Origin of the sequence: Parablautia sp. Marseille-Q6255 (assembly GCF_951230155.1) — a bacterium.
Classification (GTDB): domain Bacteria; phylum Bacillota; class Clostridia; order Lachnospirales; family Lachnospiraceae; genus Choladousia.
Map to the genome: position 1 here is coordinate 1 of NZ_CATNVD010000022.1, position 57,671 is coordinate 57,671.

49 protein-coding genes (1 of these 49 running past the window's edge) are annotated in these 57,671 nt (G+C 48.5%); 37 read left to right on the forward strand and 12 right to left on the reverse strand.

All coding sequences use genetic code 11. The features are described from left to right. The first annotated feature begins 414 nt into the window (after positions 1-414). Together QOX44_RS15935 and QOX44_RS15940 are read left to right on the forward strand one after the other, a co-directional pair. On the forward strand, positions 415-1,374 hold the full coding sequence (locus QOX44_RS15935; RefSeq protein WP_283684609.1) for a hypothetical protein: 960 nt from the start codon (positions 415-417) through the stop codon (positions 1,372-1,374). Further along, positions 1,367-1,867: an adenylate kinase gene (locus QOX44_RS15940; protein WP_283684611.1), complete on the forward strand. Its 501-nt coding sequence runs from the start codon at positions 1,367-1,369 to the stop codon at positions 1,865-1,867. Before QOX44_RS15935 ends, QOX44_RS15940 begins: the two co-directional genes overlap by 8 nt. Positions 1,868-1,905: 38 nt before the next feature. On the opposite strand, the gene QOX44_RS15945 is transcribed toward QOX44_RS15940, so the two are convergent. Together QOX44_RS15945 and QOX44_RS15950 are read right to left on the reverse strand one after the other, a co-directional pair. Further along, positions 1,906-3,066, reverse strand: a complete 1,161-nt coding sequence (locus QOX44_RS15945; RefSeq protein WP_283684613.1) for a DUF4317 domain-containing protein — start codon at positions 3,064-3,066, stop codon at positions 1,906-1,908. Between the two features lie 104 nt (positions 3,067-3,170). Next, complete coding sequence (locus tag QOX44_RS15950; protein ID WP_283684615.1) at positions 3,171-3,914, reverse strand: TraX family protein; 744 nt, start codon at positions 3,912-3,914, stop codon at positions 3,171-3,173. A 247-nt stretch (positions 3,915-4,161) separates the two neighbouring features. Here QOX44_RS15950 and rfbD point away from each other — a divergent pair, with 247 nt between their 5' ends. From rfbD to QOX44_RS15975, 5 genes are all read left to right on the forward strand, one after another. Beyond that, positions 4,162-5,010 (forward strand): dTDP-4-dehydrorhamnose reductase, encoded by an 849-nt coding sequence (gene rfbD / locus QOX44_RS15955; protein WP_283684616.1) that lies wholly within the window; start codon positions 4,162-4,164, stop codon positions 5,008-5,010. A 1-nt stretch (position 5,011) separates the two neighbouring features. Beyond that, complete coding sequence (locus tag QOX44_RS15960; protein WP_283684617.1) at positions 5,012-6,310, forward strand: dicarboxylate/amino acid:cation symporter; 1,299 nt, start codon at positions 5,012-5,014, stop codon at positions 6,308-6,310. Positions 6,311-6,456: 146 nt separating this feature from the next. After that, positions 6,457-6,897 (forward strand): LytTR family DNA-binding domain-containing protein, encoded by a 441-nt coding sequence (locus QOX44_RS15965; protein ID WP_283684618.1) that lies wholly within the window; start codon positions 6,457-6,459, stop codon positions 6,895-6,897. Between the two features lie 10 nt (positions 6,898-6,907). Then, on the forward strand, positions 6,908-7,372 hold the full coding sequence (locus tag QOX44_RS15970) for a DUF3021 domain-containing protein (RefSeq protein ID WP_283684619.1): 465 nt from the start codon (positions 6,908-6,910) through the stop codon (positions 7,370-7,372). Positions 7,373-7,558: 186 nt separating this feature from the next. After that, on the forward strand, positions 7,559-8,923 hold the full coding sequence (locus QOX44_RS15975) for a radical SAM protein (protein ID WP_283684621.1): 1,365 nt from the start codon (positions 7,559-7,561) through the stop codon (positions 8,921-8,923). Positions 8,924-8,990: 67 nt separating this feature from the next. Here QOX44_RS15975 and QOX44_RS15980 read toward each other — a convergent pair whose 3' ends face one another. From QOX44_RS15980 to QOX44_RS15990, 3 genes are all read right to left on the reverse strand, one after another. Next, entirely contained in the window at positions 8,991-10,406 is a 1,416-nt protein-coding gene (locus QOX44_RS15980; RefSeq protein ID WP_283684623.1) for a sensor histidine kinase, read from the reverse strand. Continuing rightward, on the reverse strand, positions 10,403-11,104 hold the full coding sequence (locus QOX44_RS15985) for a response regulator transcription factor (protein ID WP_283684624.1): 702 nt from the start codon (positions 11,102-11,104) through the stop codon (positions 10,403-10,405). The genes QOX44_RS15980 and QOX44_RS15985 overlap by 4 nt, the downstream gene beginning before the upstream one ends. A gap of 304 nt (positions 11,105-11,408) precedes the next feature. Beyond that, positions 11,409-12,656, reverse strand: coding sequence for an IS110 family transposase (locus QOX44_RS15990; RefSeq protein ID WP_283680954.1), 1,248 nt, complete (start codon positions 12,654-12,656; stop codon positions 11,409-11,411). Positions 12,657-12,972: 316 nt separating this feature from the next. On the opposite strand from QOX44_RS15990, the gene QOX44_RS15995 reads away from it, so the two are divergent. Further along, positions 12,973-13,848, forward strand: coding sequence for a dienelactone hydrolase family protein (locus QOX44_RS15995; protein WP_283684625.1), 876 nt, complete (start codon positions 12,973-12,975; stop codon positions 13,846-13,848). 9 nt (positions 13,849-13,857) lie between these two features. Beyond that, positions 13,858-15,180: a formylglycine-generating enzyme family protein gene (locus QOX44_RS16000; RefSeq protein ID WP_283684627.1), complete on the forward strand. Its 1,323-nt coding sequence runs from the start codon at positions 13,858-13,860 to the stop codon at positions 15,178-15,180. A gap of 109 nt (positions 15,181-15,289) precedes the next feature. Here the strand turns inward: QOX44_RS16000 and htpG are convergent, their stop codons facing one another. Together htpG and QOX44_RS16010 are read right to left on the reverse strand one after the other, a co-directional pair. After that, complete coding sequence (gene htpG / locus QOX44_RS16005; protein ID WP_283684629.1) at positions 15,290-17,368, reverse strand: molecular chaperone HtpG; 2,079 nt, start codon at positions 17,366-17,368, stop codon at positions 15,290-15,292. Positions 17,369-17,605: 237 nt separating this feature from the next. After that, complete coding sequence (locus tag QOX44_RS16010; protein WP_283684630.1) at positions 17,606-18,103, reverse strand: DUF5721 family protein; 498 nt, start codon at positions 18,101-18,103, stop codon at positions 17,606-17,608. A 193-nt stretch (positions 18,104-18,296) separates the two neighbouring features. Between QOX44_RS16010 and QOX44_RS16015 the strand changes: the two genes are divergently transcribed. From QOX44_RS16015 to QOX44_RS16040, 6 genes are all read left to right on the forward strand, one after another. Continuing rightward, positions 18,297-19,136, forward strand: a complete 840-nt coding sequence (locus QOX44_RS16015; protein ID WP_283684632.1) for a DegV family protein — start codon at positions 18,297-18,299, stop codon at positions 19,134-19,136. A gap of 133 nt (positions 19,137-19,269) precedes the next feature. Then, positions 19,270-19,521 (forward strand): hypothetical protein, encoded by a 252-nt coding sequence (locus QOX44_RS16020; protein ID WP_283684634.1) that lies wholly within the window; start codon positions 19,270-19,272, stop codon positions 19,519-19,521. A gap of 314 nt (positions 19,522-19,835) precedes the next feature. Beyond that, complete coding sequence (locus QOX44_RS16025; protein WP_283684635.1) at positions 19,836-20,387, forward strand: phosphatase PAP2 family protein; 552 nt, start codon at positions 19,836-19,838, stop codon at positions 20,385-20,387. A 191-nt stretch (positions 20,388-20,578) separates the two neighbouring features. Next, entirely contained in the window at positions 20,579-21,925 is a 1,347-nt protein-coding gene (mgtE, locus tag QOX44_RS16030; protein ID WP_283684637.1) for a magnesium transporter, read from the forward strand. Positions 21,926-22,087: 162 nt separating this feature from the next. Further along, positions 22,088-25,873 (forward strand): YfhO family protein, encoded by a 3,786-nt coding sequence (locus tag QOX44_RS16035; protein WP_283684639.1) that lies wholly within the window; start codon positions 22,088-22,090, stop codon positions 25,871-25,873. 1 nt (position 25,874) lies between these two features. Then, complete coding sequence (locus tag QOX44_RS16040; protein ID WP_283684641.1) at positions 25,875-26,927, forward strand: glycosyltransferase family 2 protein; 1,053 nt, start codon at positions 25,875-25,877, stop codon at positions 26,925-26,927. Positions 26,928-27,129: 202 nt separating this feature from the next. Here the strand turns inward: QOX44_RS16040 and QOX44_RS16045 are convergent, their stop codons facing one another. After that, complete coding sequence (locus QOX44_RS16045; protein ID WP_283682584.1) at positions 27,130-28,389, reverse strand: IS110 family transposase; 1,260 nt, start codon at positions 28,387-28,389, stop codon at positions 27,130-27,132. Positions 28,390-28,706: 317 nt separating this feature from the next. Between QOX44_RS16045 and QOX44_RS16050 the strand changes: the two genes are divergently transcribed. After that, on the forward strand, positions 28,707-29,888 hold the full coding sequence (locus tag QOX44_RS16050) for an ATP-grasp domain-containing protein (protein ID WP_283684643.1): 1,182 nt from the start codon (positions 28,707-28,709) through the stop codon (positions 29,886-29,888). Positions 29,889-29,961: 73 nt separating this feature from the next. On the opposite strand, the gene QOX44_RS16055 is transcribed toward QOX44_RS16050, so the two are convergent. Together QOX44_RS16055 and QOX44_RS16060 are read right to left on the reverse strand one after the other, a co-directional pair. Continuing rightward, on the reverse strand, positions 29,962-31,434 hold the full coding sequence (locus QOX44_RS16055) for a lipopolysaccharide biosynthesis protein (RefSeq protein ID WP_283684645.1): 1,473 nt from the start codon (positions 31,432-31,434) through the stop codon (positions 29,962-29,964). A 283-nt stretch (positions 31,435-31,717) separates the two neighbouring features. After that, positions 31,718-33,025: a hypothetical protein gene (locus QOX44_RS16060; RefSeq protein ID WP_283684648.1), complete on the reverse strand. Its 1,308-nt coding sequence runs from the start codon at positions 33,023-33,025 to the stop codon at positions 31,718-31,720. Positions 33,026-33,596: 571 nt separating this feature from the next. Between QOX44_RS16060 and QOX44_RS16065 the strand changes: the two genes are divergently transcribed. From QOX44_RS16065 to nudC, 12 genes are all read left to right on the forward strand, one after another. Continuing rightward, complete coding sequence (locus QOX44_RS16065; RefSeq protein WP_283684699.1) at positions 33,597-36,035, forward strand: cation-translocating P-type ATPase; 2,439 nt, start codon at positions 33,597-33,599, stop codon at positions 36,033-36,035. A 69-nt stretch (positions 36,036-36,104) separates the two neighbouring features. Beyond that, positions 36,105-36,803 (forward strand): UMP kinase, encoded by a 699-nt coding sequence (pyrH, locus tag QOX44_RS16070; RefSeq protein WP_283684651.1) that lies wholly within the window; start codon positions 36,105-36,107, stop codon positions 36,801-36,803. A 12-nt stretch (positions 36,804-36,815) separates the two neighbouring features. Further along, positions 36,816-37,367 carry a ribosome recycling factor gene (gene frr / locus QOX44_RS16075; protein WP_283684653.1) on the forward strand — a complete coding sequence of 184 codons (552 nt, stop codon included), beginning with the start codon at positions 36,816-36,818 and terminating at the stop codon, positions 37,365-37,367. A gap of 87 nt (positions 37,368-37,454) precedes the next feature. Continuing rightward, a complete protein-coding gene (uppS, locus tag QOX44_RS16080) occupies positions 37,455-38,162 on the forward strand; it encodes a polyprenyl diphosphate synthase (protein ID WP_283684655.1) in 708 nt (235 codons plus the stop codon). 1 nt (position 38,163) lies between these two features. Further along, on the forward strand, positions 38,164-38,982 hold the full coding sequence (locus QOX44_RS16085) for a phosphatidate cytidylyltransferase (RefSeq protein WP_283684657.1): 819 nt from the start codon (positions 38,164-38,166) through the stop codon (positions 38,980-38,982). A gap of 29 nt (positions 38,983-39,011) precedes the next feature. Then, on the forward strand, positions 39,012-40,154 hold the full coding sequence (gene dxr / locus QOX44_RS16090) for a 1-deoxy-D-xylulose-5-phosphate reductoisomerase (RefSeq protein ID WP_283684658.1): 1,143 nt from the start codon (positions 39,012-39,014) through the stop codon (positions 40,152-40,154). A 1-nt stretch (position 40,155) separates the two neighbouring features. Further along, entirely contained in the window at positions 40,156-41,187 is a 1,032-nt protein-coding gene (gene rseP, locus QOX44_RS16095) for an RIP metalloprotease RseP (RefSeq protein WP_283684660.1), read from the forward strand. A gap of 488 nt (positions 41,188-41,675) precedes the next feature. Continuing rightward, positions 41,676-42,725 carry a recombinase RecA gene (gene recA / locus QOX44_RS16100; RefSeq protein ID WP_283684663.1) on the forward strand — a complete coding sequence of 350 codons (1,050 nt, stop codon included), beginning with the start codon at positions 41,676-41,678 and terminating at the stop codon, positions 42,723-42,725. Positions 42,726-42,751: 26 nt separating this feature from the next. Beyond that, the gene (locus tag QOX44_RS16105) at positions 42,752-43,366 is read left to right on the forward strand and encodes a regulatory protein RecX (protein ID WP_283684665.1); all 615 of its coding nucleotides are present in this window, start codon (positions 42,752-42,754) and stop codon (positions 43,364-43,366) included. A gap of 121 nt (positions 43,367-43,487) precedes the next feature. Beyond that, positions 43,488-45,029, forward strand: coding sequence for a ribonuclease Y (rny, locus tag QOX44_RS16110; RefSeq protein WP_283684700.1), 1,542 nt, complete (start codon positions 43,488-43,490; stop codon positions 45,027-45,029). A gap of 165 nt (positions 45,030-45,194) precedes the next feature. After that, complete coding sequence (locus tag QOX44_RS16115) at positions 45,195-45,962, forward strand: hypothetical protein (protein WP_283684667.1); 768 nt, start codon at positions 45,195-45,197, stop codon at positions 45,960-45,962. A 91-nt stretch (positions 45,963-46,053) separates the two neighbouring features. Continuing rightward, positions 46,054-46,962 (forward strand): NAD(+) diphosphatase, encoded by a 909-nt coding sequence (gene nudC / locus QOX44_RS16120; RefSeq protein ID WP_283684669.1) that lies wholly within the window; start codon positions 46,054-46,056, stop codon positions 46,960-46,962. A gap of 72 nt (positions 46,963-47,034) precedes the next feature. Here the strand turns inward: nudC and QOX44_RS16125 are convergent, their stop codons facing one another. Both QOX44_RS16125 and QOX44_RS16130 read right to left on the reverse strand, forming a co-directional pair. Next, positions 47,035-48,708 (reverse strand): glycoside hydrolase family 13 protein, encoded by a 1,674-nt coding sequence (locus QOX44_RS16125; protein WP_283684670.1) that lies wholly within the window; start codon positions 48,706-48,708, stop codon positions 47,035-47,037. Positions 48,709-48,725: 17 nt separating this feature from the next. Beyond that, positions 48,726-49,442 carry a hypothetical protein gene (locus QOX44_RS16130; protein ID WP_283684671.1) on the reverse strand — a complete coding sequence of 239 codons (717 nt, stop codon included), beginning with the start codon at positions 49,440-49,442 and terminating at the stop codon, positions 48,726-48,728. Between the two features lie 187 nt (positions 49,443-49,629). On the opposite strand from QOX44_RS16130, the gene QOX44_RS16135 reads away from it, so the two are divergent. The 9 genes from QOX44_RS16135 to cobT all read left to right on the forward strand — a co-directional run. Next, the gene (locus tag QOX44_RS16135) at positions 49,630-51,075 is read left to right on the forward strand and encodes a Sapep family Mn(2+)-dependent dipeptidase (protein ID WP_283684672.1); all 1,446 of its coding nucleotides are present in this window, start codon (positions 49,630-49,632) and stop codon (positions 51,073-51,075) included. A gap of 97 nt (positions 51,076-51,172) precedes the next feature. Further along, the gene (locus tag QOX44_RS16140) at positions 51,173-52,408 is read left to right on the forward strand and encodes a galactokinase (protein WP_283684673.1); all 1,236 of its coding nucleotides are present in this window, start codon (positions 51,173-51,175) and stop codon (positions 52,406-52,408) included. A gap of 167 nt (positions 52,409-52,575) precedes the next feature. Then, positions 52,576-53,868 carry a homoserine dehydrogenase gene (locus tag QOX44_RS16145; protein ID WP_283684675.1) on the forward strand — a complete coding sequence of 431 codons (1,293 nt, stop codon included), beginning with the start codon at positions 52,576-52,578 and terminating at the stop codon, positions 53,866-53,868. A gap of 14 nt (positions 53,869-53,882) precedes the next feature. Next, the gene (locus QOX44_RS16150; protein ID WP_283684677.1) at positions 53,883-54,431 is read left to right on the forward strand and encodes a bifunctional adenosylcobinamide kinase/adenosylcobinamide-phosphate guanylyltransferase; all 549 of its coding nucleotides are present in this window, start codon (positions 53,883-53,885) and stop codon (positions 54,429-54,431) included. Between the two features lie 62 nt (positions 54,432-54,493). Beyond that, positions 54,494-55,270 (forward strand): adenosylcobinamide-GDP ribazoletransferase, encoded by a 777-nt coding sequence (gene cobS, locus QOX44_RS16155; protein WP_283684678.1) that lies wholly within the window; start codon positions 54,494-54,496, stop codon positions 55,268-55,270. An 18-nt stretch (positions 55,271-55,288) separates the two neighbouring features. Beyond that, the gene (locus tag QOX44_RS16160; protein WP_283684680.1) at positions 55,289-55,732 is read left to right on the forward strand and encodes a GtrA family protein; all 444 of its coding nucleotides are present in this window, start codon (positions 55,289-55,291) and stop codon (positions 55,730-55,732) included. A 21-nt stretch (positions 55,733-55,753) separates the two neighbouring features. Next, a complete protein-coding gene (locus tag QOX44_RS16165; protein WP_283684681.1) occupies positions 55,754-56,296 on the forward strand; it encodes a bifunctional adenosylcobinamide kinase/adenosylcobinamide-phosphate guanylyltransferase in 543 nt (180 codons plus the stop codon). Beyond that, positions 56,293-56,979 carry a histidine phosphatase family protein gene (locus QOX44_RS16170; protein WP_283684682.1) on the forward strand — a complete coding sequence of 229 codons (687 nt, stop codon included), beginning with the start codon at positions 56,293-56,295 and terminating at the stop codon, positions 56,977-56,979. Before QOX44_RS16165 ends, QOX44_RS16170 begins: the two co-directional genes overlap by 4 nt. Beyond that, a protein-coding gene (cobT, locus tag QOX44_RS16175; RefSeq protein WP_283684683.1) for a nicotinate-nucleotide--dimethylbenzimidazole phosphoribosyltransferase crosses the window boundary here: on the forward strand, positions 56,972-57,671 show its 5' portion. The gene runs 413 nt beyond the window's last position; the window shows 700 of its 1,113 coding nt (coding positions 1-700); it begins with the start codon at positions 56,972-56,974; its stop codon lies beyond the right edge, outside the window. Before QOX44_RS16170 ends, cobT begins: the two co-directional genes overlap by 8 nt.

Sequence of the window (57,671 nt, forward strand, 5' to 3'; positions counted from 1 at the left end):
CCGGAACAAAAACAGATACCAAATGCAACACCTGTGAAGCCGCCGGTACTTAATGAATCAGAGTCGCAGGTGAGATGGATGAGGTCAGCTTCCGCTGCGAGCGAAATGGAGCGAGAATGCGTTAGCAACGTTGCCTGTATCCTGAACGGGCGTATGATAAATCATGTATGAAAAAATTTGCCAACGATTACTTGACAGTAACTTTGTGAATTTGAAGCTGGAAAAAACGACAGTGGCGTGCTATACTTTTCTAAAGCATTATTTTTCTAAAAATCAGGCAAATTTGCATCTGTTCTCATTTCTGCCGTCAGGCATCATTTCAGAAATCTCAATGCTTTATTATCCACAGACGCAGGGAGATTTCCGAAAGAAAGAGCAGGAGTATCTCCCGACACAAACGAAAGGAGATACTATATGGGAAGAACACGAAAAAAGAAGAGTGCAGTAGTGCAGACACCGATATACCGCACGTACAAATCACGCATTTTTGAGATGATCTTCAGCGATCGCAAGGAGCTGTTAAGCCTCTATAATGCAGTGAACCATACGGATTACAAGGATCCCGAACAGCTTAAGGTCAACACGCTGAAAAATGCGATTTATATGGGGATGCGAAACGACGTTTCCTTTATTGTGGATCTGAAGCTGAATCTGTACGAGCATCAGTCGACTTATAATCCGAATCTTCCGCTTCGTTTTCTTTTTTATGTAGCGGATCTATATTCGGATCTTACGAAGGATGCAAATCTTTACAGTACGCGGCTGATCGGGCTGCCCACGCCGAGATTCCTCGTTTTTTACAACGGTGTGGAAGAACGGCCGGATAAGGAAGTGCTGAAGCTGTCCACTGCGTTTCAGGTAAAAGAGGAAGAAGTCTTCCTGGAATTGACAGTGATCGTGCTGAATATTAATCAAGGACATAACAGGTCGCTCTTACAGGCCTGCAGGACGCTGAACGATTATGCGGTTTACACTTCACGCATCAGGACGTATGCGCAGCAGACAGATCTTGATACGGCGGTAGAGCGGGCGATCACGGAGTGTATGGACGAGGGAATCCTTGCAGATTTTCTGAGAAAAAACAGGGCGGAGGTGAAAAAGGTGAGTATTTACGAATACGATTATGAAAAGCATATGCGCCAGGAGCGGGAAGAAAATTTTGAGGCCGGACTTGCACAGGGGCGTGCAGAGGGACGCGAGGAGGGTCTTGCAGAAGGTATATGCGCGTATATCTGTTTAGCGCGCAGTCAGGGAATGTCCGAAGAACTTTTGCGCAGGGAGCTACAAAGTCAATTTTCTGTATCAGAGCAGATGATAAAGGAGTGCCTGGGGAGAATGGACGGAAAAAGTAAGCAGGGAGAACAGAATGAATAAAGTATTAGTTATTGGCTGTCCAGGCGCTGGAAAGAGTACATTTGCGAGATACTTAAGAGAGGCAACGGGGCTTCCGTTGTATTATCTCGATAGGATCTGGCACAGGGCAGACCGGACAAACGTGTCGCGGGAAGAATTTGATGAACGGCTTGGAGAAATACTCTCTGGCAGGCAGTGGATCATAGACGGCAATTATCTGCGGACGATGCAGATGCGCATGGAAGCGTGCGATACGATTTTCCTGCTTGATTATCCGCTGGAAGTATGTCTGTCAGGCGTGCAGTCGCGTATCGGAAAAGAGCGCGAGGATATGCCGTGGATCGAGCAGGAATTCGATGCGGAATTTCGCCAGTGGATCGCTGCCTTTGAAAAGGATCAGCTTCCGGAGATATACCGCCTTTTGGAACAGTATAAAAAAGAAAAGACTGTCATTATTTTTCATTCACGGGAGGAAGCACAGCAGTATGCTGAAAGCGGCGGTCCGTCTGTATGAGGGCTGAGGCTTTTGCAGACCGGACCGCCGCAGAGGGGCTATATAGCTTCGGTGGAGTCCTCGTCCTGACGCTGCATCGTATGTACGGGAATCCCGTTTACTTCTACGGAATCATCTGCCGGAATGACGAAGTACGGGCGTCCCTCCAGCATGCGTGTTTCGATGAGATCGGCGCATTCCGGTTTGACGGAAATGACGATATTCGGCGTCTTGATCTCAAATTTCCGGCGATTGACGACATTGGAAACGTACAGAGCAGTCTGGTTGTTTCCGCCGGACTGTTCAAATTCTTCCTCGAAGTGTTCAAGCGTTTCTTCCGTTGCGCCATTTTCCATCAGCAGCCGCTTTACGTCATTTTTATCAAGAGCGGGAGGATTCGGATCGTCTTTTCGTTCATCGAGCAGATCATTCAGCTCCTGATGGATTGTTTTGACCGTTTCATACGTGCATTCGCCCTGCAATGTCTCACAGATCAGAGTATTGAACGTCTCCTTCTGGGAAGAAGCGGTCAAAGGCAGTTCGCATCCGAGAAGCAGTCTTGCAAAATCTGCATTCAGCTCTTCTGGATTCTTGGAATAATAGAGGACGCTGTGGATGTCTGTGTTGCGGTCTGTAAAGGCCGGGAATAAAAATCCGGTGACCGGAGCTTCGACGAACCAGTCGCGAATGCGCTCTTCGATAGCGTTCGTATCTTCATTGTAGCAAAGTCCCGGTTTTGTCAGTTTGACCGGACAGATGGAACAAAGAAGAAATTCGTAGACATCGTCAGAGGCGTCAAACATCTCTATGCCGTCAGAGGCTTTTTTTGGAATGTCGTACGCGCCGTGGACGATCACGATATAATAATTTTCCGGATACAGGAAATTCTCAATGATCTTATCGTAAAATTCATCGAGCAGTTCATCATCTTTCAACTGGCTTTTCTTCAACTGCATAAGATATTCCTGCGCGCCGCCTCCGGTCTCTTCCGTAAGCGGAAATTCCATATCGAGCAGATTTCGCCCGATCGTTCCGGAAAGCGTTTTTTTCAGGATCTCAAAATATTTGAACATTTCCTCTTCAGGCAGAGAGAGGAAGGCTTCTTTCATCTTTGTCTTTTTATTTTTGTCGGCGTCTACGTAGCAGCCGCAGATACGTGTAATCGGCGTGCGGTCGGGTGTAAAGAGACGCTTGATCTCGGCAACTTCTTTTTTATTCATGTCTGAACTCCTTTTTGATTAGTCGTTGTACTGACAGCTTCATCTTAGCTGTTTCATTTTGGTATTTGGTGGTGTCTTTGCAGCAGGTTCCATATCTTACGGGATCATCCTGGTATCAGTACAGGGATCAGATAGTTTGCAATGGTGTGCAGCAGCAAAAGATGGACCGGATAAAACCAGTAGAAGAAATATTTCATCTGCCTGCCGCGTTTGCCATTGTAGAGATACACGGGAATAAATGCAAGCGGCGCGGGAAGCTCCCATGATACGGCGGCGGCTCCTCCGATACACTGGTACAGTCTGGTATAGCGCAGCAGATACAGTACGGCGATCAGAAATACGCCCTTGTAGCTGTAATCGGTATCGATCCAGAAGGCAAGATACATTCCGGCAGCCAGGGGGAGGAGGGAGAGAAACATGTTTTTTGTTCCGTTTTTTGTGATCCGCGCGATCCCTGCAATGACCAGCAGACCGATCAGCAGTGTGAAATAGACATTCTGCTTTTCAGGATAGTACCAGCTTCCCTTTAAAGCAAGGTCAAATGGAAGCTCTGAGATCAGCGCGAACAAAAAGAGGCGCCCTGCGTATTTTTTTACGTTTTTTGTATGGAGAAAGCCTTCTACGATCAAAAAACAGAAGATCGGAAAGGCCAGTCTTCCGATGTCGCGTGAAAGATTATAGATGTTTCCCCACGTGTTGCGAAGTATCGGATCTTCCAAAACCGACTGGCAGCCTAAAACCGTGCGCAGGACGGTGGCTCCCAGGTGGTCAATAAACATGGTGATAATGGCGATCAGTTTTAAGGTACTGCCGGATATGCCTCCAAATGGCTTGTGCCGATCTGTCATAGATTACCTCCTGAACAACAGTCTTTTACGGAAAAGGATACCTGTTTTGTGCGGGCTTGTCAAGCGTCCGGACAGATCGAAGCGTGTCCGCCGTACCAGATGTCCATACCATATGAAGGCGTATACGAAGCCGTGAGGATTCTTGCGTTGACACGGCAAAAAGACATTGATATAATATTAACAATGTTGCCGGGCAAAGAAGCAGCGGCAGCAGAGCATGTATTTACTTATGGAAGGAGAAACGCATATGCAAAAAGTATGGATTGTTGGTTCTGCAGGGCAGATCGGTACGGCGATCAATGAGGTGCTTGATCCCGTTGAGCTGAGGGTACTGAATACGGACAAAGAAGAACTGGATATTACGGATACGGACGAGGTGCTGAATTTCGGTGAGATCAACCGCCCCGATGTGATCATCAACTGTGCGGCAGTCACAGATACGGCTCTGTGCGAGGAAGAGCCGGAACTTGCGTTTCGGGTAAATGCGCTCGGCGCGAGGAACTTAAGTATCGTAGCGCGTAAGATAGGTGCAAAGGTGGTGCAGCTCTCGACAGACGATGTGTTCGACGGGGAGAGCCGGACGCCGTATACGGAGTTTGACGATACGAATCCTAAGACTGTTTACGGAAAGAGTAAAAGAGCGGGAGAGAATTACGTAAAGGAGTTTACCCACAAGCATTTTATTATCCGAAGCAACTGGGTGTACGGAAAGGGAAATAATTTTGTAAACGGCGTTTTGGAAGCGGCGGGAGAGGAGCGTCCGCTTTTGGTTGCCTCCGACCAGTTTGGTTCTCCTACGAGCGCGAAAGATCTTGCGCGGATCATTCTTTATCTGATGCACACGAACGAATACGGTACGTATCATGCGACGTGCAAGGGAATTTGCAGCCGGTATGATTTTGCGCAGGAGATACTTGCTCTTGCAGGAAAGGAAGCGAAATTGCGTGCAGTGCCGACATCGCAGGCAGAGCTTTCGTCTGTGCGTCCGGCATATGCGGCGCTCGATAATTTTATCCTGCGCGTGATCGATGTCTACGACATGCCGGACTGGAAAACATCACTGAAAGAATACATGGAAGAGAGCAGGGAGGGCTGATATGGCAGATGTGAAAAGAGAAAAGAAAGAAAAAAAGGGAAAAAAGAAGATCGGTCTTACGACGAAAATATTTATCGCGCTGCTTTTTGGCGCTGTTTTCGGAATGGTTCTGTGTTATCTCGTTCCGGCAGGAGAGATCCGCGATGAAATCATCGTAGACGGTGTTTTATATGTGATCGGTCAGGGCTTTATCCGGCTGATGAAGATGCTTGTCGTGCCACTTGTATTCTGCTCGCTTGTCTGTGGGAGCATGGCGATCGGTGATACGAAAAAGCTCGGTACGGTAGGTGTGAGGACGATCGCGTTCTATCTGGTGACGACGGCGCTCGCCATCACGATCGCACTTGGCGTCGGCAATCTGCTCGATCCGGGAAAGGGGCTTGATATGAGCGCGGTGCAGTCAAATGCCGCTTCTGTAGAGGCAATGGAATCGACCTCTCTTGCAAATACGCTGCTGAATATCATTCCGGAAAATCCGATCGGTTCTCTGGCGTCGGGAAATATGCTGCAGATCATTGTGTTCGCGCTGATCATCGGTGTGATCCTTGCGAAGCTCGGCGAACGGACAGAGACAGTTGCTAATTTTTTCAGCCAGTTTAATGACATCATGATGGAAATGACGATGATGATCATGAGTCTGGCTCCGATCGGAGTATTCTGTCTGATCGCAAGAACGTTTGCCGGAATCGGATTTGGCGCATTTTTGCCGCTCGGAAAGTATATGATTGCAGTTTTACTTGCACTTGTATTGCAGTGCGTTGTTGTTTATCTCGGACTGCTTAAAGTATTTACGGGGCTTAATCCGGTCAAGTTTATCCGAAACTTTTTCCCTGTGATGGCGTTTGCCTTCTCGACAGCGACCTCAAATGCGACGATTCCGCTGTCGATCGATACGCTGGCGAAGAAGATGGGCGTATCGAAAAAGATTTCGTCCTTTACGATTCCGCTTGGAGCTACGATCAACATGGACGGAACTGCGATCATGCAGGGAGTGGCAGTCGTATTTGCCGCACAGGCATTCGGTATCCATCTGGAAATGATCGATTATATCACGGTCATCGGTACTGCCACACTGGCGTCCATCGGTACGGCAGGTGTGCCGAGCGTCGGGCTCGTGACGCTTACGATGGTATTTAACTCCGTAGGACTTCCGGTCGAGGCGATCGGCCTGATCATGGGTATCGACCGTATCTTAGACATGACAAGAACGGCGGTCAATATCACGGGCGACGCCGTATGTACGACGATCGTTGCACATCAGAACAAAGCGCTTGACCGCGAGGTATTTAAGAATTCGTGATTTTCCCAAAAAGCTGCCGCCGAAACGACCAAGAGCCGTAAGGCGGCAGCTTTTGACCGTTTATGAGCCGCCTTTGACCGTCCATCGAAAATCTGTTGCAGACGGCAAAGGCTTTTTCTATAATGACATCAGAAAGGAGGGAGGAGATGCAGGTAGAGATAAAAATAGATGCTTCCTGTGCGGAACCGAAAGTCACGATACATACCGCCTCCATGACAGAAGAGGTGTGCAGGATCTTAAACAGACTGTCGGAACATGTGCCGGAGATACTCTCAGGAATCAGGAATGAGAGAACAGAAGTGATCGAACAGGAGGAACTGATCCGCGTTTACGCAAATGCGGGAAAGGTGTTTGCAGTTACGGAAACAGGGGAGTATGCGGTGCGTCTTCGGCTGTATGAAATTGAGGAAAGGCTTCCCGCCAATAAATTTGTCCGTATATCAAATTCGGAGATCATCAATCTGAGAAAAGTAAAAAATTTTGATCTGAGTTTTACAGGTACGATCTGTGTGGAATTTAAGAATGGGACAAAAACGTTCGTTTCCAGAAGATACGTCTCAAAAATAAGAAAAATCCTGGGAATATGAGGTGATGAATATGAAGAAGAAAATAATCATGCGCGGTCTGCTTGGAATTCCGCTCGGTATGGCGCTCGGTGATGTCATTACGATCACCTCCTCTCTGATCTGGGGACAGGGGGAGTACGTACCGTGTATACCATATTTTGTGGAAATGATAGGAAGCGAGAGCTGCGCGGTAGCGTTACAGGCAGCGCTGTGCGCAGTCATCGGCGCAGTGTTTGCAATGGCGTCCGTGATTTGGGAGATCGATCACTGGAGCATTGCAAAACAGACGGGGGTGTATTTTGTTATTACAGCCTCGGTGATGATGCCTGTCGCATATATAGCGGGGTGGATGGAACGAAGCATCTTGGGTGCGGTCATTTATTTTTTGGTTTTTGTCTTTTTCTTTGGCGCGGCGTGGCTTGCGCAGTATGCGGTCATGCGGTATAAGGTCGGAAAAATGAACAGAACTCTTTTGGATGAGAAAGAAAAAATATAACTTTTACTCCGTATTCTTTTTGTGCAAAAACGGCAAAGTGTACGAAAAGGATACAAATACATTTTTTTGTCTATATGCTCTTTTTCGCATTTGAGGTAGGATAGTGGCAGCAGGAAGCCAGACGGGATAAACGGACGCTGCACAAAGTTTGGGCAGCGCTGCCACAAAGGATAAGGAGAACAGACTATGAGTATTGCAAATGAACTGAAAAGAACAACACTAAAAACGGCGTTCCATTATCTGGAAAAAGATCCGGAAAAGAATGCGGTCAAATTGATGGAACTCGTAGACAAATTTGCCGGAAACGGTCCGGACAGCTTTCCAAAGCAGAGAGAAGCGTTTCGCAGCGTATTGGAAGATCCGCAGAACAATATGTATCAGTTAATTATGAGCGTTCTAAAAGACATTGATAAAGACGTTCTGAAAGCGACATTTGAAAATTTCTTTTTCAATGCGAATATTGTAGGCTGGCCGAAGCAGGAAGAAAACAGAAAAAAATACGGATGCAACATCCCGTGGGCGATCCTTCTTGATCCGACATCGGCATGCAACCTTCACTGTACGGGATGTTGGGCTGCTGAATACGGAAACAAACTGAATCTGACGTTTGATGAGATCGATTCTATCATCTCTCAGGGAAAACGTCTCGGCGTTTATATGTACATCTATACGGGCGGGGAACCGCTGGTGCGGAAAAAGGATCTGATCGCTATCTGCGAGAAGCACAGCGACTGTCAGTTTTTAAGCTTTACAAATGCTACACTGATCGATGAAGCGTTCGCAGACGATATGCTTCGGGTCAAAAACTTTATTCCGGCAATCAGTGTCGAAGGTTTTGAAAAGGCAACGGATGGACGCCGCGGAGACGGTACGTATCAGAAAGTGGTGCGTGCGATGAAGCTGCTGAAAGAAAAGCATCTGCCGTTCGGTCTGTCGTGCTGCTATACAAGCCAGAATCTTGATTCAATCAGCTCCTTTGAATTTATCGATCAGATGGTAGAATGGGGAGCAAAATTTGTCTGGTATTTCCATTATATGCCGGTTGGAAATGATGCAGTCTTAGATCTTCTTCCCAATCCGCAGCAGAGAGAATTTATGTATCACAGGATACGTGAGATAAGAAGAACAAAACCGATCTTTGCAATGGATTTCCAGAATGACGGCGAATACGTCGGCGGCTGCATTGCGGGCGGAAGACGATATCTGCATATCAATGCAAACGGTGATGTGGACCCTTGCGTTTTTATCCATTATTCTGATTCCAATATTCGGGAAAAGACGCTGCTTGAATGTTTGCAGTCACCGATCTTTATGGAATACCATAAAGAGCAGCCGTTTAATGAAAATCATCTGCGTCCGTGTCCGATGCTTGAGAATCCGGAAAAGCTGCGCACAATGGTACACAGGACAGAGGCAGTCTCGACCGATCTGCAGTCTCCTGAGAGTGTAGATCATCTGTGCGATAAATGTGTAAACTACGCAGAAAACTGGACGCCGACGGCACAGAAGCTGTGGAGTGAGAGTCAGGAAAAGAAGAAGCTTATGTCATAGAAAAATCTTGTCACGCGGATGCCCACAAGTTTTTCTATGACATAACCATTAAGATACGCACAGAAAATCAGGGTGTTTGCAGCCGCAGTGTAAAAATAGCTCCTTCTGATGGCGCATTTGACGCGGTCAGAGTTGCACCTATTTTCTGTGCCGCAGATTGTGCGATTGCCAGACCAATCCCGAAAATTCCACCTTTACCTTTGTAGCACCTTTCAAAGAGATGCGGGAGATCGTTTTCTGCTATGCCGTCCCCGTTATCTGCTACGGAAATGCAGAGATCGTGTTCCGCAGCAGTTACCGATATCGTTACATTTGTTTTCGCATAGCGGATGGCATTGGTCAGAAAGTTTTCCAAAATCGTGCAGATTAATTCATTATCTCCATACACGCAAACTGCCTCATCGAAGGGAAGCAGTGACAGGGTGATGCCATTTTTTAAAGCAAGCCCGCAGCACCGATCAAGACATGCTTCAATCGGATCGATGATCAGAAGCGGTTCCAGCTTTGTTGGAGCAGTTTCACTCTCTAATCGTGAGAGTGTGAGAAGACTGTTTACCAATGTTGTGAGCCGGATGCTTTCGGTTAGAATAGTATGCGCAGCATCTTCTGGAGCAGAAAAACGTCTCTGCTCGATTCCTTGTGCATACCCGCTGATAGACATAAGCGGATTGCGCAGCTCGTGTGAAACATTCTGAAAAAAATTTCGTTGTATTTTGTCGGAATGAAGGAGCTGTGCAGACATCTGATTCATTGCAAGCCGGAGCGATTCCAGCTCTTTGAGTGAAAAGGATGGTTTTATCTCAGTGAATTTTCCGCTGCCTATTGATGAAGCTTCCTTGCAAAGCGTATGAAGAGGAAGCGTAATACTGCGAACAATTAGTAATAAGACAAAAAACATAAGCAGCATAAGAATAGAGGAAATGATAAGCACGAATATGCTTGCATCTTTGATCCAGTCTCCGATATCTGAGATGGCGCTGTAGACAACAATGTACTTGATCTGTGGAAATTCCGATGGGACTTGATACGTATTGATCAGATAAGCATGTCCGTCGGTGCTTTCGAATTCTGAGGTATTATATGCGGAAAAATCATCCTGCTGGAGAAGATATTCTGCAAAATCTTGCGAAAGCGGTGAAAGGCGTTCCCGTTCCTGTTCCTCTCTTGGGTAAATAACGTGCATGCGGGATTCAAAAATCATCAGTTTGGCGCTGCCCGTCGTTTTGCGCATCAGTGAGCCGATTGCAAACAGAAAATCAGGGATGGAATCATTTGGCACAATATCTGTATCAGAATCAGATCGAAAGTATTCCTCTATTAGTGGAGTGATCTTTTGCTGTAGAGAATCCAGTTTCAAAGCAGCTTTTTTGTAAGCGTACTTTTCTGCACTGTGATGAAAAATCAGACAGGAAAGAGGCGGGAGCAGAAGTAAAACAAGGATTGTAGGCAAAAAAATACGAAAAAAAATAGTTTGTTTTCTCAATGCACTTCCTCCTTAACAAGTCGAAATCCAAATCCCCAGACGGTTTCAATATGAATATCGCTTTGCCTTTCACGCAGCTTCCGGCGCAGTCTTTTCACAAGGTCATCCGCAGCGCGAGTATCAGCCTGCCATTCCATTTTCCATAATGTCTGTAGAAGCTCTTCCCGGCTGACGGCCCGTTCCTGATGCAGGATCATATATGATAGAAAATCGAATTCAGCAGGGGTCAAAGGGAGCGGCTGCTGATTCAGCATTGCTGTGTGCAGGCAGGGAAAAAGCGTTAATGTTCCAATTGTCAGTTCGGGTGGTGTACTATTTTCCACAGCCGTTTTTTGTGCTCGACGTAAAACAGCCCGAACCCTTGTAACTAATTCCTGAGGGAGAAAAGGCTTGACCAGATAATCATCGCTTCCCAGCGTCAACCCTGTAATCCGGTCGAACGGACTATCTTTGGCAGAGACCATAATAATAGGAAGATCGGGATTTGTCTGGCGCAGTTTTGAGCAAATGCTCAGACCATCGCTGCCCGGCATCATAATGTCAAGGATCACTAAATCCGGCATTTTTTGAATGCAGGCGTTCAATAGAGTATCCCCGTCCGGATAGGCTTGGACATCAAAACCTTCCTGAACTAAAAAAAGAGCAATTAAGTCGCGGATATTTTTTTCATCATCTGCAAGATAAACGGATTGAGCCATAAGATACCTCCTGTGCTGCGTTTATTTATGTATCATAGCATTTTGCGCATGCGAGGTAAAGAGCTGCCACAAAATTGCCACAAAATTGCCGCGGCTTATCCCTCGAAAAACCTAAGAAAAGTGTGCTAGTATGAAACCGGGGAGCAGGAGATGATAGATGATGAAAGAGAGCTGCAAAACAAAATGGAGACAGGAGGCGAAAGATTGAAAATGAGAAGTAGAGGGTATCCATTCCCTTAAGTACACGACAAATAAGCCATCTTTCGGTGGCTGCTTTAAAAATTGAATATTAGAAATGTTAAGGTTATGCAGTTGCTGACTTGATTTTATAACCTTGATTCCTTGCTATGATGATTGCCTGCTCTACTGTAATCTCACGGTCCGCAGGCGGTAGGTCGGATTTTTGGTAAAGTTCTGCATTATAGTTTTCCCCGTTCTTCAACATGTGGTATAATGCGGTAAGAAGCATTCTTGCTATTGCAAGGATTGCTTTCTTGTGACCGCGACGCTTTCTGATACGGAGATAACGGTTACGCATTTCAGGATGCTTAGTGCTTTTTACGACAGCGTTTGCGCACTGTACTAAAAGCGGTTTGATGTAGCATCCGGCCTTGGACACCCGGACAGATTTTTTCTTCCCTGCACTTTCATTGTTGGTTGGTGTAAGCCCAGCCCATGAGCACAAGTGTTTCGCCGAAGGAAAAGCCTCCATATTGGTACCGATTTCGGAAATGATTCCGATGGCAGTGAAAGTACTGCTGATACCAGGAGCGGTTTGAAGAATGGAAAGTTCCTGCTGATAGGGAGCGGCGAGCGCAAGAATGAGTTCTTCAAGCTCTGCTTTCCGGGATTCAAGGTTTTCATAATGAGCTTTGATTACTTTGAGTTTGCCAGCCTGTTCCGGAGTGATATAGCCATCAATGGCATTGCGAAGCTCGGGAAGTTTTTTCTTCAGGCTTCTGAAAACAAGAGGTTCAAGGTCAAAGGAAGTATTTGCGGGATTTTCCAAAAGTTTATCCAGTATCGCCTGAGCAGATTTGCCGAAGGTGTCCGAAACAACGTTTCCCAACTGGATATTGGAAACCGTGAGACAGTTCTGCAAACGATTCTTTTCGCTTGATTTGAAGCAGGTTAGTTTGAAACGGTAACGCATTAGGTCGCGAAGCTGGCGAATGTCAGCAGGTGGCATAAAGCTTCCGGCAACAAGGTCATGCTTAAACAGGTCAGCAATCCATTTGGCATCTTTTTTGTCAGTTTTCTTTCCACGGATAGCCTTAACATATTTAGGATGAGCAAGGACAATCGAACAATCCGATTCCAAGATGTTATAAACAGGGATCCAGTATTTACCGGTAGATTCCATACAGACATCCTTGCAATTGCGATCGAGTAACCACTGTAACAAAGTTTTCAGACCGCTCGTGTAGGTCGAAAACCGGCGGCTCTCGTAAGAAGTGACACCTTTATCGTTAGTAGAAGCGATACAGGCAACTACAAAAGTCTTGTGGACATCAATGCCACAGCAGATTTTGTACACGATTTTTAAAGCCATAGGGACTCCTTTCAGAACCAGAAGGTTCACTAAAGATTATAGGGAGAGACGGCATTGACTGAACGCCTAAGCCATAAACGAGAATGTTTATACAAAGATAAGATTACGTGCTTGAAATCACACTTATTTGTGCTTGAAAAGGCGGACTACACATATAAACATACGGTCATCCGGCAAGCCGGACAGCCCACTCACCTCCCCGTGATTTGTAGTATACCGAGTTCCCTATAAGAAGAATTATAAAGAAAAAATAAGCTCAGGAAAACATTTTCATAACGTTTTGTGCCTGAGCGAAGCGAAAGGAATGGATATAAACATGAAAAATAGAAACATGGTAAAAAAAAGAATCGGTATAGTACTGACCGCAGCGGCGCTGTCAGTCGCAGTAGGAAGCGCAGTTATTCTGGCATCAGAGGAAGAGACACAGACTTCCTCCATTGAATCAGAAACAGAATCTGTAATGTCCGAGAAGGAGAGCGAAAGCGCAACGTCTGAAATGGAGAGCGAAACATCTGAAACGGAAAGTCTAAAATTTCAGGAAATGAGTATTTCTGCGGAGCAGGCGGAAAAGCTGCAATATTATCTCTATATACCGGAAAAGCAGACGAATCATATGCCGCTGATCGTTTATTTACATGGAGCAAGCGCAAAAGGTCAGGAACTGCAGCTGCTGACCTCCACGGAAGAATTTCCGAAATATTTACAGGAGGGAGAGCTGGGAAAAATTGAAGCTTATGTGCTTATGCCGCAATTGCCGTCAGAACAGAAAAGCTGGAGAAATATAGATGAATTACTTTATAATCTGATTCAGGATACGGTTGCTGAATTTTCTATTGATGAAAAAAATATTTCTTTGACAGGATTTAGTATCGGTGGTACAGGTACGTGGGAGCTTGCAAAAAAATATCCGGAACTCTTTGCACGGATCGCTCCATTATCAGGCAGTGCAAGAGGAGTGCTGGATAGTGCAGAGGAAATGAAAGACATTTCGGCGTGGGTTTTTGTCAGCGATGAAGATACGGTAATTCGTCCGAATTCTTCGGAGGATATGGTACATCAATTAAAGCGGGCGGGCGCAAAGGCAACGATCCATTTGTTTGAGGGTGCAGAGCACGAAGAAGTATCTTCGCTTGTCTGGCTTGACGAAATGATAAAACTTGCAGACTGGCTGACCGGTGAGGTCAGCTATTAGGAGGACGGTATGAAGAAAGAAAAAAGATGCTTGAGCGTTCTTTTTGCAGTATGTCTGCTTGGTTTCTTACTTTCCGCAGGCGTGTCTGCAGAAGAAGAAACGAAGAAGAGTGCTATGAATATGTATACAAACAGTGATCTTATTGAAAAAGAGCAGCCCGAACTCAACGAAGAAACAAAAGCTTTAATCGCGCAGTATCAAAACGATCCTGCCATAGAGAATTACGTGAAGCTCAGGGAGATGGTAATTGAAAATTATGAAGCAGTATTAGACCGGAAAGAAACAAAGTTGGACGAGCTAAAAGAAGAGACACAGGGAAAACCGGGCGGAGATGAGATTGTTGCAGAGATGGAAGAGATCGTTCAGGAGATGTATATTACTTACTGGGATCGTATCAACAGTAATATGCTGCGCTTTACAGATCCACGGCTTTTGCAATGGAAGGTTTCGGAGGCATCTCAATATGAGTATATTCCGGTTATGGGTGCTGGGGAGAGCGTTTATGTGAAACGTACGCCTGTGACGAATGCAGAATATGCCAAGTTTCTGAAAGCGACAGGCTATCAGGCTCCTTCGAACTGGATCGATGGCGCTTATCCCAAAGGTGAAGAAGAACTTCCGGTAAATGATGTTTCGTATACAGACGCACAGGCGTACTGCGCCTGGCTGACAGAACAGGATGGCACGGATACTTACCGGCTTCCGAGTGAAGGTGAGTGGGAGCTTGCCGCAGGACATATGCCAAAAGGCGCAGATTTTAACTGCGGAGTAAACGAGGGAAGAACCTCAGTTGACGCGTATGCGGATGTGACGAGGGGAGCGCATGGGGGGATAGATTTTTGGGGAAATGTTTGGGAATGGACTTCTACGGAGCGTACGAATGCAGATGGAGAAGTTGTCTTTGGCGTAAAGGGAGGTTCGTGGAAATCTGACAGAACCGATTGCCGCACGGAGTATAGAGAAGAAGGGCGAGAGGAAGCAGAAGGCTATGAAGACGTAGGATTTCGTGTGATCCGGATTTTGGATGGAAATGAGCCGGAACAGCAAGCAGAGATTGATACGCTTGCCTCTCCGATCATCACGGGGAAAGCCTCGAAAGACAGTATTACGCTTTCGTGGAAAGGCGTGGAAGGTGCAGTGGAATATCAGATATTTGAATACCATGAAATAAGCGGTCTGGTAAGTATGGTTGCTCGGACAGAAGAAACAGAAATCTCTATATTAAATCTGGAATCAGGAAAGACGTACCGATACATTGTCCAACCAATATCTTACACGGCAGCCGCAGATAACGTAACAGCGGAGAACAGCATTACGATTACCTGTGAATAAAAAAGAATTAAAATACCCTGAACGTAAGGTGCAGTAAAAAACTGCGCCATTCGATCAGGGTATTTTTGCCGTTCTCAGATAGTATGCTCTTTTTTATAGCTGTTTTTCATTATTTCGCAAACAGCTTCAGGATCTCATTGCTCCGTGCGATGAATTTTGTCATTGCTTCCGGTGCAAGCGGTTTGTGCGCGATCATAGCGAGGTCGTAGAGCTGCTCGCAGATCATCGGTACTTTGTCAGAGTCCTTATTTGCTGCAACGAACTGTACCAGCTCATTGTTGGCGTTTAATACGAGTGTCTCGTTTCCGCCGAACATGGACGGATCCATGCCGTACATACCGTACATCTTCATCATTTCCTGCATACGGCGGTTGTCCTCAGACAGTGTGACCATGGAAGAAATATTTTCATTTTTCAGCTTTTCTACCTTTACTTCCAGGTTGTCTTTTCCAAGTGCTTTGCGGAATACCTCTGTCAGGGTATCTGTTGTCTCCTTGAGCGCTTCTGTATCTGTCTCTTCTTTTACAGAGTCTGTGACATCTGCATCGATACGCTGGAATTTCACCTTATCATTGAGCTGCTCAATATGGGAGATGAAAGCAGTGTCAATATTGTGGCGCAGGATCACAGCATCCATGCCGGATTCACGGAACAGGTTGATGTACTGGCTCTGCTGTACCTCGTCTGTTACGTAGTAGATGGTCTGTTTTTCTGGTTCTTTTGCTTCCTCGTCCTTCTTATCATCGGATACGACCTCTGCTTCGACGGTTTCAGATGTAGCAGCATCTTTTGCCGCCTCGTCTTTTTCCTCTTCCTTTACGAGATCCTTCAGTGTCAGATATTTGCCGTCGAGATTCTTGTAAAGGACGTAGTCCATGATCTTTTCACCGAATTTGGCATCCTTGATGCAGCCGAATTTGATGAACGGACTGATGTCATCCCAGTATTTTTCGTAGTTCTCGCGGTCTGTCTTGCACATGCCGGAAAGCTTGTCAGCAACCTTCTTTGTAATGTAATCAGAAATCTTCTTGACGAAGCCGTCGTTTTGCAGTGCGGAACGTGATACATTAAGCGGAAGATCCGGACAGTCGATCACACCCTTTAAGAGCATCAGAAATTCCGGGATCACTTCTTTGATATTATCAGCGATAAATACCTGATTGTTGTACAGCTTGATCTTTCCTTCGATGGAATCGTACTCCGTGTTGATCTTCGGGAAGTAGAGGATACCCTTTAAGTTGAACGGATAATCCATGTTCAGATGGATCCAGAACAGCGGCTCCTTGTAGTCGAGGAATACTTTGCGGTAGAAGTCGCGGTATTCTTCGTCGGTACAGTCATTCGGATGCTTTGTCCAAAGCGGGTGCGTATCGCTTAAAGAAACCGGACGCTTGTTGATCTTTACGCGGTCGCGTGCCGGAGCGATCTCAACGACTTCTTTTTCTCCGTTCTCGTTCTCTTTTTCTTCTGTCTTGGCATCCTCGTGGATACGCTCTACGACAACGTCATCCTCGCGCAGATCTGCTTCGTCGATCGTCTCATATTCCTGCTCGGCGTTTGCCTTGGAGAGGAAGATCTCGACCGGCATGAAGGAGCAGTATTTCTCAATGATCTCTCTTGCACGGTACTCGTTGGCAAATTCCAGTGCGTCCTCAGACAGGAAGAGGGTGATCTCTGTACCGACGCTCTGGCGGCTGCCTTCCTCAAGGGTATACTCTGTACCGCCGTCGCACTCCCAGTGGACCGCAGACGCGCCCTCTCTGTAAGAAAGCGTATCGATGTGTACCTCATCCGCTACCATGAAGGCAGAATAGAAGCCCAGTCCGAAATGACCGATGATCTCATCCTCTGTCGTCTTGTCTTTATATTTGGCAAGGAAATCAGTAGCTCCGGAAAAGGCGATCTGTGTGATATATTCCTCCACTTCATCCGCAGTCATACCGATACCGTTATCAATAAATTTCAGAGTTTTTTCTTCCGGATTAACGATGACCTGGATCTGTTTTTTGTAGTCATCCGGGAAGGTATATTCTCCCATCACCTCAAGCTTGGCAAGCTTTGTGATCGCATCGCAGCCGTTCGAGATCAGCTCACGGAAAAAGATATCGTGATCAGAATACAGCCACTTCTTTATGATTGGAAAAATATTTTCGCTGTTGATCGAAAGAGAACCTGTTTTCTTGCTCATTTTTACCACTCCTTTACATACTGTCAGAACTGCCCGGTTCGTGACGGGTACTGGCGAAGCCCTTTTCCTGATCTGTCATGACGGGAGAAAGGGGTGCTTTGTTCTGCTTTTGTGTTCTGTAGGTATCTTAATACCGTGTCTGGAAAAAGTCAAGAGAAAAATCAGCACTCGATTAAAGCGAGTGCTAACAAAAAAGAAAATAATAGAAAACAAAAGGAGCGCAGGGGCGAAACAGGATTACGTGAAAGGAATTTCTTTTTGACGGAAAAATTTTTCCAGCATCTCATCCCACGCATGATCCAGAGACCGGTCGAGGGAAAAGATTTTTAAGGAGGTGCCGCTGGTACACGAAAGCGTTGCGCCGTCAAAGTGAATATTCAAAAAAAGTCCGTCAATCTGCTCCGGCAGTATGGAAATTCCGGTCTGTGCAAGCAGAGAGGAGACATTGTGCGGGGCGAGCCGGAATACAATATGAAGGTGGAGCGGCGTATTTTTCCCCTTGGTCAGTTCAAAGAAAAAAGGACGAAGTCTTTTCCAGAGCGTGTATCCGCTTTTTTCTGCGGCGAGCAGTTCTGCTTCACTGCTGCTGAGAAACTCGGGATGGAACCGGCCGTCGATGTGAAAGCTGGCATATGTTGTAATAGAAGCTTCTGAGAGCAAAAAGGTATCGAAGTCTTCCCGCAGCAGCAGCTTTTTCATAAAATCACGAATATCCTGTATCTGATAAGAACGCAAAGTAACCCCTCCTGGTACATCCTGAAATTATGAAATATTATACAGGAGAGAAGGGGGAATTGGCAATGATAAAAAAATCGAACTGCTACTTTTCAAATGGAGATGGATGTGATATTATAATCTGGTATTTAAAACTACATTGTAAAATAATTAAAAATATAAAAAAAGGTTTCACTTGGTTCAGGAGGTTGTTATGGATTACGTTATCGTACTGGATAGCTGCGGAGAACGCACAGAAGAGATGAAAAAGGATGAGAGGATCATACCGGCTCCGCTCACGATGCAGCTGGACGACTATATGTTTACGGATGATGATACATTTGATCAGGCTGATTTCCTGCGAAAAGCAGCGGCAAGTCCCAACTGTCCGAAATCCGCGTGCCCGTCACCGGATTATTACAGAGCAGCCTTTGAAAAGGCGGGGGACCGTGCGTATGCAGTGACGCTTTCCGCAGAGCTTTCCGGATCCTACAACAGCGCCATGCTTGCGAAGGATCTCCTCTCAGAAGAAAATCCGCAGATCAGGGTACACGTGTTTAATTCACGGTCTGCGTCTGTCGGTGAGACGCTGATCGCCAGGAAGATCACAGAATGTGAGCAGGCGGGTATGACATTTGAGCAGGTGGTTGAGACGGTGGAAGCTTATATCGACGGGCAGAATACGTACTTTGTCCTGGAAAACCTGGAGACGCTGCGCAAGAATGGGCGCCTGAGCAATATCAAAGCATTTGTAGCCTCAGCGTTAAAGATCAAGCCGGTGATGGGAGCGACTCCGGAAGGGACGATCATCCAGCTTGACCAGGCGCGCGGGATCAATAAGGCTCTGGTAAAGATGGTGGGCTACATCGCCGAGCAGGTCGAAAAGCCGGAAGAAAAAGTGCTGGCGATCGCACACTGCAACTGCCGTGAGCGCGGAGAGATGGTCAGAGACGCGATCCTTGAGAAGATCCGGGTAAAGGATGTCATTCTGGTCGATACAGCAGGGATCTCTACGATGTACGCAAATGACGGCGGCATTATCGCAGTGATTTAATCGCGTTATTAATTGTGTTATTTTAGAAAAAATATTGAAATTGTGGCGGAATCGTGTATACTGTTAAAAGAGGGTCTGCGATTCGGCTTATTCCGGTGCGCTGACCGGAGAATTTCAAAAGGAGTGATATACCATGAGTCAGGCTAAGGTGGACCGTTACAAAGAAGAAAAGCGCAACCGTGCGAAGATCATAAAGAAGGAAAAGAGGCAGTGGATGGCTACAAAGGCGGGACTGTCGGCAGTAGCGATCCTGCTGGTAGCATGGGCCGGGATCTCCATATATAATGGATTTACTGCAACAGACGCTTCCTTGACAGAGAAGCCGACGTATACGGTGGATACGGCAGCGATCGACGATTTCATGACATCGCTTTCAGAAGAGTAAAACGATATCTGCAATGATTTCAGGAAGGCAGAGCTGCTGCAGAAGAGTCTGCCGTCGGTTTTCTGATATGCTGTTTTCGGATGGGGATACCAGCTCCGGGGACTGCAGGAGGATACCGCCGGACATTCTGCACCGGCTCTGTTTTTTTGTGCGGCAGTCAGGGCAGATGAGCGAAGGATCCTGCATTTGGAGGATATGCTGCAGCCGGAAGAGAAGCGCGGGATATTTTTTACTTGCAGTTGAAAATTGGATGGAGTAAAATAACAAATGCAAAGAATCGATTTTGCACAGCTGTACGATTGGAGGAAAACACAATGGAAGGTCTGGTGGCGCTGGAAGGCAGCGTGTTATTGTGGATACAGGACTGCCTGAGGGCAGACTGGCTCTCACCGTTTGTCGTGACATATACGAAGCTTGGGAATCTGGGATTTATCTGGATCCTGCTCTCACTGACACTGCTTTGTTTCAGGAAAACGAGAAGAGCAGGGGTGGCAGGACTCCTCGGTCTGATGTTTTCCCTGATACTCAATAATATGATCCTGAAAAATCTGTTTGCACGTACGAGACCGTATGAAGTGATCGACGGGCTGATCCTGATGACAGGAAAGGCGAGTGACTTTTCTTTTCCGTCAGGACATGCGGGAAGCTCTTTCGCAGCAGCGACCGCGATCGTATGCAGCCTGAAGGGCTGCCGGTGGAGATGGATCGTACTGGCTATGGCAGTTTTGATGGCGTTCTCACGCCTGTATATCGGGATACATTATCCGTCTGATGTGATCTGCGGTGCGCTGACTGGTGCGCTGTGCGGAGCGGCTGCAGCGTGGCTGATCAGGTGGCTTGTACAAAAGCAGCAGGCGAGGGCGTAATCCGCGGATGGCCGCAGTGCGGCTGCTGCGAAGCAATGACGCCTTGCATACGGATGGGTATCATAATAAAATAAATATAACATAACAGCAGCGAAAGGTGGTGGTTTTTATGAAGCATAGAAGGAAAAAGAGTTCATCGGATGTTCCCGGGCCTGATCCGGTCATAAAAACTGCACAGAAGGAGGTTCGTTATGTTAGATATAGAAAAGATGAGGGAGTACATCGAGCATAGGCAGTATGCAAAGATCCGCAGCGAGATCGTCGAGATGAATGAGGCAGATATCGCCGCTATGCTGGAGGAGCTGGAGCTGCCGGGACCGGAGCTGATCCAGGTATTCCGTATGCTGCCAAAGACGATTGCAGCAGATGTATTTTCCTTTTTGTCCATTGAGCTGGAACAGACAATCATTACAATGCTGACGGATCGTGAGGCGGCTACGATCATTGACAATCTTTTTGCGGATGATGCCGCCGACCTGATGGAGGAGATGCCTGCGAATGTCGTGAAGCGGCTGCTGGCACAGACAACAGCGGAGACACGGCGTGATATCAATCATCTGCTCCAGTATCCGGAGGATTCCGCGGGAAGTATCATGACGGTCGAGTTTGTCGATCTCAAAGAAGATTATACGGTAGCGCAGGCGATCGAGCGTATCCGCAAGGTCGGCATTGACAAAGAGACGATCAATACGTGCTACGTGACCAATCAGTACCGGAAGATCAAGGGCACGATCTCTCTGAGAATGCTTCTTTTGAGTGATACGTCGGAGCGGATCGGAGATCTGATGGAGGAAAATGTCATTACGATCTCGACGCTGATGGACCAGGAGGAAGTCTCCAGACAGTTCCAGAAGTATGATTTCGATGCGATGCCTGTAGTGGACAGCGAGAAACGCCTTGTCGGTATTATCACAGTCGATGATGTCATGGATATCATTGAGCAGGAGGCTACGGAAGATATCGAGATGATGGCGGCTATCACGCCGACAGATAAACCTTACATGAAAACATCTGTCTTTGAGACCTTCAAAAAGCGTATTCCGTGGCTGCTGTTTTTGATGATCTCTGCGACCTTTACCGGACGGATCATCCAGGGCTATCAGGATGCGTTGTCTGCCTATGCGGTGCTGACGATGTATATCCCGATGTTTATGGACACGGGAGGAAATGCAGGCGGACAGTCGTCTGTGACGATCATCCGAAGCATTTCTCTTGGAGAGGTACAGTTTCGGGATATGTTGCGTATTGTGTGGAAGGAGATACGCGTTGCTGTCTTGTGCGGAATTACGCTTGCAGTCGTGAATTTCGGAAAGCTTTTGCTTCTTGACAGAGTGGGCATGCAGGTAGCGCTGATCGTGTGCCTGACCATGGTGGTGACGGTTATCGTGGCAAAGACGGTCGGATGTACTTTGCCGATGCTGGCAAAGAAGATCGGCTTCGATCCGGCGGTTATGGCAAGTCCGTTTATCACAACGATCGTGGATGCAGTATCTCTTGTCATTTATTTTCAGATCGCAACGAGGATGCTCGGTATATAACGGGACAAAAGAAAGAATATAAAATATGCAGGGAGGCTGCTGTTTCGTATCTCTTCCGGGATACGGACAGCAGCTCTTTTCTGTATTCGCATACTATACAAAAGCAGCGGCATCTGGTAAAATAGCTTAGATTGATCATCACGTTTAGAAAGGATATCCGGTGTGGCTGATACGCGGTATCAGGACACCGGTACTGGTAAACCTATGGGGAAAGAAAAGGTTGTAAGACAAAACAGATGCGATCAGGAAATGAACCTGCTGATCTTTGGATGCTTTTTTGGGTATATGGCATTGCAGCTGCTTGTCGGGGACACACAGCATGGACAGCTGGCAAACGTGCTTAATATGGGGTTGTATGCTGTATTTGTGCCGGGATTTTTATTCCGCCTTGGCTACTGCTTCTGGCAGATGTGGACAGGGATGCCGGTGAAACGGGGAAAGGAGCAAATGCTGCGGCTTTTCGTGCGGTATTATCTGTACTTTTTTGTACTTGCTGTCGCACAGGAGACGATACAGTATGGAAACAGTGTGCCGTACAGCCTGGTGCGGGTGCTCTCTGTTGTTACCGTTCCGTCTGTGAGCGCTGTGTTTTTTACGCTTGCAGTGACTGCTCTGCTTGTGTGGGTGTTTTATGAAAAGCTGGGGACAGCTGCAAAAAAGCCAAAGTATCTGGTACTGGCAGCAGGACTGTGTGTCGGCTGCGCCCTTTTGCGCGTAGAGGGAGAGAGCTATGCGATCATTGCGGCTCTGGTCGGTTCCTCTTCCATGCCGGCAGTGCCGGGACTTCCGTATTTTGCGTTTTTCCTTATCGGCATGTGGTTTGGAAAGGAAAAACCGGGCTTTCAGTGGAGACTGGCAGCGGGAGCAGCAGCAGGTACGGCGCTGTCGCTTCTTTTGTATGGGACGATCCTGCAGGATGTTTGCCGGATCACGCTGTCTCTTCTTCCTGTATATCTGGTTTATGTGGGAGCAGAGCTTCTCTCGGAGCTTACGCTGCGGTCTGGCCGGGTGCGGTTTGTGTGCGATACGGCAGAAGCGATCCTTCCGGTCTATGCGGCAGCGATGTTCGGGCTCCATTTTTTGGCGGCAGATACGGCCGGATTTGGGATCAGGTGGTCTGTTGTGATCGCTGCAGGCGCGCTTCTTTTGATCTATCTGGCAATACTGGGATTTTCTGTATTTTGCAGAGTATATGAAAGCTGTGCCAGAAGATTTGCAGCATCCAGGCATAAGACCGCTCTGTACTTCGTGATCTATACGGGGGCCTTTGCTGTTTTGATGGCGCTTTGTTTTTCGGTGTTTTTCGCGACAGGGAACACGCTGCTGTGGGAGGCGGACGGAGTGTCTCAGTATTATCCCAGAGCAGCCTACTTTGCGAATTATATCAGGGAGCTGTTTGCAAACTTCTTTTCCGGCAATTTTGAGCTTCCGATGTATGATTTCCGCCTCGGTATGGGCGGAGAGATCACCTACAGCCTGGAACCGCTGTATTTTATCTTCGCTTTGTTCGGAGAAGATCATGTGGAGCTTGCCTACAATGTGATCACTGTGCTGCGTTTTTATCTGTCCGGCATCACAGCATCGATACTGTTTTTGTATTTTAAAAAGGACTATTTTTCCACCTTTATAGCAAGCGCCGTATATGTATTTTGCGGCTTTGCGCTGTTTGGAGGGGCGCGCCATACGATGTTTATGATCGCGATGATCATGCTCCCTCTTCTGGTGATCGCGATCGAGGAGATCCTGCGCGGCAGGCGCTGGCAGCTTTGTACGATTTTCGTGGCGGTATCTCTGTTTAGCAATTACTATTATCTGTACATGAATACTCTGGGGCTTGCCATTTATTTTCTGGTCCGCTTTTTCTGTCAGAAAGAAAAAGAAAAGCGGACATTTAAGAATTTTATGACAAAGGGTCTGGTCATCAGCGGTTCGTACCTGCTCGGTGTGGCGATCTCGTGCATTGTGCTGGTGACGACCTTTGGGCTGTATGTAGGATCAGGGCGAAGCGGCGGAGCGGTGATCAAGACACCTTCTTTGCTTTTCTATAATGAACAGTGGCCGGTCCGCTGCTTTTTGAGCTTTCTGACAACGGCAAATTCTCCCGGAGAATGGATGAAGCTCGGATTTTTGCCGATCGCCTTTTTATGTGTGGTCTTTCTTTTTACAAGAAAGGGCAGGAAGGAGCTGAAGGTGCTGTCTGTGATCACCGCACTTTTGATGCTGTTTCCGGTGACTGGATTTGTGTTTAGCGGCTTTAGCTCTGTGATAAATCGCTGGTGCTATCTGATCGCGCTTCTTGTGGCGTTTATCGTGGCGGATACGCTTGCGGATATGCGGCAGATGAAAAAAAGAGAAATACAGATCTGTGCCGGAGCTGTGGCAGTGTATGGATTCCTGGCATTTTTCGGTACTGTGCTGATCACGCGCTATGTGAAGCTTGCATTTATTTTTCTTGCCGTAACCTTTGCAGTGGTATTGGTGGGGCAGGACCGCGTGAAAAAAGTATCGGTATTCCAGAAACAGAGTCTCATGGTTTTGCTGACAGCGGCTATGGTATTCTATAATGGATTTTCTCTGTTTTATATGGATGATGTAGTAAGCGAATACACAGCGCCCGGAGAGGCAAAGCAAAAAGCGGAGGATTCGCCTCTTGTGGCAGTAAAAGAGGTGGAGGATGAGAGCTTTTACCGCTGCGCAGTTCCGAAGCTGGATTATTCGACGATCTCTTCGTCTATTATCCTTGATTACAACAGTGTCACGATGTTTAACAGTACGTTCAACGGCAGCATTACGGAATATCTGGAACAGATGGGCAGCACGGGGTACAGTGTGACGCAGCTTCTGGGTCTGAGCAACCGGGCGTTCATGAATGAGCTTGCCGCAGTGAAATATTATGCGTATTATGACGGGGAGGACGGCACAGGGAGTCCGGAGCGCCCACTTCCGTACGGCACGCAGGAGGCACTGCGTACCGAAGTAAACGGGAAGGAGACCGTTGTCTGTGAAAACCAGTACGCACTTCCGCTTGGCTATACGTATGACTCTGCGATCTCGAGGGAAGAGCTGGAGCAGTATGACGTGCTGGAGCGTCAGGAGGTCATGATGCAGCAGGTGATGCTGGAGGACGATATGCTCGCAGCGCTTGGCAAAACCGGAGAGCAGGACGCGAAAAAGAAGGAGGGTGGTAAGACAGACGGACCGCAGATCACCTCCAGGCGTCTTGACTTTGAGGTAAAAGCGGAAAAGGGGATTAACGTAACCGACCATTCCTGGGTCGCAGAGCAGGATAAGGCAAAGGTAAAATTCAAGTTTGAGAGCCTGCCTGATTCGGAGACATACCTTGTGCTTAAAAATGCGGTACTGGAAGGGGATATGTCCGAGGAACCTTTGAACCTGACCTTCAAGACCCAGGAGAATAAGCTTGGCTACAGTTTCCGATCAGATGATGACCGCTACGGGAGCGGTCAGAAGGATTACGTTTTTAACCTGGGCTATCATGAGGATGTGATCAGCTCCTGCCAGCTCATTATGAATCGCGCCGGAGAGATCAAATTTGATGAGATGATCCTTTACAGTCAGCCGATGGATGTGCTTCCGCAGTATGCCGCGGGGCTGACGCAGGATGTGCTGGAGCAGGCAGAGATCGGGACAAACACGGTTTCCGGGACTGTGTCTCTGGAGGAGGATAAGATCCTCGTGCTCAGTATTCCATACCAGAATGGATGGACGGCGTATGTCGACGGGGAAAAGACACAGCTCGGGCGGGCAAACTACATGTATATGGCACTGCCTCTTTCGGCCGGAGAGCATACGATAGAGCTTACGTTTGAGATCCCGGGCGTGAAATATGCGCTTGTCATCATGCCGTCGGCAGTGGTATTATTTATAGTACTGAATGTAATTTTCTACATGAGAAAAAAGAAGAAAAAACGGTCAGGAGAGTCATAACGTGGTATACTCAATTATAATTCCCTGTTATCGTTCTTCCCAGACGATCCGCAAGGTAGTCGAGCTGACGATGCAGGAGCTTGAAAAGCTGGATAAGAAGGAATATGAATTTGTGCTAGTCGATGACTGCTCGCCGGACGGCGGTGAGACAATGGCTGCTCTGATGGGGCTTGTCCGGGATTATCCGTGCGTAAGGGTGGTCGAGCTTGCAAAAAATGCAGGACAGCATAACGCTGTGATGGCAGGACTCAACCATGCCTCGGGCGATGCGTTTATTGCAATGGATGACGATATGCAGACCCATCCGTCGCAGCTTAAATATCTGCTGGAGGAGTTTGACAAGGGATATGATATTGTATATGGATATTATCCGGAGAAGAAGCACAGCAGATTCCGAAACTTCGGAAGCTATATCAATTCTCTTACGGTACGGATCCTGCTGAAAAAACCGAAGGATCTGCGGACATCGAGCTTCTGGATCATCAGGAAGTTTGTCAGGGATTATGCCGTAGATTATAAGAGCGCTTATACGCATCTGCAGGGGCTGTTTCTGCGGACTACGCGCAACATCAGCACTGTTCCGATCCAGCACTTTGAACGGGAGGTCGGTTCCTCCAATTACACATTAAAGAAGCTGCTGAAGCTGTGGTCGAACATCCTTGGATTTTCGGTCGTTCCTCTGCAGCTTGCTACGCTGGCAGGATTTGGGTTTGCGATCCTGGGACTGCTCGGGGCGCTTGGTGTCGTGATCCTGAAGATCGTGCGCCCGGCAACCTACATCGGATGGCCGTCCATGATGGTTGCTCTGTGCTTTTTCTCAGGTGTGAATCTGATGTTTATGGGGATCATCGGGGAGTATGTCGGCAGGATCTTCCTTGGTATGAGCAGAAATCCGCAGTTTGTCGTACGCAGTGTGCATCAGATGGAGGCCCAGGAGAGAGGAAGCGCGCATGCGCAGCAGGAAGGAAAGATCTGCGCGGCAGCCGTGAAGGAGGATGCGCCATGCTCTGCAGACAAAGCGGAGCAGAATGCACAGGCGGGAGAAAAGGACTGACAAGCCTTTTGCAGAAGGGGCAGACAGGACTGGATAGAGGAAACACAAAATGGAAAGGTGCGTACAGCCGGGCAAGTATGAGTGTATGCAGAAGGTGGAAGTTTGAAACAATCAAGTAGAAAATAGCCAAGAAATAAAGGGCATGACAAATAAATCATCATTTGAGATGATTTTGAAAAGTAAATATGGACACAACACCTAATCAGGAAACAGGAATTATATCATTTTTAATGATATATCCTCGCTGTTTAAGCAGATTAAGTGCCTGTGAAGTGGTCAGTACTTTTGATTCGTTCACAGGACGTGATTCAAGAAAGCCCTCCGGTGTATACGGTTTTAAATCTGTGAGTATGTGCCAGATAGCGGTCAGGAGCATACGACAGATGGCAATAATAGCTTTCTTGTGACCACGCCGTGCTTTGATACGTCGATAACGGGTAGTAAATTCAGGATTTTTCTTCGATTTGATTAAAGCATTTGCAACTTGCACCAAAACTGGTTTAAAATAGGAACCAGCACGGGAAATCCTAGTGGATTTGATTTTTTGATTGCTTTGATCGTTGCGAGGACAACATCCTGCCCATGAGACGAGGTTTTTAGCTGTGGGGAAGACAGACATATCACCTCCGATTTCAGAGAGCACCTGAATAGCAGTCATAGGGTTCTTGTCGAATCCGGGAACAGTACGAATAAGAGTAAGGGCTTCTTCGTATTTATCACTGAGACGAAAGATTTCCCGTTCTATTTCAGCTTTGTGCATTTCTAATTCATCGATGTGATTCAGGCATTGTCTGAGTTTCACAGCCTGTTCTGTAGATATAGCACCATCAACCGCAGCCTGTATTTCTTCAATAGGAGTTTTACATCTGCTATCCACAAAAGGTGCTACATCGAAAGTTTCCCCATGATGTTGCAAAATCTGTTCCGTAATAGAACGGGAAGATTTACCAAATACATCAGAAAAGACATCATCTAATTTTAAATTCGATACGGTAAGGCAATTTTGAGCACGATTCTTTTCCCCGGTAATCATGCAGGTGAGTTTATAGCGGTATCGAACCAAATCTCTTAATTCGCGGATGTCAGCAGGTGGAATAAAGGATGGTTTTACCATTCCGCACATATATAAATCACAAATCCACTTGGCGTCCTTACGATCAGTTTTATTGCCCTTTTGGGGTTTTGTGTATTTGGGATGAGAAAGAGTAACCCAGATGTTATTCTTCTCGAGGATGTTAAAAACAGGAATCCAGTACTTGCCGGTTGATTCCATACAGACATCGGTACAGTTATATTTAGCAAGCCAGTTACACAACTCTTGTAATCCCTTTGAAAAGGAAGAAAAGCGAGCTTGCTTATACTCTGTACGACTGTGAGAATCCGTAATACCAATGCAGGCAAAGATCCATGTTTTGTGGACATCAAGTCCGCAGCAATTGTTTTTGAGAATTTTAAACGACAATAAAATAACCTCCCTGATATTTTATAGCAATAAAACTGACAGTGACTGGTCATCCGGCAAAATCGAGTCGACTTTGGAAGAGATAAGTTTACGGGCTAAGGGAATGCGCCAATCATTGATGCCTTAACGGATGACCGACGACATATAGATATGCGAGGTTGCCGCTATACAGCCCCGCCACTCACCTCTACGTGTTCTGTAGTGTGTCAGTCTTATTTAAGAAGATAATATCAGAAGGAAAATAGAATAAAAAGCGAAAGATAACCGTTGGTTTCATAACCCCATCGGTGCCTTTCGCAGAAAGGCGGAAAATAAATATGAAAAAGCTGATGGTAATGGGGGCTGGCACGTATCAGGTGCCGCTCATCAAAAAAGCCAGAGAGATGGGCGTCTATACGATCGTTGTCAGCATTCCGGGAAAATATCCGGGGTTTGCATTTGCAGATGAGATCTGCTATGAGGATACGGTGAATTACGATAAGATCCTGCAGATCGCGAAAGAAAAGCAGATCGACGGGATCGTGACAGCAGGTACAGATGTGGCAGTCATTACGATCGGGAAGGTCTGTGACGAGCTTGGGCTTACAGGACTGAGCTTTGAGGCAGCGCAGATCGCGTCCAATAAGATCCGCATGAAAAAGAAATACGAGGAATACGGTGTGCGGACCGCTCGGTTCCGGGAGGTATCCTTTGAGGAGGATATGTATGAAGCGGTGAGAGGGCTTGATTTCCCGCTGATTTTTAAGGCGGTCGATACATCGGGAAGCCGGGGGATCGTCCGGGTAGATTCGGTCAGTGAATTTGAAGGAGCGCGCCGCGTGGTAAAAGAAAATACACGGACAGACTTTTTTATCATTGAAGAGTTTATTGAGGGAAAAGAATTCGGAGCGCAGGCATTTGTGTATCATGGAGAAGTGAAATTTATCCTTCCTCATGGAGACTATGTATTTCAGGGAGATACAGGCGTACCGATCGGACATTTTGCGCCGTATGAGCTGGACGATGCGATCATAGCAGATGCAAAGGTACAGCTTGAAAAGGCGATCGTGGCAATGGGGCTTGACAACTGCGCGATCAATGCCGATTTTATCTTAAAAGATGATAAAACATACGTGCTGGAGCTTGGCGGACGCTCCGGAGCAACGTGTCTTGCAGAGCTGGTATCTATCTACTACGGATTTGATTACTATGAGAAGCTGGTTCAGGCAGCGCTCGGCGAAGAGGTAGAATTTCCGCAGACGCAGGCAGTTCCGAATGCGAGCATGCTCCTTCGCAGCGAGAAGGATGGTGTGATCTGCTCGATCGAAAACCGCAACAGACCGGATGAGGATATTTATGCGATCCAGTTTGATTACGGCGTAGGGGACCGGGTAAAAAAATTCCATGTAGGTCCCAACCGCATTGGGCATGTCATCACGAAGGGCAAGACGCTGGATGCGGCAGTAGAAAAGCTGCATGAGGCGCTTGAGCAGATTACGGTAACTGTAGAGGAAAAATAAGAATATAAAAGCGGCACAGCGCTTCGGTATCACGCAAGAGAACCGGAAATGCTGTGCCGCTTTTGCAGTTAGCCTACTGCTTTTTTTTGTTCTTTTTTAATGTTTTCATAACTGCCTTTAGTTGCGGAAGGAAGTATTTAAGCCCGCAGAGGGCAAATACAGCGGCTGCCGCATAGCGCAGAAGAAATGGAAGCTGAAACAGGAGCATGGCCGCCATACACAGGAAAAACCAGGAACAGGAGATCGTCAGTGTTTTCCCGAGAGGGATAAGCTGCGTACCTGTTGCACGTTTTTCCATAAAGGCCTGTACGCACATCAGCACGAGATAGCAAAATGCGGTAGTATAGGCGGCTGCCTGATAGCCGAACAGACGGATAAAAATATAGTTGAGGATCACGTTTAAAAACATGACTGATACGGTAGAGGCAGCGACAAATCCCGTCTTTTTGTGAAAATTCTGGATAGCTGTGTAGCTGTAGCTGTAAAAACGGAACAGTGTGCCGGTGACCATCGGAGCAACGAGATAGACGGCATCCCGGTATTTGCTGCCTCCGAGGATCCAGATGATCTCAGGAGCGAACAGGACAAGCGCGAAGGAAACAGCGCCGAAGGCGTGCATCAGGACTGTCCAGTTCGGGCGGATTTCATGCCCCTCACCGCGTGCGATCTTTTCGTACATCCACGGAAGCCATGCATTCCAGACCGAATCCTCCAGAATCCAGATGATGTAGGAGACCGTAGTGGCAAGCGCCAGGATAGATCCGCAGACAGAGCCTGACATGGCAGAAACCATGACCTTGTCAGCCTGATTCATGATCTGGATCGAGAGAACCTCCGGGATCAGCGGGAGACTGAAGCACAGAGCATATTTCCAGTAATGGAGATCCACGGCTTTTTTGCCCTGGATGAGCATCAGCGCTCCGATGCCAAGGCCGCCGATCACCATCGGGATGTAGTATCCGGCAATACGCAAAGACAGCAGATCACTGGTATGCCCATTTGTCCTGCCCCATACGACAAGCAGGACAGACAGAAGCGTTGCCGGCACGACAGTCGCCGCTGTAAACGCAGTGCTTGCCTTGTAGCGCATCATCTGCTTTTCCCGTCTTTGAAAATAAAAAATACTCGTGTGCGCATAGGTATATAAAAAAGCGATAATGAGCATAAAATCACTCAGCACCAGTCCGGTCATAGAAGAAAGCTGCTTTACCGGTTCGCGCAATATCAGGAAGGCCGCAAAAAATACAGTGATAGAGAGGTAGGACAGCGTCTGGACGCTGGAGACGTACTCATTAAACTTTTCTTTGACATCGTATTTTGCGCGTTCTACACTGCGCCACAGACATAAAGACATGACCGGTCCGAAGATCAGCAGCCATGATTCAAAAAGCTTGTACTGGTTGAATTGCTCCTGACTGAGCAGACGCGTAAACACAGGCGTCATGAAAAAGGTGATACCGCGCACAAAAAGCTGTGCGACTATATAAAAAATGCCTGCCTTGAAAGCGGTTTTATTCAGAGAGGCAGCAGAGTTTTTTTCCGACATATCAATCTCCTCAGCAAAAAAGTAAAAAGCAAGCTACAGACCGCCATCTTCTCAAAGAGTAAAACCAGCCAGCAGCAGATAAATCTGCGCCGTCTGTTTTGCCCTTGCCTGCTGTTCGTGCTATATGTATAAGACAGCAAGCCACAGACCGCCTGCCAGGCAGGCTAATCGCCGCAAGCGGCTATTGTCTGTGGCTGATGGCGTACCGCCATCTTCTCAAAGAGTAAAACCAGCCAGCAGCAGATAAATCTGCGCCGTCTGTTTTTACTCTTTGCTTGCTGTCTTATACGTTGCACACGAAGCAGCGGAGTTTTCCGTTTGGATCAGGAGGGATGACGTCGAGCCACTCGATATGGATACGAAATTCATCCTGATACAGGCTGGTAAGCTGTCTGCGGAAGAAATCTTCGATTTCTTTTTGGGAATAGGTGGTATCCTGGGGGTCGCGGACGAGCTCTACTCTGAGGTCATGGTAGGATTCCTGCACATAACGGAACTGGGCGATACCGGTGATGCCATTTGGGATTTTACGCAGCTCCAGTACAGAGGTATCTTCACCGTGCTCGTGTTTGATGGTATCGTTTAAGCGGCCATATATTTTTGTGACGTAGCGCAGACCGTTTTTTGTATAGGAAGAAGCAGTATCGCCGATATCGTAATTGATGATCGGAAAATCGGTCTTATAAAGCGGCGTAATGATGACGCGTCCGTTGTCAGAGAGATTTCCGTTTTCATCGTAAATATTTACGACGTGTGTGTCGTTACAGATATCGTAATAATCGTTTCCGGGGCGCTTGATGATACAGCTTCCTGTCTCGTCGCTGCCATAGGCGTCGACCAGTCCGGGGCCGAAGGTTTTTTCCAGGATATTGCGCGTGACCTCATCTACCATTTCACTGACCGGGATATACCATTTTGGCTTTTTGACCGGTATATTGTGCTGCTGCGCGTACAGAGCAATGCGAACGATACAGTTTTTGCGCAGGCAGATCAGATCCGGCTCATATTCATTTAATTCACGGATCACATCCTTCATGCCGTCTCCAACACAGCGCTTTTCAGAAAGTCTGCGGCGCTGCAGGATACCGAATCGCTGAACAAAGGAGTCCTGGCTTTTCTTTTCTGTGCGATAGCTCGATTCAAAGGTGATCATTTTTCCTGAAAACGGATGATAGCCAAAGGACATCAGGATACGGATCCAGCTTGCATTGGCACACGCATGCTCTCGCTGAGACTGATAAAGCTTCAGTGGGATACCGGTAGAGCCGCTTGTGCTGGTGGCGTCCCAGGAATCCCGCTCTTTTGGATGCGTATCATAAAGCTCCTTCATCCAGGCGCGCAGCTCATCCTTTGTGATGACGGGAAACTTAACGAGATCCTCACTGCAGAAAAAATCATCCGGCGTCAGATGGTTCTGATCAAAACGCTGGCGGTAGAAGGGGATCTCATAGGCTTTTTTCATCAGTTTATGTACTTTACGGTTTTGTATGGCCTTGCTTTTTTTTTCATCTGCGGACATGGTCTTGTCGAGTGTCAGCAGATACCACAAAGTGGAGGCATTGATCAGTTTTTTATGTAATTGCAGTCCCATGCGGTGTATCTCCTTTGATTTATGATGACAGGAGGCGTTCATAAACGAACTGATTTTACAGCAGTTTCAGGAACGCTTCTCTGACTGTTGACAGTTGCGGGTAAAGAAAGAAGTCCAGTATGAAAGTATAGCAGAATTTGACGCAGGTTACAAGAAATTAGAATTATTTAAGAAAATTGCCCGGATAATCCGGTTCACCGTGCTGCGCGACAAGCCTTTACTGCGGATTTTCCGACTATTTCCGGCAGGTCGCGTGTGTCTGGAAAATGATGTAAAATGATGCCAATTTTAATAAGCGACAGTTGTAAATACTAGAAAAAATTTACGATCACAAGAATTTTTTAAGAAAATTTCAGAAATTCGAGGGTTAAAATAGTGCGGAAAATGTGGTAAGATTTAGAAGTATGATAAAGTAAAAAGGACAGGGTGTGGAAGTGTGGAAAAACATGAAGAGATAAAACAGCCGCAAAAAGAGAGCAGGGATTTGTGGCACAGCATAAAAGCCTTTGGGCAGAAGCTGAAAAAGACAAAGGTGATCCCGGAGGAGTACAGGCTCCCGGAGAAGATCACGGTGGTGAAGCGGTATACGCCGGATATTGATAAGGGACTTACGCAGGCTCAGGTGGATGAGCGGATTGCGCAGGGAGCCGTAAACAAACCGGTAGAGGCAGCGTCAAAATCGCCGAAGGAGATTGTTTTCAGCAATGTTTTTACGTATTTTAACCTGATTTTTTTCATTATCGCAGTTCTGCTGATCGCGGTAGGATCGTTCAGAGATCTGACTTTTTTGCCTGTGATCACGGCGAATACGCTGATCGGTATTATACAGGAGCTGCGTTCGAAAAAGGTGCTGGACAACTTAAGCATCCTCAATGCGCCAAAGAGTACGGTGATCCGTGACGGACAAAAACGTGTGATCCCGGCAGAAGAGCTGGTGCTTGATGATGTCGTTGTCTTTACGGCAGGCAATCAGATTCCCGCAGATGCAGTGGCGGAGTCCGGCGAGGTGCTTGTCAACGAGTCACTGATCACCGGTGAGTCGGACCAGATCATTAAGAAGAAAGGCGATGCGCTGCTTTCCGGAAGTTTTGTTGTATCGGGGCAGTGTCAGGCGAGGATCGAGAAGGTCGGCGAGGATTCTTATGTATCGCAGCTGACGCTCGAGGCGAAGGCGATGAATGACGAGGAAGTTTCTGAGATGATCCGTTCTTTGGATCGTCTGGTCAAAACGATCGGCATTCTGATCATTCCGATCGCTATTATCCTGTTCAGCCAGCAGCATGTGATCAACGGGGCTTCTCTTCGTGACAGTGTGACCGCTACAGTAGCTGCGATCATCGGCATGATCCCGGAGGGGCTCTACCTGCTGGCAAGCGTGGCGCTCGCAGTCAGTGTGATGCGTCTTGCGATGCAGAAGGTGCTTGTTCACAATATGAAATGCATTGAGACGCTGGCGCGTGTGGATGTTCTGTGTGTGGATAAGACGGGTACGATCACAGATAATACCATGACAGTCAAAAAGCTGCTGCCGCTTCGCCGCGTGGAGACAGGTGCGGCTGATACGGAGGCGGCAGAGGAGGTTGATCAGGAGGATCTGAAATTTTCGTCAGAGGAGCAGGCGGAGGTGGAGCTTGCGGTCGGTGATTTTGCCGCTGCCATGGCGACAGACAATATCACCATGAAGGCGATCAAGGATGCTTTCCGCAAACGCAGCGGGAAGCGCCCGGAAAAGGTGTTCCCGTTTTCATCCGAGACAAAATACAGCGGCGCCGTATTTGAAGATGCCAGCTATGTGCTGGGAGCGCCGGAGTTTGTCCTGAAAGAGTCTTATGCACAATACGCGGCTCAGATCGAGCGGTGGAGCCATCAGGGCTACCGCGTACTTGTATTTGGAACGTATGAGGGGACGCTTGACGGCAAGGCGCTGTGCGCGCCTGCGCAGCCGATGGGGATGATCCTTCTGGCAAATCCGATCCGGGAAAATGCAAAAGAGACGTTTACGTATTTTGCAAATCAGGGTGTGGAGATCAAGGTTATTTCAGGAGACAATCCGGTAACGGTTTCTGAGGTGGCAAAGGAAGCGGGTATTGCCCATGCGGAGTGCTACGTGGATGCCGGAACACTTACTGATGAAGCGATGCTGCGGGAGGCGGCAAATAAATATACCGTATTCGGACGCGTGACGCCGGATCAGAAGCGTCAGCTGATCAGTGCGCTGAAGGCTGCGGGGCATACCGTTGCGATGACAGGAGACGGGGTGAATGATGTACTGGCGCTAAAGGATGCGGACTGCAGTATTGCAATGGCTTCGGGAAGCGATGCAGCAGCCCAGGTATCTCAGCTTGTGCTTCTGGAGTCAGATTTTTCAAAGATGCCGTCCGTAGTGGCAGAGGGAAGGCGCGTGGTCAACAATATCGAGCGTACGGCAAGCCTCTTCCTTGTGAAGAACATATTCTCTTTGTGCATGTCGATCCTGTCGATCGTTTTGATGGTAAATTATCCACTGGAGCCATCGCAGATTTCGCTGATCAGTATGTTTACGATCGGGATTCCGGCATTTATCATGTCGCTTGAAAAGAACACGGAGCGGATACAGGGTCATTTCCTGAGCAATGTCCTGTTTAAGGCACTGCCGGGAGGCCTGACCGATTTTATCGTAGTCAGCGCACTGTATCTGTTCTGCATTGAATTTAATGTAAATGAGGCAGACGTATCGACTTCCTCTACGATCGTACTTGCGATCGTAGGACTGATGATCCTCTATCAGATCGCTTCGCCAATGACAAAGTGCCACTGGATTCTGTGGTTTGGTATGGCGGCGGGACTCGTCTACTGTATGATATTTGTCAGCAGTATTTTTGCGATCACGAGCATATCAAAGAAGAGCATGATGCTTCTGGTGATCTTTGCGATCATTACAGAGCCGATATTCCGGTATTTGAGCATTATTGTGAAGAAGCTGTCGCATATGTATGTGAACCGCAAACAGAAGCAGAAGACCGTTCAGTAAATTTTAGTAGATTTTGGAGACAAATACTGGTATACTGTAATCATTAAAGCATATGTAAGGAGAAGAATTATGAAAAGAGTTCTTTTAAAGCTGAGCGGTGAAGCGCTTGCCGGAGATAAAAAGACCGGTTTTGACGAGCCGACTGTCACACAGGTGGCAAAACAGGTAAAGACGCTTGTAGATCAGGGGATGGAGATCGGTATCGTGATCGGAGGCGGCAATTTCTGGAGAGGACGTTCCAGTGAAAAGATCGACCGTACAAAGGCAGACCAGATCGGAATGCTCGCCACGGTGATGAACTGTATTTACGTTTCTGAGATCTTCCGCTCCGTTGGAATGAAGACATCTGTGATGACGCCGTTTACCTGCGGTGCTTTCACCGAGCTGTTTTCAAAAGACCGGGCAAATGAAAATCTTGCAAATGGCGTTGTGACGTTTTTTGCGGGCGGGACAGGCCATCCATATTTTTCAACGGATACAGCGACTGTACTGCGCGCGATCGAGATCGAGGCAGAGGTGATCCTGCTTGCAAAGTCGATCGACGGTGTGTATGACAGCGATCCAAAAGACAACCCGGCTGCAAAGAAGTTTGACGAGATTTCGATCGCAGAGGTCATTGACCGCAAACTCGGCGTGGTAGATATGACTGCATCGATCCTTTGCATGGAAAATAAGATGCCGATGCTTGTCTTTGGGCTGAACCAGGAAAACAGCATTGTCAATACAGTAAATGGAACGCTCAACGGTACAAAGGTTACCGTTTCATAGGAGGAAGAGAACATGGATGAGAGAATCAAGGTATATGATGAAAAGATGACGAAGACATACAACAGCCTGCTTGCAGAGTTTGGGACGATCCGTGCAGGGCGTGCGAACCCGAATGTGCTCAACAAGATCAAGGTAGACTATTACGGGACGCCGACACCGCTTCAGCAGGTGGGAAATATCACTGTTCCGGAGCCGAGGATCCTTCAGATCCAGCCGTGGGAGGCATCTATGGTAAAGGTGATCGAAAAGGCGATCATGACCTCTGACCTTGGCATTAATCCGACGAATGACGGACGCGTGATCCGTCTGGTATTCCCGGAGCTTACGGAGGAGCGCAGAAAGGACCTTGTAAAAGACATCAAGAAAAAGGGTGAGGCAGGCAAGGTTGCGATCCGCAATATCAGAAGAGACGCGAACGATGCGCTGAAGAAGCTGGGCAAGGCGGATGTATCCGAGGATGAAGTAAAAGAGCTGGAAGAGAAGGTACAGAAGCTGACGGACAAATATATCAAGGAAATTGATAAAGCAGTGGACGAGAAATCAAAAGAAATTCTTACAGTATAAAAAATGCGAGGGATGCCGCAAACTGTACAGACGGGGAGTGAGCCGTCGGAGCTGTTTTGCGGCTCTTTCTTTTTGGGAGGAATGTTTATGGTAATTCCACAACACGTTGCGATCATACTGGATGGAAACGGACGATGGGCGAAAAGCAAGGGGATGCCGCGCAATTATGGCCATGCGCGCGGCGCAAAAAACCTCGAGGTAATCTGTGAGGACGCATACAATATGGGGATCAAATATCTGACGGTATATCTTTTTTCTACAGAGAACTGGAAGCGTTCCAGGGATGAGGTAGATGGTCTGATGCGTCTGTTCCGCCGGTATACAAAGACATGTATGAAAACAGCGCGGGATAATAACATGAAGGTGCGCGTGCTCGGAGATCCGTCTGCCTTTGATCCGGATCTTCAGGAGAGTCTTAAGGAGCTGGTCGAATCCTCAAAAGATAATACGGGACTGAACTTTCAGATCGCGTTAAATTACGGGAGCAGGGATGAGATCGTGCGCGCAGTACGCAGGATCTCGACAGACTGTATGGAAGGCAGGATCCGGCCGGAGGAGATCACAGAGAGCAGCTTTGCATCGTACCTTGATACGGCGGAGGTGCCGGATCCGGATCTTCTGATCCGCACAAGCGGTGAGCAACGCCTGTCAAATTATCTGATGTGGCAGCTGGCATATACAGAATTTTATTTTACAGAGGTTCCGTGGCCTGCATTTACAAAAAATGATCTGTGGAAGGCGATCGAAAAATTCAATGGCCGCAGCAGGCTTTACGGTGGAAACAGGGAGGGATAATATGTTTCGCACAAGATTGTTAAGCGGGATCGTTCTGGTGGCCCTTGCACTTGTACTGCTGATCACAGGCGGACCGGTGCTTGCGGCATCGCTGCTGGCGATCTCCATTATCGGTCTGAATGAGCTGTATCGGGCGCTGGGTATTGAAGACGGGAAGTTCTCCCCTCTTGCAGCAGTAGGATATCTGGGATGCTTTTTCTATTATATGATTGTAATTCTGGATCTTTCTGCATATACTATGACAGTACTGATCGCTCTTCTCATTTTATTTATGGCTGTGTATGTATTTACATATCCGCGCTACAAGACTGATCAGGTCACAGGTGCGTTTTTTGGCGTTGTATATGTGGCTGTGATGCTTTCCTGCATCTACGAGCTGCGCATTATGGAGCACGGAGTGTTCCTCGTATGGCTGATCTTTATCAGCTCCTGGGGATGTGATACCTGTGCGTACTGTGTTGGCATGCTGTTTGGAAAACATAAGATGTCGCCGAAGCTCAGCCCTAAAAAGTCTGTTGAGGGAGCTGTTGGCGGTGTGGTAGGCGCAGCCTTGATCGGAGCAATCTATGCGGCGGCGATCGCAGGCTGGATGGACGGCGGTACGCATACCATGATGAGCTTTGCAGTGATCTGCGCTCTGGGAGGTCTGATCTCTATGGTCGGCGATCTGGCGGCATCAGCGATCAAGCGCAATCGCGGGATCAAGGATTACGGAAAGCTGATCCCGGGGCATGGAGGGATCCTTGACCGTTTTGACAGCGTGATTTTTATCGCGCCGGTGATCTATTATCTGGCGCAGGCATTTTCAGGTGTATTTTAGACGGTATGTGAGGAAAGGATGAAGTACAGATGAAAAAGATAGCAATTCTCGGCTCTACGGGTTCCATCGGTACACAGACACTGGAGGTCGTAAGGGCAAACGGTGATATAGAGGTTACAGCGCTTTCCGCAGGAAAGAACATCCGGCTGCTGGCACAGCAGATCCGCGAGTTTCGTCCACGTATAGCAGCTGTGTGGGAGGAAGCAGATGCAAAGGAGCTGCGGCTTCTGGTGGCAGATCTTCCGGTTACCGTCGTATCCGGGATGGAAGGATTAAAGGAGGTCGCAGTCTGTGAAGAGACGCAGGTTCTCGTGACAGCGATCGTCGGGATGATCGGCATCGTGCCGACGATCGAGGCGATCAAAGCAGGAAAGGACATTGCGCTTGCGAACAAAGAGACGCTGGTGACAGCCGGACATATCATTATGCCGCTTGCAAAGGAGCACGGGGTACGCATTCTTCCGGTCGACAGCGAGCACAGTGCGATTTTTCAGGCGCTCAATGGAGAGGACGGCAGAGCGATCGACAAGATCCTGCTTACCGCATCGGGAGGGCCATTTCGCGGCCGCACGTATTGCGAGCTTGAAAAGGTCCGCGTGGAGGACGCACTGAAGCATCCGAACTGGGCAATGGGGCAGAAGATCACGATTGATTCTGCCAGCATGGTAAATAAAGGTCTGGAAGTTATGGAGGCGCGCTGGTTGTTTGGCACAGACCTCGATCAGATACAGGTAGTGATCCAGCCGCAGAGCATCATTCATTCGATGGTGCAGTTTGCTGATGGAGCGGTGATCGCGCAGCTTGGCACCCCGGATATGAAGCTTCCGATCCAGTATGCGCTGTACTATCCGCAGAGACGTTTTCTTGCAGGAGAGCGCCTCGACTTTGCAAAGATTGGCAGCATCACGTTTGAAGATCCGGATCTGGATACATTTCTCGGATTGAAATATGCGTTTGAGGCGGCGCGCACAGGCGGTTCTATGCCGACGGTGTTCAATGCGGCGAATGAACGCGCGGTCAGCAAGTTTTTGAACCGCCAGATCGGGTTTACCGATATTTATGAGATCATCCGTTTCTGTATGGATGAGCATCAGGTGATCGCGTCCCCGGATGTGGATCAGATCCTGAATACAGAGCAGGCAGTATACGATATTATTGAAAGCAGGTGGTAATTTGAAGATTCTTATAGCGCTGCTGATATTTAGCGTCATCATCATTGTACATGAGCTGGGGCATTTTCTGTTTGCGAAAATGAACGGCATCACAGTTGTGGAATTCTCTCTGGGAATGGGACCGCGTCTGTTAAGTCATGAATGGGGAGGCACCAGATACTCTCTGAAGCTTCTTCCATTTGGCGGTTCCTGTATGATGCTTGGTGAGGACGGTGAAGATGAGGGAGAGGGAACATTCGGAAGCAAATCCGTGTGGGCAAGGATTTCCGTGATCGCAGCAGGACCGATCTTCAATTTTATTCTTGCATTTGTACTTTCTATTTTTATTATCGGCAATATCGGGTATGACGAGCCGATCATCCGCGGTGTGACGGAAGGACTTCCTGCCCAGGCAGCGGGACTGCGGGCAGGGGACCGGATCACCAAAATGAACGGCAAAAAGATCATGCTGTATCGGGAAATATCGAATTACGGAATGTTTCACAGCGGAGAGACGGTCGTGTTTGAATATGAGCGTGACGGAAGGACGCATACGGCGACTGTGACTCCCGAGCTGACAGATTCGGGCTATCTGTATGGTGTACAGGGCAGCGTGAATATCAGAAAAAAAACAAATCCGATCGAGACACTGCGCTACAGCGCTCATGAGGTCTATTACTGGATCGATGTCACGCTGCAAAGCCTGAAAATGCTTGTGACAGGAGGCGTGACGCTCGATGACATGGCGGGACCGGTCGGAGTTGTGGATGCGATCGGTGATACGTATGAGGCGAGCAGACAGGACGGACTGCTGTACGTCTGGCTGAATCTTGTCAATATGGCGATCCTGCTGACGGCGAATCTTGGCGTTATGAATCTGCTGCCTCTGCCGGCGCTCGATGGAGGAAGACTTGCCTTTCTGATCGTTGAGGCGATCCGCGGCAAGAAAGTCAATCAGGAGCTGGAAGCGCGGATCCATATGACAGGACTGCTGCTTTTGATGGTCCTGATGGTAGTCGTGATGTTTAATGACGTGAGAAAGATACTGATGTAAAAAAACGTCAGGATTTGGAAAGGCAAAGGAACGTGTTATATTTATGCTATGGCGCAAAATGGCGTTGTGGTCAAAGTAAAGGTGAAGGTAAAATAGCAGTTTAAAACACAGATCGGATTTAGTTTCGGGGAATACCGCGATTTTGCGGTATTCCCTGTATTTTTTCTTACTATTCAGACGCTTTTTCTGCCTCTTATTTCTGCCGTCAGGCATCATTTCAGAAATCCCAATGCTTTGTAATCCACAGACAAAGGGAAGTTTACTGTTTTGTAATTTGCTCTTGCTGCTTGACAAAGGAACTGAAAAGTGATAATATGAGGATATGTAAAAATAATATGAGTATTTTTGAATGCCTGCAGGAAAGGCAGCAGATTCGATTTACGATATGAAGTTCAGAGAGATTTGCAAAGAACCGCTTGACAATTATGCAGAAGTATACTAGGATAAAGAAAGAAATACGAACATTAGTTCGGTAAAGGAGAACAGACATGGGACAGGATGATAAGTTAAAAGCATTGGACGCTGCGCTTGCGCAGATTGAGAAGCAGTTTGGAAAAGGCTCTGTGATGAAGCTGGGTGATACCGGAGCCAATATGAATATAGAGACGGTTCCGACGGGCTCTTTGAGCCTTGACATTGCACTGGGGCTTGGCGGCGTACCAAAGGGACGTATCGTGGAGATCTATGGACCGGAGTCGAGCGGTAAGACGACAGTGGCTCTGCATATGGTAGCCGAGGTACAGAAGCGTGGCGGCATTGCAGGATTTATTGACGCAGAGCATGCGCTTGATCCTGTATATGCGAAAAATATCGGAGTGGATATTGACAATCTTTACATTTCGCAGCCGGACAATGGCGAGCAGGCGCTTGAGATTACTGAGACAATGGTACGCTCCGGAGCTGTAGACATCATTATCGTTGACTCGGTAGCTGCTCTCGTACCAAAGGCAGAGATTGATGGAGACATGGGGGATTCTCACGTAGGACTCCAGGCGCGTCTGATGTCGCAGGCGCTGCGTAAACTGACCGGCGTGATCAGCAAGTCCAACTGCAGCGTGATCTTTATCAACCAGCTTCGTGAGAAGGTTGGTGTGATGTTCGGTAATCCTGAGACGACGACAGGCGGCCGTGCGCTCAAGTTTTATTCGTCGATCCGCCTTGATGTCCGCCGTATCGAAGCGCTCAAGCAGGGCGGAGAGGTGATCGGGAACAGAACGCGCGTCAAGGTAGTGAAAAACAAGATCGCGCCTCCATTTAAGGAAGCAGAGTTTGACATCATGTTTGGAAAGGGCATTTCCCGCGAGGGAGATATTCTTGATCTTGCTGCAAACAATAATATCGTGAACAAGAGCGGCGCATGGTATGCTTACAACGGCGAAAAGATCGGTCAGGGACGGGAAAATGCAAAGCTGTATCTGCGCGAGCATGCGGATGTTATGGCAGAGCTTGATCGAAAGGTGCGCGAGCAGTACGGTCTGATCGAAGCCCAGGAGGAGCCGGAGGCGGCGATCGTGCAGCCTGAGGGATCCGACGAATAAACGGTCTGAGAGGACGATTCGGTGATATGAGACAGATACAGGAGCTTCGAAAGCTGAGCGGGGGAAGATATCTTGTTGTTTTCGAGGATGGATCGTGTTTTCCATTATATGCGAAAGAGCTGGATGCGTTTTCCATACGCGAGGGCGGGACGCTTTCGGAGAAAGATTTTGAGAAGATCCAGGGCGAGCTGCTTACAAAGCGTGCAAAGCTGTGCGCGATGCATTTTCTGCAGCGGATGGATCGGACAGAGCAGCAGCTCCGGAAGAAGCTGGAAACGCTTTTTTATCCGGCTGATGTTGTGGAAACGGCAGTTTCTTATGTAAAGAGCTATCACTACATTGATGATGTGCGCTATGCCGTCAGCTTTATGGAGTACCGCAGAGAAGAAAAAAGTGTGCGGCGGATGGAGCAGGAGCTTCTGCAAAAGGGAATATCAAAAGAAACCTTTCGGGAAGCCCTGGCGCAGATAGAGACGCCGGACGAGGAACAGCAGATCCGGCGCTGGCTGGACAAGAAGCATTACGCCAGCGTCTGCCAGGATCAAAAAGAGAGGGAGCGGATCTATCGTTTTCTTTTAAGAAAAGGCTACAGCTCTTCAGCAGTGAGACGTGCGATGGATATGGAATATTTGTATGAATAGCTGAATGTTCCAAAACACAGACACAATTACTTGACATATATGACAAAACAGTATAAAATTGAGGTGTTGTCTAAGGACAATTAAAATTGAATAAGGAGGTGCTCCTGTGCCTGAAACAGTAATGCTGATTATTGCTGTTGCGATCACCCTGATCATTGCAGTACCGGTGTCTGCTCTGGTTGCTATTAACTACAGAAAAAATGTAGTTGAGGCAAAGCTTGGAAATGCAGATGAGAAAGCAAGACAGATCATCGATGATGCACTCAAGGTTGCAGAGACAAAAAAGCGTGAAGCACTTCTGGAAGCGAAGGAAGAATCTTTGAAGACGAAGAATGAGTTGGACAAAGAGACGAGAGAACGCCGTACAGAATTGCAGCGCTATGAGAAGCGAGTATTATCAAAAGAAGAAAGTGTTGATAAGAAAGCTGACGCTCTGGAACGCAGGGAATCAGGGATTGCAGCGAAGGAAGACGAGCTAAAGAAGAAAAGCGCAGAAGTGGAAAAGCTTCGCGACCAGAGACTTCATGAACTCGAAAGAATTTCAGGACTTACCTCTGAACAAGCAAAAGAATATCTTTTAAAAACTGTTGAAGATGAAGTAAAGATTGACACTGCCAAGCTTTATAAAGAGCTTGAGAGCAGGGCAAAGGAAGAAGCAAACAAAAAAGCAAAGGAATACGTGGTCACAGCGATCCAGAAATGTGCTGCAGACCATGTTGCAGAAACTACGATTTCTGTGGTACAACTGCCAAATGACGAGATGAAGGGAAGGATTATCGGACGTGAAGGACGAAATATCCGTACCCTTGAGACGCTCACCGGAGTAGATCTGATCATTGATGATACGCCGGAAGCAGTTATCTTGTCGGGCTTTGATCCGATCAGAAGAGAGGTTGCAAGGATTGCTCTTGAAAAGCTGATCGTGGATGGCCGAATCCATCCGGCCAGAATTGAAGAAATGGTGGAGAAAGCACAAAAAGAAGTAGAGACGATAATCCGTGAGGAAGGAGAAGCCGCTACGCTTGAGGTTGGCGTACATGGCATCCATCCGGAACTGGTTCGTTTGCTTGGAAGAATGAAATACAGGACGAGCTATGGACAGAATGCGCTGAAACATTCGATCGAAGTAGCCCAGCTTTCCGGTCTGCTTGCCGGAGAGATCGGCGTAGATGTAAGAATGGCAAAGCGTGCCGGATTATTGCATGATATTGGCAAGTCCATCGACCATGAGATCGAAGGCTCCCATATCCAGATCGGAGCGGATCTTTGCAGAAAGTACAAAGAGTCTGCCACTGTGATAAATGCGGTAGAATCACATCATGGCGATGTTGAAGCGGAATCACTGATCGCCTGCATCGTGCAGGCTGCTGATACGATCTCGGCAGCCCGTCCGGGAGCGAGACGCGAGACGCTTGAAACATATACAAACAGATTAAAACAGTTAGAAGATATTACAAATACCTTTAAGGGTGTTGACAAATCATTTGCTATTCAGGCAGGTAGAGAGATTCGAGTTATGGTAGTTCCAGAGCAGGTCAATGATGCTGATATGGTACTTCTGGCAAGAGATATTTCAAAGCAGATTGAAGCAGAGCTTGAATATCCGGGTCAGATCAAGGTCAGTGTGATCCGCGAGAGCAGAGTAGTTGACTATGCAAAATAGGCTTGGAAAAAGAAATAAGTAAGTAAAAAGAACCCTGTGGCCGGTTGTGTCCACAGGGTTCTTTTGAAAAAATATTAAAAAAATTAAGAAAATCCTCTGTTGATTAAATGGACGCTTCCTATTATACTTTAAGAAGAACAGGAATACGTTCGGGAGATGATAATAATGAAAAGAGTATTGAACGGTAAAAACATACATATGCTGATCATGGCAGCGGCGCTGGCCGCAGGGCTTTCTATAGGTTCTGGTGTGTCCGGCGGGACAGTTGCGCTGGCGGAAGAGGCTATGGGATATTTTGATGAGCAGGGTAACTGGATTGAGGAACCCCAGACAGGTATGGATGAGATGGCAGCTGACGTGCCTTCTGGAGAGTCTGTCGGACCCACAGAGGAGACAGCTTCAGATGGGGCGATAGAGATCATGGGCGAGGGCGCGGCAGATCAGGGCGCAGACGCCAGTGAGGCGGCGGAGACAGAGCCTTCTCAGAGGACAGGGACTTATACAGTTGCGTCAGGATGGGCAGTAGATGATGCGGCAGGCACACAGGAGCAGACCGTGTACAAACAGGAGGGAAAGACAGGACAGGATCAAACCTCCACGATCACCTGCAGCTACATGGATACAGATTTTTCTGTACTGGAGTATGAGCAGCTTCGGGATATGCTCACAAATAATCTGCTCTACAGCAATGTCAATGCGCAGCTTAGCTCCAGCGCGATCTATACGGATGCAAAGGACTATCTGTACATACTGATCGTAGACGACGCCTCGGCAGAGTATCGCGATATTTACTGCTATGTAGTTGGCGATTATCGCTGCTTCAGCGTACAGATCCAGGAATACCGTGCAGAGGCAGAGGAGCTTCGCGCTCAGAAGAAGCAGACACCGCAGGAGGTGGGGCAGAGCGTGGCAGAGGGCTTTGTCTGGAACTGAAACAACAAAAAAGCTTAATAGACCGCTGCAGGATATACCAGGAAAAGGTATATTTTGCAGCGGTATTTTGAGGGAAAAGAGGGAATGACATATGATCCAGGACATAGGGGCCGGCAGATACCACAATGAATACAAAAATTGCAGACCGGATAAAAACAGTCAGGTGATATGCTGCCGCGGCAGAGAGATTTTTGTCGCAAAGCGGGAACAGGAGCCGACAGCTGAGGAGGAAAATGGGAAAGAGAAGGAGTGCGCATCAGAGATTACGTTTCCTTCCTATGATCAGGTGATCGCAGCATTCCCACAGCTTGAGGGGAAAGAGACGTATTTGTTTTCGATTGATGAGGTGTCTTATTTTCTGTTTCGCGAGGAGAACGGGGAGGAGCTTGTCAGGCAGGCGCAGGAGGTCTTCCGGGGGTTTGGATGGGAACGGATGGAGCTGCTGCGCACGGCGTACCCGCGTGAGAGGGCATTTGCCGGTGTGACAGGCATGCAGCTTGCAAACTGGTATGCGGGGCACCGGTTTTGCCCGCAGTGCGGCACCAGGCTTTTGCACAGTGAAAAAGAGAGGATGCTTTTTTGTCCATCGTGCAGGCGGACAGAGTATCCGAAAATTTCTCCGGCAGTGATCGTGGGTGTGACAGACGGCGATGAGATCCTGCTGACGAAATATGCGGGAAGAGCTTTTACAAAATATGCGCTGATCGCCGGCTTTGCAGAGATAGGAGAGAGCATAGAGGATACCGTGCGCCGGGAGGTGATGGAGGAGGTTGGACTGAAGGTCAAAAACCTCCGCTATTATAAGAGCCAGCCCTGGTCTTTTTCCGATACGCTTTTGATGGGATTTTTTGTGCAGGTCGATGGGGATCGCACCGTCCGGTTGGACAGGACAGAGCTTTCTGTCGCGACCTGGTGTAAAAGAGAAGATGTGCCGCAGGATGACGGTCTTAGCCTGACGCGGGAAATGATGCGGGTATTTCGGGAGAATCGCAGGATATAAGGAAACATCCGTCCGTGCACAGACTTATAAAATCTGAGATCAGATTTGCTTGCAGAAGAAATCCTTCTGGAGTCACAGCTCCAGAAGGATTTTTGCCTCATAGCTTCGCAGTGTCAGACATTCCTTTTTGGGGTCGAAAACGGTATCGGGATAATTTGACAGCAGCGTACGGAAGCGTTTAAATGGCAGTGCAGCCTCCTGAGGAGCGCTCTGATAATTGGCCAGAACAAGGATATTCTGCTGATCTGACTGACGCAGAAATGCCGTCAGATTTTTCTGCCCGGCAAGAAATGGCACCGTTTTCCCATAGACCAGCGTTTCTTTATAGCGGGAGTCCCTGCGCAGCGCGATCAGTTTTTTATAGTAGGACAGGACAGAGTTCTCGTCGGCAAGCTGCGAGGCGGCATTGATCGCAGTATAGTTTGGATTGACCGGCAGCCAGGGAGTGCCCTGCGTAAAGCCTGCCTGTGCGCCGTTCGTCCACTGCATCGGAGTGCGTGCATTATCCCGGCTGTATTTTGAAACCGCGGACAATGCTTCCTGATCGGACAGCCCCGCCTTTTTCGCAGTCTCATATTCAGCGAGTGTATTAATATCATCAATATCCTCAATGGAAGAAAAAACGGTGTTTTCCATACCGAGCTCCTGCCCCTGATAGATAAACGGGATACCGCGCAGCATCAGACTGATGGTTGCGAGCATTTTTTTGCCCGTATCGTGGCATCCGTCTGCGGGCAGATAATGACTGGCACCGCGCGGACCATCGTGGTTCTCTATGACATTGGCGTAAAAGCCGATCTCCTGTGCTTCTGCCTGTGATGTAAAAATGCACTGCTTGTAGTCTTCCGGGGTGATCGGTCTGTAGTCATAAAATCCGTTTGCACTGCTGCTAAAGCATACGGGGCGAAAATCAAACATAGTGGAGAAAAAGCCGTCCTCTCCGATGAAACTGCTGAGTTCCTCCGCTTTGGAGTGAAAGACTTCGCCAACGGTGAAGGCGTCGTATTTCTCAAAGGTTTGCTGACGCATTTCCTGAAGAAAAACGCCGATGCCGGAGGCTTCCTCCAGCATATTGTCGATCGAAGAAAGTCCGTCTGCACGGTCTGCCGGATAATCATGGAAAGGGAGCGCTTTTTTGATGTTAATGATCGCGTCAATGCGAAAGCCGCCCAGGCCCTTTTCCAGCCACCAGTTGATATTTTTGTAGATCTCATTTCGGACCTCTGGATTTTCCCAGTTTAGATCGGGCTGCTTTTTATGAAAAACGTGCAGGTAGAGCCGGTCTGTTCCCGGGAGTCGATCCCAGCACGGACCGCCAAAATACGAACGCCAGTTGCATGGAAGCTGTCCGTCATCCTTTTCCAGATAAAAATATTTCCCATATGGACCATCAGGATCAGCGATCGCTTTTTGGAACCAGATATGTTCATCGGAACAGTGGTTTACTACAAGATCCATCAAAATAGAAATGCCGCGTTTTTTTGCCTCAGCGATCAGCTCGTCCATATCTTCCATTGTACCGAAACGGGGATCGATCTGATAATAATCGGCAATATCATAGCCCTGATCGGCAAAAGGAGAGAGATAGACGGGAGACAGCCAGAGGATCTCGATGCCAAGATCCGCGAGGTAATCCAGTTTTTCAATGATCCCCCGGAGATCTCCGATCCCGTCTGCGTTTGTATCGTAAAAGCTCTTTGGGTAGATCTGATAAGCTACTTTATCGTGCCACCATTTTCTTTTCATTTTATTTTCCTTTCCGTTTATAGAAATCTGGTATGGTTTGAGGATTCTTTTGCCGCAGTGTTTTGCAAAGCGATCCACAGAGTGAGAAAAAACAGCGTACAGAAAACAGCGCTGACTGTGGACAGACTGCGGGTATATCTAGCTATGTTCCCGGCTTCCAGAATGGCATTCATATACAGTGGCTGTGCCAGTGTGCTCTCGGGCATCCCCGTGAAGGAGCTGTCAGGCGGGAGCCGGCGGATGATACAGAGGGACACAGCGATATACGTTCCTGCGAGCAGGATCAGGACCCCTGCATATTTTTGAATCCGTTTCTTGATACAAGAAGTATCTGACTGAAACGAAGCGCAGGGTCTTATGATGCGAAAATATAAAAACAAAATAACAGCGCTTCCAAATATAAGCGTATTTAGAGAGCTGGCCAGGAACAGGGCGCGGCTTTTTTGCAGCAGCAGACCGGTGAGCGCGTCAAAGCCTGTTTTTGCACAGGCTGCCGTCAGACCAAAGAGCAGGGAAGCGGTGAAAAGCGTTATCCGTCTGCCGGAACTGACTGCTGCGGCTTTTACGGCGCAGTACATAATACCGGTATACAGCGCCCATAAAAGGAAAGAGAGGAGGAAGGTTTTGTCGAAATGCGACCAGACCATATACGGGATACCTACCAGTGCTCTGGATAATATTCCGAAAAGAACCGTTGTACATAGAACAATAAAATTCTCTCTTTTTTGCATCATTTCTGGACTCCTCTCTGACGGTTGAAACTGCCCTCTGGCGCTGCTGCTGTCCTCTTCTTTTTAAATTCCACGCTTTTTGCAGGCCGTTCATGAAGTGATCATATTGTACCATATTTGGCTTGAGTTCACCACCTGTTTGTAATATAATATGAGTGATTTGATCAGACAGGAAGGAATGTAATCTAATATGTATAAACAAAGGATTGATGAGTTTATTGACAGCAGGCGTGAAGAGATGCTTCGCGATCTGGAGATGCTTGTGCGGATTGACAGCCGCGCCGGAGAGGCCGCAGAGGGGAAGCCTTTTGGGGAAGGTCCGGCAGAGGCGCTTGCGGCGGCGCAGGAGCTGATGGAAAAATATGGTCTGCGTACGACCAATTATGATAATTACGTAGTGACAGGAGATCTGTCCGATCAGGAGAAGGGACTTGACATCCTGGCACATCTGGATGTTGTTCCGGTGACAGATGACTGGACGGTGACGCAGCCGTTTGAGCCGAAGATCGTGGATGGACGTATTTACGGACGCGGCACAGCAGATGACAAGGGACCGGCGATCGCGGCGCTGTATGCGATCCGCGCAGTCAGAGAGCTTGGGATACCGATGAAAAAAAGCGTTCGTCTGATCCTTGGTTCTGATGAAGAGTGCGGATCCGGCGATCTGAAGCATTATTACAGTATAGAGCAGGAGGCGCCGTATACCTTTACTCCGGATGCGGATTTTCCGGTGATCAATATTGAAAAGGGACGTCTGGAGGGGGAAATTGTCGCAGAGTTTTCCAATGGACTTCAGCTTCCAGGGGTTGTCAGCCTGACAAGCGGGGATAAGGCAAACGTAGTACCGCAGAAGGCACACTTTGTAGTTGCGGGCCTGGATGAGACTGTGATCGCTGAGACGGCAGCGCAGCTTGGCGGGCAGATCGGAGTATCCTTTTGCGTAAAGGCGGCAGATGAGAAAGAGGCGGAGGGCTTCGGACCGGAGGTGCCGGTGATTTCCGTAGATGTCAGAGGACAGGCGGCGCATGCGTCTACGCCGCAGGAGGGCAAAAATGCCCTGACTGCCGCACTGCGCCTGATTTCGGAGCTCCCGCTTGCCGTGGATGAAGGGCAGCAGGCTCTTGATGCTTTAAATGAGCTTTTCCCTTATGAGGATACGTGTGCCAGAGCGCTTGGGGTTGCCTGTGAGGAGGAGCATTCCGGTGCACTGACGATGTGTTTCAGTATCCTTTCTTATACACCGCAGCGCATGTCGGGTACCTTTGATGCGCGGCTTCCGATCGGATGTACCGCAGAGAATACGCGGCAGCCGATCGCAGACAGGCTTGCGGAGCACGGGATCACTTTGAAGGATACGCCGATGGTGCATCCGCACTGTGTACCCGGAGACTCTGATTTTGTAAAGATCCTGCTCGAAAGCTATGAGCGTTATACAGGGATTAAGGGAGAGCCGCTTTCTACCGGCGGAGGAACTTACGTGCATAATCTGGAGCGCGGTGTGGCATTTGGCTGCATGACGCCGGAGGTTGACAATCACATGCACGGAGATGATGAGTTTATGGTGATCGATACGCTGATCATGAGTGCAAAGATATTTGCAGATGCGATCGTGCGGATCTGCAATGAGCTGGACTGACCGGCGAAGACGGAGGACAGACGGCAGTGCGTTGGGGCGTGTGGCAGGCAGTACATGCTGCAGATAAGAAAACATACAGGTTAAAGGAGAATTAGCAATGAAGATGCCAGAAAAAGCAACACTTGAGAAAATCTACGGGGAGAGTCAGGAGAGTCTGAAACGGTACGAACGCCTGGCAGAGCGCTTTAAAGAGCTTTACGGGTCGGAGGAGATGGAGTTTTTTACCTCTCCGGGCAGAACAGAGATCGTCGGCAATCATACCGACCATAACGGGGGGCGGATCCTTGCAGCAAGCATCAATATGGATACGATCGGAGCGGCGTATCCGAGCGGGGATGATGTGATCACGATCGTCAGTGAAGGCTACAAAAACCAGGTCGTGATCGACTTAAATGAGCTGGAGTCTGTTCCAAAGAACAAAGGAACACTTTCGCTGGTCGCAGGTATGGTCGTTGCCGCGAAGAAGTGGGGATTTCGGGTTTCTGGTTTTCGCGCGTATGTATCCACACAGGTTATCAGTGCGGCAGGCGTGAGCTCTTCTGCCTCCTTTGAGATGCTGATCTGCTCTATGATCAACTATTTCTTTAATGAGAATAAGCTGCGCAATATTGATTATGCACGCATGGGGCAGTACGCGGAGAATTATTACTGGGACAAGGGCTCCGGCCTGATGGACCAGATGGCATGTGCCTCCGGCGGTACGATCCTTCTGGATTTTTCCAAAAACGACGATGAGCTGTGCCGCCATGTGGACTTTTCCTTTGCACAGATCGGGTATGATCTCGTGATCGTAAATACCGGTAAGGGACATGCGGATCTGAGTGAGGAATACTCCAGTGTGCCGAATGAGATGAAGGAAGCAGCGGCGGCGATGGGAGCAAAGCTGCTCTGTGAAAAAGACATAAAGGAGCTGCTGCAGACGATCCCGAAGATCGACAATGACAGGGCGATCCTGCGCGCGCTGCATTTTTATAAAGAAAATCAGCGCGTAGACAAGGCGTATGAGGCTGCTTTGACGGATGATACGAAGGCACTGCTTGAGGCGATCACTGAGTCAGGGCGTTCTTCCTGGGAATGGCTGCAGAACTGCTATACGACACAGGATGTGAAGGACCAGAAGATTTCTCTGGCGCTGGCTCTTACGCAGCTCTTCCTTGAGCGTACCGGAAAGGGTGTATGCCGTATCCACGGCGGCGGCTTTGCGGGAGTGATCGCATGCGTGCTGCCAAAGGAGGAGACAGCGGATTATGTTTCTTATATTTCAGAATACTTCGGAAGAGAAAATGTATATCCGATGAATATCCGTTTGTTTGGAGCAGGTCACGTAGCGTGATGCACACTGCTGTGCTGTTTTAAGAAAAATAATTTCTGTATCAGGGGTTCCCGTATGCCGGCAGGCAGAAGGGAGCTCCTTTGCTTTTTAAAGACTAAAAAAGGGACTGTGCAGTACATTAAAAATGGTGTAGAATAGGAAACATATCAAAATCAGGGGAGATTATTATGGAAAACAGAAAAATAGGTATTGCGCTTCTGGGACTTGGCACAGTAGGGTTTGGCACGTACAAAGTCCTGAAGGCACAGCAGGAAGAAATGGCATATAAGGTAGGCGCACAGGCAGAGCTGCGCCGCATACTGGTCCGGAACAAGGCAAAGGCTGTGGAACGGACAGGGCAGCCGGAGCTGATCACAGACAGCATGGATGATATTCTGAATGATAAAGAGATCCAGATCGTGGTTGAGCTGATCGGAGGGATCGAGCCTGCGCGGACGTACATAGAAGCAGCGCTGCGCGCAGGAAAGCATGTAGTGACAGCAAATAAGGACCTGATCGCTTCGGATCACGGGAGACTGATGGATCTGGCAAAGGAGAAGCACTGCGACCTGATGTTCGAGGCAGCGGTAGCGGGGGCGATTCCGGTCATCATGCCGCTGAAGCAGTCGCTTGCAGCGAATCATTTAAGCGAAGTGATGGGCATTGTCAATGGCACGACGAATTTTATCCTGACAAAAATGTCCAAAGAGGGCATGGAATTTGAGGAGGCGCTTGCGCTTGCCACAAAGCTTGGATATGCGGAGGCGGATCCTACGGCAGACATTGAGGGACTGGATGCAGGGAGGAAGGTGGCGATCATGGCTTCGATCGCATTTAATTCCCGTGTTTCATTTGAGGACGTGGCGACAGAGGGGATTACGAAGCTGTCTGCGCATGATATCCGCTATGCAAAGGAAATGGGATGCTGCATTAAGCTGATCGGTATGGCTCACAGCGACGGAGCTTCTGTGGAGGCGTATGTGGCGCCGATGCTGATCCCGGAGGATCATCCGCTTGCATCTGTCAATGATTCCTACAATGCGGTATTTGTCCGCGGAGATGCCGTGGAGGACGCCATGTTTCTCGGACGCGGGGCAGGCGAGCTTCCGACTGCGAGCGCAGTGGCGGGGGATGTGTTTGATGTGGTGCGCAATATTGTGCATGGCTGCAACGGCAGGATCTCCTGCACCTGTTTTAAGCATCTTCCGGTCGTTGCAATGGAGGATGTGCACAGCAAGTATTTTCTCCGCGTAGAAGTAGAGGACAGGATCGGTGTGCTGGCAGACATCGCAAATGTATTTGCCGGCTCCGGGGTCAGTGTAGAACAGATTATCCAGAAGCAGAAAACGGGTGACAATACGGAGATCGTCGTAATTACAGATAAGGTGCGGGAAGGTGATTTTAAGGAAGCGGTGCAGCGCATTGCCGATCATCCTGCCACACGGGCGATTCGTTCGACGATTCGCGTATATACGGCGTAAGGGAGGCGGATGCAGTGCTGCATTTGATCACAGGAGGCAGCGGGAGCGGCAAATCAGGATATGCAGAGCGGCAGGTGCAGATGGCAGGCCCGGGCAGGAGGATCTATATTGCCACAATGATCCCGTATGGAGAGGATGGCAGGCAGAGAGTGGAGCGCCACAGGAAGCTTCGCCGGGAAAAGAATTTTGAGACAGTAGAATGCTATACCGGGCTTGGATCACTGTCCCTGCCCGCAGATGCGATCGTCCTGTTGGAATGTATGTCAAATCTGGTTGCAAATGAGATTTTTGAACCGGACGGCGCGCATGAACGGACCGTTCAGACTGTACTGGAGGGGGTCGACCATCTGCTGGAGCAGGTACAGTCTCTTTTTATCGTCACAAATGAGATTTTTTCAGACGGTATGACGTATGATGAGGAGACAAGGCGATATCTGTCCTGCCTGGGAGCGGTGAACCAGGCGCTTGCCGCGCGCGCAGACCAGGTGACAGAGGTAGTCTGCGGGATCCCGTGTGAGATAAGGCGCCAGGCCCCAGAAGGAGGGCGCGGTGCAAAAAGATAGTATCCCGCGCAGTGTGCAGGAAAATAACGTATGCCGTGTATAACGGCGGAATGGAGTAGAAAATGATAAAACGATGGTGGAGCAGCCTGAATATTGCATTTTCCATGTATTCGAGACTTCCGGCTGCTCAGTGTGACTGGTCAGAGGAAAATATGCGCTATGTTATGTGCTTTTTTCCGTGGATCGGTATAGTGATCGGCGCATTGTGCGTGGGCTGGGCGGCTCTGGCGGATATTCTGGCAGTGGGCGCGCCGCTTAGAAATGTCATCCTGATGCTGATCCCGGTCGCGGTGAGCGGCGGTATCCATCTGGACGGTCTGCTCGATACGGCGGATGCGATGAGCTCATGGCGGCCGCGCGAAAAGCGTCTGGAGATCCTGAAGGATTCTAATTCAGGCGCGTTTGCCGTTATCGCGTGCGGCGTCTACTTTTTTTTGGCGTATGCAGTAGCAGATGCGGTGCACGGAAAACAGATCCTCGTATATGCGCTCGTATTTGTCATTTCGCGTTCCCTCAGCGGTCTGTCTGTTGTGACATTTCCCAAAGCGTCTGCAAACGGGACTGTCGCCGGTTTTGCAAAAAATGCGCAGACACGGGTGATCCAGAGCGTACTGATCTGCTATATCATTGGCGTGTTTGCTGTACTTTTGTTTCTTGAGCCGGTTTTTGCAGTTGTAGCAGCAGCAGCGGCGGCGCTTGTTTTTATATGGTATTATCGGATGGCAATGAAATATTTTGGCGGGATCAATGGGGATCTGGCCGGGTGTTTTCTTTCTGTCTGCGAGGTGGCAGTGCCGCTTGCAGTCGTTTTGGCGGATCTGGTGATACGGGCAATCTGAGAAAGGAGCTTATTTTTGGTGGAACAGTTATTGCATTTGTATAAAAAATACAAAGAGATCATCCATTATCTGATCTTTGGCGGGCTTACAACGGTCGTAAGTCTTGTAGTGTACTACGGCTGCGTATTTACTTTTCTGGATCCGGAGTCGGCACTGCAGCTGCAGGCAGCAAATATCCTGTCCTGGATCGCGGCAGTCACATTTGCGTATCTTACAAACCGCAAATACGTTTTTGAGAGCAGAAGGCGCTGCAGCTTCAAAGAGGCGGCAGCTTTTTATGGGTCCAGAGCGACGACGCTTCTGCTTGATATGGCATGTATGTTTATCATGGTGACCGTACTGGGCTGGAATGATAAGGCGGCAAAGCTGATCGTACAGGTGATCGTCATGGTCGGAAACTATGTGCTGAGTAAATTCTTTGTATTTCGGAAAGAAACGTCTGCGGATACTGCAGAAAAATAATCATTTAGGGAGATGAAATGAGTGAAGCTGATCATCGGCGGAGCATATCAGGGAAAGCTGGCATATGCAAAAGACAGGTATAAGATAACAGATGGATGGATAGATGGAAGCTGCTGTGGGGAGGATGAACTGTGGAGCTGCCAGGGCATCTGTCATTTTCATGAATACGTCAGGAGGATGCTGGAAGAAAAATACGCAAAGGCCGGGGAAAACGGGATACAGCCGCAGGCGCTGCTTACCGCAGTAAATATAGAAGAGGAGGCTGCCCGGTTTGCGCACAGGCTGTACCAGCATAATCCCGGGATTGTCGTCATTTCAAATGAACTGGGCTGCGGCGTAGTTCCGGTAGAGCGCTTCGACCGGATGTGGAGAGAGCTGACCGGACGGATCTGCGTCTGTCTGGCAGAGTATTCGGAGGAGGTCATTCGGGTGGTCTGCGGACTGGGGATAACACTGAAGGGATGCTGCAGGGAAGAATGCGCATATCAGGAGGCCGGAGACGACAAAAAGATGGAAAAACAGATGAAAAAACAGATGGAAAAACAGGCAGGTGAACAGCTATGAGAGTCTGTCTGATCCGCCATGGGAGCACGGCAGGAAATCTGGAAAAACGGTACGTGGGAACAACGGATGAACCACTGACGGACGGGGCGGTACATGCGCTAAAAGAGCTGCAGGTATGTCCGGGGGCAGATCAGGAGGCGCGCGCGGTGATCGTCAGTCCGCTTCGCCGCTGCATTGAGACGGCCCACCTTCTTTTTCCGCAGGAAAAGCTTCGGATTGCAGAAGATCTGCGGGAATGTGCATTTGGAAAATTTGAGTATAAAAACTATCAGGAGCTCTCCGGGGATCCTGATTATCAGGCGTGGATCGACAGTGGAGGAGAACTGCCCTTTCCGGGCGGCGAGAGCCGGGCAGCGTTTTCCGACCGGTGCTGCCGCGCATTTGTGCAGGCGTGCGTGGACGCGCAGCGGGAAGGGTACAAGGAGGCAGTATTTGTGGTCCATGGCGGGACGATCATGGCGGTCATGGAACGGTTCGCACTGCCGCACCGGCCGTATTTTGAGTGGCAGGTGAAAAACGCGGAGGGATTTTCCGGCGGGCTTTTTTGGAAAACGGATGCACATGGAAAACAGCGGCCGGAGATAAAGGAGATAAGTACCTGGAATCATACAACACTGCTTACAAAAAAAGAGACTGCAGCTCCGGCGGCAGTATGGACAGATAAGGAGAGACGTAATGGCTGATAAAATGGCAGATACATATAAAACAGATACGAGAACCGCTATCAGAGAAGGAGAGACGCTGGAGGAGACGCTGCGCAGCATAGAGCCATATGATGCAGAGGCTGCCAGTCTGTGTAAAAAGCGCTGGGACAGCATTGCAAAGCCGCTGCACAGCCTGGGCTGGATGGAGGACAGTATTGCGCGCATTGCAGGTGCGCAGCACAGTGCGCAGGTGCGCACGGAGAAGAAGATACTGATCCCCATGTGCGCGGACAACGGCATTGTAGCGGAGGGAGTGACGCAGACCGGACAGGAGGTAACAGCGATCGTAGCAGAAAATTTTCTGGATGACAAATCCTGTGCGGCTATCATATGCCAGATGAGCGGAGCGCAGATCCGCCCGATCGATATCGGGATGGCAGTGGACACGGCGCGCGTGGAAAAACGCAAGATCGCATATGGCACGAAAAATTTTGCAAAGGAGCCTGCGATGTCACGCGAGGAGGCGGTGCGCGCAGTCGAGACCGGCATCCGGCTTGTGGCAGAGCTGAAGGAAGAGGGCTATGATCTTATCGCGACAGGGGAAATGGGCATCGGCAATACGACGACCTCGAGCGCGGTAGCGTCTTCTCTGCTTGCGGTGGATGCCAGAGAGATGACCGGGCGCGGCGCAGGGCTTTCGAGCGAAGGGCTGCAGAGAAAGATACAGGTTA

What these genes read in the sequence shown, in the direction of transcription:
- QOX44_RS16025 (WP_283684635.1), top strand. Translation starts at nt 19,836, where the DNA reads ATGGAAGGTCTGGTGGCGCTGGAAGGCAGCGTGTTATTGTGGATACAG.
- QOX44_RS15935 (WP_283684609.1), top strand. Translation starts at nt 415, where the DNA reads ATGGGAAGAACACGAAAAAAGAAGAGTGCAGTAGTGCAGACACCGATA.
- QOX44_RS16135 (WP_283684672.1), top strand. Translation starts at nt 49,630, where the DNA reads ATGTATAAACAAAGGATTGATGAGTTTATTGACAGCAGGCGTGAAGAG.
- QOX44_RS16060 (WP_283684648.1), bottom strand. Translation starts at nt 33,025, where the DNA reads ATGGGACTGCAATTACATAAAAAACTGATCAATGCCTCCACTTTGTGG.
- pyrH (WP_283684651.1), top strand. Translation starts at nt 36,105, where the DNA reads ATGAAAAGAGTTCTTTTAAAGCTGAGCGGTGAAGCGCTTGCCGGAGAT.
- QOX44_RS16115 (WP_283684667.1), top strand. Translation starts at nt 45,195, where the DNA reads ATGAAAAGAGTATTGAACGGTAAAAACATACATATGCTGATCATGGCA.
- QOX44_RS15995 (WP_283684625.1), top strand. Translation starts at nt 12,973, where the DNA reads ATGAAAAATAGAAACATGGTAAAAAAAAGAATCGGTATAGTACTGACC.
- QOX44_RS16000 (WP_283684627.1), top strand. Translation starts at nt 13,858, where the DNA reads ATGAAGAAAGAAAAAAGATGCTTGAGCGTTCTTTTTGCAGTATGTCTG.
- QOX44_RS15985 (WP_283684624.1), bottom strand. Translation starts at nt 11,104, where the DNA reads ATGGCTCAATCCGTTTATCTTGCAGATGATGAAAAAAATATCCGCGAC.
- QOX44_RS15945 (WP_283684613.1), bottom strand. Translation starts at nt 3,066, where the DNA reads ATGAATAAAAAAGAAGTTGCCGAGATCAAGCGTCTCTTTACACCCGAC.
- QOX44_RS16130 (WP_283684671.1), bottom strand. Translation starts at nt 49,442, where the DNA reads ATGATGCAAAAAAGAGAGAATTTTATTGTTCTATGTACAACGGTTCTT.
- QOX44_RS16125 (WP_283684670.1), bottom strand. Translation starts at nt 48,708, where the DNA reads ATGAAAAGAAAATGGTGGCACGATAAAGTAGCTTATCAGATCTACCCA.
- frr (WP_283684653.1), top strand. Translation starts at nt 36,816, where the DNA reads ATGGATGAGAGAATCAAGGTATATGATGAAAAGATGACGAAGACATAC.
- QOX44_RS16055 (WP_283684645.1), bottom strand. Translation starts at nt 31,434, where the DNA reads ATGTCGGAAAAAAACTCTGCTGCCTCTCTGAATAAAACCGCTTTCAAG.
- QOX44_RS16050 (WP_283684643.1), top strand. Translation starts at nt 28,707, where the DNA reads ATGAAAAAGCTGATGGTAATGGGGGCTGGCACGTATCAGGTGCCGCTC.
- QOX44_RS16015 (WP_283684632.1), top strand. Translation starts at nt 18,297, where the DNA reads ATGGATTACGTTATCGTACTGGATAGCTGCGGAGAACGCACAGAAGAG.
- QOX44_RS16020 (WP_283684634.1), top strand. Translation starts at nt 19,270, where the DNA reads ATGAGTCAGGCTAAGGTGGACCGTTACAAAGAAGAAAAGCGCAACCGT.
- QOX44_RS16105 (WP_283684665.1), top strand. Translation starts at nt 42,752, where the DNA reads ATGAGACAGATACAGGAGCTTCGAAAGCTGAGCGGGGGAAGATATCTT.
- cobS (WP_283684678.1), top strand. Translation starts at nt 54,494, where the DNA reads ATGATAAAACGATGGTGGAGCAGCCTGAATATTGCATTTTCCATGTAT.
- QOX44_RS15970 (WP_283684619.1), top strand. Translation starts at nt 6,908, where the DNA reads ATGAAGAAGAAAATAATCATGCGCGGTCTGCTTGGAATTCCGCTCGGT.
- QOX44_RS16140 (WP_283684673.1), top strand. Translation starts at nt 51,173, where the DNA reads ATGAAGATGCCAGAAAAAGCAACACTTGAGAAAATCTACGGGGAGAGT.
- QOX44_RS16085 (WP_283684657.1), top strand. Translation starts at nt 38,164, where the DNA reads ATGTTTCGCACAAGATTGTTAAGCGGGATCGTTCTGGTGGCCCTTGCA.
- rfbD (WP_283684616.1), top strand. Translation starts at nt 4,162, where the DNA reads ATGCAAAAAGTATGGATTGTTGGTTCTGCAGGGCAGATCGGTACGGCG.
- uppS (WP_283684655.1), top strand. Translation starts at nt 37,455, where the DNA reads ATGGTAATTCCACAACACGTTGCGATCATACTGGATGGAAACGGACGA.
- nudC (WP_283684669.1), top strand. Translation starts at nt 46,054, where the DNA reads ATGATCCAGGACATAGGGGCCGGCAGATACCACAATGAATACAAAAAT.
- QOX44_RS15960 (WP_283684617.1), top strand. Translation starts at nt 5,012, where the DNA reads ATGGCAGATGTGAAAAGAGAAAAGAAAGAAAAAAAGGGAAAAAAGAAG.
- QOX44_RS16170 (WP_283684682.1), top strand. Translation starts at nt 56,293, where the DNA reads ATGAGAGTCTGTCTGATCCGCCATGGGAGCACGGCAGGAAATCTGGAA.
- rny (WP_283684700.1), top strand. Translation starts at nt 43,488, where the DNA reads ATGCTGATTATTGCTGTTGCGATCACCCTGATCATTGCAGTACCGGTG.
- QOX44_RS15965 (WP_283684618.1), top strand. Translation starts at nt 6,457, where the DNA reads ATGCAGGTAGAGATAAAAATAGATGCTTCCTGTGCGGAACCGAAAGTC.
- QOX44_RS16145 (WP_283684675.1), top strand. Translation starts at nt 52,576, where the DNA reads ATGGAAAACAGAAAAATAGGTATTGCGCTTCTGGGACTTGGCACAGTA.
- QOX44_RS15950 (WP_283684615.1), bottom strand. Translation starts at nt 3,914, where the DNA reads ATGACAGATCGGCACAAGCCATTTGGAGGCATATCCGGCAGTACCTTA.
- QOX44_RS15975 (WP_283684621.1), top strand. Translation starts at nt 7,559, where the DNA reads ATGAGTATTGCAAATGAACTGAAAAGAACAACACTAAAAACGGCGTTC.
- recA (WP_283684663.1), top strand. Translation starts at nt 41,676, where the DNA reads ATGGGACAGGATGATAAGTTAAAAGCATTGGACGCTGCGCTTGCGCAG.
- mgtE (WP_283684637.1), top strand. Translation starts at nt 20,579, where the DNA reads ATGTTAGATATAGAAAAGATGAGGGAGTACATCGAGCATAGGCAGTAT.
- QOX44_RS15990 (WP_283680954.1), bottom strand. Translation starts at nt 12,656, where the DNA reads ATGGCTTTAAAAATCGTGTACAAAATCTGCTGTGGCATTGATGTCCAC.
- QOX44_RS15940 (WP_283684611.1), top strand. Translation starts at nt 1,367, where the DNA reads ATGAATAAAGTATTAGTTATTGGCTGTCCAGGCGCTGGAAAGAGTACA.
- dxr (WP_283684658.1), top strand. Translation starts at nt 39,012, where the DNA reads ATGAAAAAGATAGCAATTCTCGGCTCTACGGGTTCCATCGGTACACAG.
- htpG (WP_283684629.1), bottom strand. Translation starts at nt 17,368, where the DNA reads ATGAGCAAGAAAACAGGTTCTCTTTCGATCAACAGCGAAAATATTTTT.